The sequence below is a fragment of the Thalassospira lohafexi genome (genome assembly GCF_002844275.1).
Lineage (GTDB): Bacteria > Pseudomonadota > Alphaproteobacteria > Rhodospirillales > Thalassospiraceae > Thalassospira > Thalassospira lohafexi.
Genome location: NZ_NXGX01000008.1, coordinates 57,672 through 115,342, shown reverse-complemented (window position 1 = coordinate 115,342; position 57,671 = coordinate 57,672). Strand labels below are relative to the sequence as shown.

Sequence of the window (57,671 nt, the reverse complement as noted above, 5' to 3'; positions counted from 1 at the left end):
CCTTTGGGGCCAAGAAGGTGCTGCAAGGGGTTGACCTTGATGTCGCAGCCGGTTCCTCGGTTGCAATCATTGGCGGCTCGGGCACGGGAAAATCCGTCACCCTGAAATGTATTTTAGGCCTTCTGACACCCGATCAGGGATCCATCGTCATTGACGGTCTGGATATGACGACCGCCAGCCGGTCCGACCACGAAGCCATGCTGGCCAAGACTGGCATGCTGTTTCAAGGGGCCGCCCTGTTTGATTCGCTTTCTGTCTGGGAAAATGTCGCCTTTGGCCTGATCGAAGGCAAAGGCATGAAGCCCAAGCTTGCCCGCGACCTTGCGATTGCGCGATTGGCCGATGTCGGGCTTGACGCCGATGTTGCCAATCTGTCGCCCGCATCCCTGTCGGGTGGTATGCAAAAACGCGTTGGTCTTGCACGCGCCATCGCGACAGAACCGGAAATCCTGTTTTTTGACGAACCGACCACTGGCATTGACCCGATCATGGGCGATGTCATCAATGATTTGATTGTCAAATGCACCCGGGAACTGGGCGCAAGTGCCGTCACCATTACCCATGACATGGCCAGTGCGCGCAAGATCGCGGATCGGGTTGCTATGCTCTATCAGGGTAAGATCATCTGGGATGGGCCAGTGTCGGAAATCGATCAGACCGATAACCCGTATTTGCAACAGTTCGTTGCGGGTGATATCGAAGGACCACTTGATCTTGATCTCAAGCATCTTTGATCTAACCTGACATACCTGCCCTTCATCCCATTCGACGTTTTTCGACGTTTTCTTATGATCTGCGGAGCATTCAGTGGCCAAAACCCAAAGCCGTTTCATCTGCCAGAACTGCGGTGCCGAATATCGCAAATGGACCGGGCGATGCGAAGGCTGCGGCGAATGGAACAGCATCGAAGAAGAACGGGTTGAAAAAGGTCCCAAGGCCGCTGGCGGCATTGCCGGCGGTGCTAAAGGCAAGACCATCGATTTCGTCGCCCTTGAAGGCCAAAGTGCCAGCCCACCACGCATGATCAGCGGCATTGCCGAACTTGACCGTGCGTGTGGTGGCGGTCTGGTGCCGGGATCTGCCCTTTTGGTTGGCGGTGATCCGGGGATTGGTAAATCAACCATCCTGCTACAAGCCGTCGGTGCAATGGCCGCAAAACACAAATGCGCCTATATCTCGGGCGAGGAAGCCATTGATCAGGTCCGCATGCGCGCCGCCCGTTTGGGGCTTAGCAAAACCAAGGTTGATTTCGCCGCCGCAACCAGCCTGCGCGACATCATCACGACCTTAGAGGCCAGCTCTCACGAAGTCGTGGTGATTGACTCGATCCAGACCATGTATGCCGACACGCTTGATAGTGCGCCTGGAACCGTATCGCAGGTACGTGCTTGCGCACTGGAACTGATCCGTCTGGCCAAACGCCGGGGCTTTGCCATCCTTCTGGTTGGTCACGTGACAAAAGAAGGCCAGATTGCCGGCCCGCGTGTTTTGGAACATATGGTTGATACGGTTCTGTATTTCGAAGGCGAACGCGGCCACCAGTTCCGTATCTTGCGCGCAGTAAAAAACCGTTTCGGTGCCACCGATGAAATCGGTGTGTTTGAAATGGGTGATGCCGGTCTGGTCGAAGTTCCCAATCCATCCGCCCTGTTTTTAGCTGATCGCGACAGCCCCGTAAGCGGCACCGCCGTCTTTGCCGGACTTGAAGGCACCCGCCCCATGCTTGTCGAAATTCAGGCACTGGTCGCACAATCGGCACTGGCAACCCCGCGCCGTGCGGTTGTCGGTTGGGATTCGGCCCGTATGAACATGATTTTGGCCGTCCTTGACGCCCGGTGTGGTTTGGCTCTTGGCCAGTTTGACGTCTATTTGAATGTCGCGGGGGGCTTGCGCGTGGGTGAACCGGCGGCTGACATGGCCGTTGCCGCCGCCCTGATTTCGGCTGTGGCCGATAAGCCGGTTCCCAATGAAACCGTGATTGTCGGTGAAATTGGCCTTTCGGGCGAAGTCCGCCCGGTCGGGCAACTCGAATCGCGTTTGAAAGAAGCCACCAAACTTGGCTTTGGCAACGCCTACACACCGAAAAATGGCATGCAGGCCAAGAAAAAGATGTCGATCAAGGGCCTCAATCAGACTGAAATCGGTCATCTTCAGGATTTGGTAAACCTCTTCGGCGACGATGTCCGCGACAAGGTGCGTCCACGCGAAGGCATGTATTAACCTGCCATTTGCCTTAAACGCGCCGAAGCCCCACACAGATATGCAGACAGACTGACAAGGTTTACCGATACATGGATTTTTCCGCCCTCCCCGATCTTGGTGCACGCGATGTGTTTGACCTTGTCATTGTCGGCATTGTGCTGGTGTCGGGTATCTTTGCCTTTTTCCGCGGATTTATTCACGAAACCCTGTCGATGATGGGCTGGCTGGGGGCTGGGCTTTGCGCGCTGTATGGTTATCCGGTTGCACGGCCCTATGTGCGCGATTTGATCCCGTCTGAACTGATTGCCGACCTTGCGACCGGCATCGGCCTGTTTTTAATCTCGTTCCTGATTTTCTCGTTCATCAGTGGCCGCATCGGACGGGCAGTGCAAAATTCCGGACTGGACAGCCTTGATAGTACGCTTGGCTTTGTTTTTGGTCTGCTGCGCGGCGGATTGATTGTCTGCGTCGCCTTTCTTGCCCTGTCGTGGTTGCTACCTGCCACCTCACAACCAGACTGGGTGCGCGATGCCCGTACCCGCCCGGTTCTTGAGGAAGGTGCCTTCCTCATTATGCGCATGGCTCCTAACGAAATTTTCGATACCACAGCCGAAGAACTGGCGCGCGCCCAGCGTGACGCCGATGCAAACGAGCAAACCTACCGCCAACTTCTGGGTCCGGAACCAAAAGGGACTGGACCAGCGCCCCTAAACGGGTATACAAGGCCCTCGCGCGATGATCTGGATCGCCTGATTGAGGCGACCACTAACGAGTGAGGCGTGTGGGTATCGCAAAAAGTGCGGCATCCCTGCGCCACCGGCGAGAGAGCGGAACCCACTCATGCTGACCACCAATCCATTTGATGACGACAAGCTGCGTGAAGAATGCGGCGTTTTCGGTGTTTTCGGATCCCCAGATGCCACGGCATTGACGGCCCTTGGCCTTCATGCCTTGCAGCATCGCGGACAGGAAGCAGCCGGAATTGTATCCTACGACGGCGAAGATTTCCCCGCACACCGGGCCTCCGGTCAGGTTGGTGATATCTTCGGATCGGAAGACGTAATCAAAAGCTTGCCCGGCCACCGTGCTGTTGGCCACGTGCGGTACTCCACCGCCGGCGGCAAAGGCCTTCGCAATGTTCAGCCGCTGTTTGCGGATTTTGAATTTGGCGGACTTGCCATTGCCCACAACGGCAACCTGACCAACTCGCTTGCCGTACGGGAACGTTTGGTCAAACGCGGCTCCATCTTCCAGTCGACCTCGGACACCGAGACCTTCATTCATCTGATCGCGACCAGCCTGTATGAAAAGATCGTTGACCGTCTGATCGATGCGATCCGTCAGGTCGAAGGCGCTTATAGCCTTGTGGTCATGACCCAGAAAAAACTGATCGGTGTGCGTGACCCGCTGGGCGTGCGTCCGCTGGTTCTGGGTAAATTGAATGACGCCTATATCCTGTCCTCGGAAACGGTTGGGCTTGATATCGTTGGCGCGGAATTCATCCGCGACGTCGAACCGGGCGAAGTTGTCGAGATTACCGACAATGGCGTTCGATCAATCAAACCCTTCAAGCCGGTCAAATCGCGGTTCTGCATTTTCGAACATGTCTATTTCGCCCGTCCCGACAGCATCGTCGAAGGCACCAGCGTTTATGACGTGCGCAAAAACATTGGCCGCGAACTGGCCCGTGAGTCTGCCGTTGACGCCGATGTTGTCGTGCCAATCCCCGATTCCGGTGTGCCGTCCGCCCTTGGATACGCAGAAGAAAGCGGCATTCCCTTTGAGCTTGGCATTATCCGTAACCATTATGTAGGTCGTACCTTTATCGAGCCAACCGATCAGATCCGCCACCTTGGCGTGAAGCTGAAACATAACGCCAACCCCGGCAAGCTGAAGGGCAAGCGCGTTATTCTGGTTGATGACTCGATCGTGCGCGGCACCACCTCGACCAAAATCGTCGATCTGGTGCGCAACGCCGGTGCGGCAGAGGTGCATATGCGCATCACCAGCCCGCCGACTATGAACCCGTGCTTCTATGGTGTTGATACCCCGTCCAAAGACAAACTGATGGCGGCCAATCACGACATTGAAAGCATGGCAAAACTTATTGGCGTCGACAGTTTGGCCTTTGTCACCATTGATGGCCTGTATCGTGCGACCGGTCTTACCGGCCGTGACAATGACAGCCCGGAATTCTGTGATGCCTGCTTCACGGGTGACTACCCGATCAAGCTCACCGACCACACTGCCGAAAACAAGGGCCGTAAACTCAGCCAACTGGTCGAAAGGCAATCTGCATGACGGATGCCAAACGTCTTGAAGGACGCGTTGCACTTGTTACCGGTGCATCGCACGGGATCGGTCGTGAAATTGCCAAGCGGTTCGCCGCCGAGGGTGCACAGGTTGTTGCTGTGGGTCGTAACGTTGGCGCACTTGAAGAACTTGATGACGAAGTCCGCGAAGCCGCTGGCAAATTGACCTTGCTGCCGCTTGATCTGACGATGTTTGAAAAGATCGATATTCTCGGTCCGTCCCTTTATGAAAAGTTTGGCAAGCTCGACATCGTTGTCGGCAATGCTGCCCTTCTGGGGGAACTGGCCCCGGTCGGTCATATCGACAGTCAGATATTCCAGAATACTTTTGCCACCAACGTTACGGCAAACTTCCACCTGATCCGCACAACTGACAAGCTTTTGCAGCTCTCTGACGCGGGGCGGGCAATTTTCGTGACCTCGAACGCCTCGGCAAAGGGACGTGCCTTCTGGGGGCTTTATGCGTCCACCAAGGCGGCATTGGAAAGCCTCGTGCTGTCCTATGCTCAGGAAATGGAAGAAACGTCTGTGCGGGTCAATCTGGTCAATCCGGGGCGTATCCGCACCAAGATGCGCGCGGAAGCCTATCCGGGCGAAGACCCACAGACGTTGCCAAGTGCTGACAGCATCATGGATGTCTTTGTCGATCTGGCCGCATCCGATTGCACCAAACACGGCGAAGTTGTCGACGCGTACTAAAGCATGTTGCTTTAAGCACGGACCACACACCGCATCCAAAGGCCGGGCATTCCCGGCCTTTTTTATGTCAGATCGACGCGCTCAATACAGAAATCAAGAAATGCACGGACACGGGCGGGCATGTTGCCGCCCTGCCCGATATAGACAGCATGGATTTCAACACCGATCCCGGTATTAAACTGATCAACCAGAACCTTTAGCGCGCCCGCATTGACATCCTCACGGACATGAAACGCCGCCAGCCGCACAATCCCACCGCCCGCCAAAGCAACCTTGCGGGCACTTTCGGCATCCCCAACACAAATTTTTCCGCCGGGCATCACGGTCTTGATGGCGCCGTTAACGGTAAATGACCATTCGCTGATCGCACGTGGAAAATTGTAGCCGATCAGCACATGCTCACTCAGGTCTTCAATCGATTGCGGCACTCCGTGGCGTTCCAGATACGCCGGTGCAGCTGCAATCACCATTCTGCAATCGCCGAGCTTGCGTGCAATCAGACTAGATGATTGCAACGGGCCACTGCGAATGGCGATATCGGCCCGTTCCTCATAAAGATCGACGACCTTGTCGCTCACCGTGATGTCCAGATCAACGTCGGGGTAGAGCGTTTGGAATTCAGGAACCAATGGCAATATACGATGCAGCCCCACAGGCATATTGACACTGACACGCAGCTTTCCTTTAGGCTGCACGACACTGGCGGCTTCTTCTTCTGCCTCAGTCATATCGGCGAGAATACGTACCGACCGGTCGTAATAGCGCTGTCCCTCGACCGTTAAACGCAATCTGCGCGTCGAGCGATTAAACAATCTGACCGATAAACGGTCTTCGAGCCGCCCGATAAGCTTACTGACGGCCGACGGTGTCATGTTGAAGTCTTTTGCAGCGGCTGAAAAACCACCCCGTTCGACAACACGAACGAAAACTTCCATCTCTCCCGACCGGTTGCTATCCAGACGCGCCATATTGAATTCAACTCACAAATAATATTCCCAAGATACCTCTAGTTGAAAATAAGTCATCTGTCCATATTCGGCCCCATTGGATATTTCACAAAAATGGAGACCGACATGGAATACAGACAGCTTGGCCGATCAGGTTTGCGCGTGCCGGCATTGTCCCTTGGTGCTGGGACCTTTGGCGGCACTGGGCCACTTTTTTCCAATTGGGGAACGGTTGACTCCAAAGGGGCGACCAGAATGATTGATATCAGTCTGGAACACGGCATGAACTTGTTTGATAGCGCGGACGTCTATTCAGACGGCGCATCGGAAACCGTCCTTGGGGCGGCCATCAAGGGGCGTCGGGACAAAGTTCTGATATCGACCAAACTTGGACTTCCGATGGGGGACGGCCCCAACGACTATGGGACATCACGTGATCGGTTGATCAAAGCAACCGATGCCGCGTTGATGCGTCTTGGCACCGACCATATCGATATCCTGCAACTTCATGCGTTTGATGCCACAACCCCGATTGAGGAAGTTATGGCAACGCTTGATGACCTGATCCGGGTTGGCAAACTGCGTTACGTCGGTGCGTCCAACTTTGCGGGTTGGCAAATCATGAAATCGCTTTCGATTGCCGAGCGCCATGGATATCCGCGCTATGTCGCCCATCAGGTCTACTATTCACTGGTCGGGCGTGATTACGAATGGGACCTGATGCCACTGGCCGAAGATCAGGGACTGGGTGCCTTGGTCTGGAGCCCGCTTGGCTGGGGCCGCCTTACAGGAAAGGTCCGCCGCAACACGCCGCTTCCAAGTGGCAGTAGGTTAAAAGAAACCGCACAGTTTGGCCCACCTGTTGACGATGAAATGCTCTATGACATTGTCGATGTGCTTGACGACATCGCCGGGGAAACCGGTAAAACCGTGCCGCAAGTGGCGATTAACTGGTTGCTGCAACGCCCGACCGTCTCGTCGGTTATTCTGGGTGCGAGAACAGAAGATCAGCTCATCGCCAATCTCGGCGCGGTTGGCTGGTCGCTTAACGATGATCAGACCGCACGCCTTGATAAGGTCAGTAAACGCACCCCGCCCTATCCGCATTACCCCTATTACATTCAGGAAGGCTTTGCACGGCTTAACCCGCCACGCTTTTCGTGACATCCCGCGGCAAGGAACATGCGTTTCTTGCCGCTACCCTTTGAATTTAAATTCTGTTAGCACCATCAATTGATTGCTTTCCCCGCCGTCGGATCGTTAGCATGACCTACCCGCATCAACACTCCGTCAAAGGACGTCATATGAAATCGGCCATCCATCGCAAACAGTTCCTGTCACTTGCAGCCTTTTGCACGATTGGTTTTGCGACCCTGACAGGCAGTGTGACACCATCCCACGCTGCACAGGATGATCCGAAGATGTCATGGCCCCAAATGAGCGCAGAACGCGGTAAGGACCTATTCGCCGAACGCGGCTGCGTTGTATGTCATGCGGTGAATAATGTCGGGGGTGACATTGCGCCCAGTCTTGATGCATCCAACATGGATCAGTCGCGCAATCCGTTTGAATTTTTCGCCCGTATGTGGCGCGGGGCGGATGAAATGCTTCATCTGCAGCAAGCAGACCTAGGATATCAGGTTGATTTTTCCGGGCAGGATCTGGCAGACATCTTTGCCTTTACACAGGATGCCAGCATGCAGGAACGCCTGACGCAAAGTGACCTGCCCAATCACATCCGCGACATCATCGACAATGGCCCATCAATCCCGATGGAATAAGGTAAAGGCCCGATATCCCGGCCTACTCGTGGCTTAACCGGCGTTGTCTTTGCTGGTTTCTGCCAAAAGGTCTTTTGGCATGTCGTTATAAACGACAATCTTGTTTCGTCCGGTTTCCTTGGCATGGTAAAGCGCCTTATCAGCGCACTCCATCAGCAGCATTGTGCTATCAATTTCCTCGGCCAAAAAGACAACCCCGAAACTGCATGTCACTTTGAGCTGCTTGCCGTCAAAATTAAACGGCAAGGCCTCAATCGCAGATCGAATGCGTTCGATCAAAAGCAATGTGCCTTCTTTGTCGGCCTCGGGAATGACAATGCAGAATTCTTCACCACCGATACGGCCAAACAGGTCAGACGTCCGCAGGGTATGTTCCACACAAAACGCAAGACCGATCAAAACCTCGTCCCCGGTGGCGTGCCCAAGAGTATCATTGACCTGCTTAAAGTGATCAATATCGAGAATGGCCACAGCCAACTGACCATTATAGCGCCGCGCTCTCGATGCCTCCTGCTCCAGCCGTTCCATGACATAGCGGCGATTATGGACACCGGTCAATGGATCGCGCACGGAAATCTCCATTAGACGTTGATTGGCCTCATCAAGGTCACGTGTACGTTCTTCGACTTTATGTTGCAGGTTTTCCTGCAAATCGTGAATGGATTCGGCCATATCGGTAAAAGATGCTGCAAGGTCCTTTGCCTCGCGCCAACTGGCCTCAACCGGCTGCACATCAAAATCGCCAGAAGCCAGCTTCTGTGTCGCTTTGCGAAGTTGCTCGACCGGTTTCGCAATCAGGCTGGCGATCAGGACACCAACGACAATGGCAATCAGCACAAGTGCGAAGCCCAGCATGACAAGATATTTATTGGCCTCATCTATGATCGCGGTTACTTCGCTTTCATTGATCTTGGCGACCAAGCCAATGTCCATGCTTTTGATATACCGCGTAGAAGCCATGACAGGCCGTTCCTGATAATCATGCGCATTCGCCATGTTGATTTCTTGGCCAAGGAGTGCCTGCGTAATTGGTACGTCCAGACGATCCTTGGCAACTCGGCGGATAAAAGCGGCTCTTGCATCATATTTCAGTGGCACCGCAAACAACGCATCGCCGTTTTCATCCCGTACAGCAAACAGCCATTCGCCTGTTTCCCCCAAGCCTGTCTGATCATTGACAAGGTCAAGAATGAAATCGCCGGAAAAATCGGCGACCATATAACCCACGATGTTGTCGTCAAACTCAAGCTCCACAATACTGCGGACAATAAGTTCCTGAGAATGGCGCAAGAAGACAATCCGATCGCGCCCCTTGAGCATGGCACGATCAAAGGAGGTCGCCGTCCGATTAATTGAGGCGATAAACTGACCGTTGGGCGCAAACACGCTGATATCGACAATCTGTTCCATACCCTTCTTGGCATCACGCAGGCTGTTTTCAATCGTGTCGTAAAGTGCATATTCGCGCGTTTGCGCATACTCGCCCAATTGTTGGCGAAGCAGGGTGCGGTTCGCAAGCAACGTCGTATTGTCTTCGATGCGTGCAATCGCCGCCGTCAAACGTTGCTTTGCCAACTGCGAAACAGCGTTCAGCTTGTCTTCGATCTGGTTGCGGTATTGCGTGGCAGAATAGGATTGAAGCATCCCGAAACTCACGAACAACGGCAGCACCGAAAGAGCCAGAAAACAAACCACCAGCACATGCTTCAAACGCATTTAGATTATCCCGTCCATTCCCTTATCAATAACGTCGCACATCACAGTCAACTTGTCCGCGCCCAATTAGATATGGGGACTGAATGAGAAATTCGAACAGTTAGTCCGCTTGAGAAACAGAAAAATCGACGTCCCGAACCAAAGTATAAAGTTTTGAGTCCCAAAAAGAAAACCGCCCCCGTTTCCAGGGGCGGTTTTACAATGAGTTGGATCAAGATCAAAACGCTCAGCGCTTCTTTTTCTTTTTCGCAAACGGGTTATCACTGCTGCGCAAATTAACCCGGATCGGAACGCCCGGCATGTCGAAATCTTCGCGCAAACCATTGATCAGGTAACGCGTATAGCTTTCTGGCAGTTCGGCCGCCTTGGAGCAGTTGATAAAGAAGCTTGGCGGACGCGCTTTGGCTTGCGTCATATAGCGCAGACGAATGCGGCGTCCGGAAATAACCGGCGGCAAGTGACGTTCACTCACCACTTCAAGCCAGCGGTTCAGCTTGGACGTCGAAATGCGGCGGCTCCAGATATCGTGGATATCAAGAACGGTCGGCATCAGACGTTCCGTCCCACGCCCGGTCAGGGCCGAGAACGTCAGAACCGGAATGCCCTTGGCCTGTGCAAAGGACGTATCAAGCTTGTCACGCAGCGCCTGCATCACACCGGACTTATCGATGATGGTGTCCCACTTGTTAACCGCAATGATCAACGCGCGGCCTTCTTCAAGCACCATACGCGCAATCGTGAGGTCCTGCTTATCAAGCGTGTTGGTCGCATCAAGCATCAGGACAACGACCTGTGCATAACGGATCACGCGCAGCGTATCTGCGACTGACAACCGTTCGACACGATCATCAATCTTCTTTTTGCGGCGCATGCCTGCCGTATCGACCAAACGAATAGGACGTCCTTCATAGGCCCAATCGACCGCGATCGAATCCCGGGTCAAACCGGCCTGCGGCCCCGTCATCACGCGGTTCTCGCCCAGAAGCTGATTAAGCAGCGTCGATTTACCGGCATTTGGACGACCAACAATCGCCAACTGGATTTTCGAATTGTCACGCGGACCTTCGTCAATCAGCTCGCCATCTTCATCTTCGTCGTCTTCAAAAAGCTCGATCTCAAACGACGGGAATGTTTCACCATCATCATCGGGAAAATCGTCTTCGTTATCGAAATCATCAAAGCCGTCATCACCTGCTTCCGCCGCCGCATCCTTTTGGGCTTCGGCTGCGGCCTGCTGGGCTTTTTTCTTTTCGTCGCGAACGCCGTCTTTCCATTCTTTCCAATGCGGTTCAAGAATGTCATAGAGCAATTCAATGCCAAGGCCATGCTCGGCAGAAATCGGCGCAACATCGCCCAGACCAAGACCATAGGCCTCATACAGCCCCGGGTCCTGATTAATGCCTTCATGCTTGTTGGCAATAACATAGACCGGCTTTTGGCGTTTGCGCAACCAATCGGCAAAATGGTTATCAAGTGGCGTCAAACCCGCACGGGCATCAATCAGGAACAGCGCAACGTCGCATTCCTCAAACGCCATCTCACTTTGCTGGCGCATCATGCCTTCGATGGAGTTATCGAACACTTCTTCAAGACCGGCGGTATCAATGATATCGAACGACATATGGCCCAGACGGCCCTTGCCATAGCGACGATCACGGGTCACGCCAGGTTGGTCGTCAACCAGGGCCAGCTTTTTACCGACCAGACGGTTAAACAGGGTCGACTTCCCGACATTGGGGCGACCGATAATGGCAACTTTTAGCGACATCTGACTTTCAGACTCTCGTTATAAACGGCGATATGCGCCGGAGGCAAAAGCCCACGGCGCACCGCAAATCTTGCAAGGAAACCTTGCGGAAACTTTTTCTTACCTGATCAGCGATATGCGATTAGATCGGCATCCGCAGTCAGGAAGTAAAGGCTGTCACCAGCAACAGATGGCGGCAAGGTAATCGGACCGGACACTTCGTCCTTGCCGATGATTTCACCGCTATAAGGGGAAACAGTCATTACTTCGCCCTGCTCGTTACCAACGATCAACCTGTCACCGACCAGGACCGGACCGGTCCACACAATCGGTTCATCCTGATCTTCGGGATCGACAAAACGTGGCAGAACGGTCACCCATTTAACCTGTCCGGTCTTCCGACGCAAGGCAATCAGATCATTTGTGTTGGTCAGGACGTATATATAATCGCCTGCAACCCATGGCGATTGAATGCCACCGGCCTCAAGTTCCCAGACACGATACCCGGTCCGAAGGTCAATTCCGACCGTCAAACCCGAGTTACTGGTCGCAAACACAAGGTCATTATCAATCACCGGCAAACCGCGAATATCGGCAATGGCTGACACCGCATCGGTCCGCCCGGCAGACGCCAGTGCATCCGACCAGATCACCTGACCATTTTCAACCCGAAGCGCATAAAGCTCACCCGTTGAATAAGCAGAAATCACAACCCCCTGATCCACAGCCGGGCTTGCCCCGCCGATAAAGGAGGCTCCTTCGGATGCACCGCGATGGCTCCAGAGCAACTCACCACTCATCGCATTAAGCGCAATGGTCTGGTTATCAATCGTAATGGCAAACACACGCCCGCCACGTACGGTCGGTGCGGACCGCATCGGCGCACTTACCTGCTGACGCCAAAGGACCGTCGCACTGGGTGCATCAATCGCAATGACTTCGGCAAAGCCAGTGGTTGCGTAAATGATGCCCTTCTCATAGGCAAGACCACCGCCAAGCAGCGTACTGTCTTCTTCATCCTCGGGTGCCAGTTCAATCGACCAGATTTCCTTACCCGATGTGGCGGCAAAGGCGCGAACCTCTGCGCTGGCATCAATGGTAAAGATCACACCACGGGCAACAATCGCCTGATTGAGCAACAGGTTGTCATCCATTGAACCTTCGCCAATGCTGACCGACCAGTCTTGCTCAAGAACATCGTTCTCAAGCCCGACATGATGAAGCGCATGACTTGGAAAACCACCGTTCTGCGGCCAATCGACCATCGGTTCCGGTTCTGGCAGGACAACGCGCTGATCACTAAGATCAATATCAGGCTGCACCGTACTTTGCAGGGCAAGAACCGAGATACGCTCACCGGGCAACGGCGGTGCTTCGTCTTCACCAAGCCAGCTGGAACAGCCAGCGAGAAATCCCGAAAGGCCCATTACACAAATAAGTGACTTAAAAGCGCGTGACGTCAAAACCGTATCCTCTGGTTCAAGCTCGCATCGCATTGGTCTGGACGTTATTCCGACCAAATCTGTTCTAGATGTGGTCAGGCACCAATTGCCTTGAGAATCTCGCTTGCCCGTGACCGCATGCCCGACGGTGCTTCGTTATCGTCGGCAATTTCGGTCAGAAGCGGCTTGGCGGCATCAATTTCGCCCGCCGCAACATGCAGCATCGCAATCATCTCGCGTGCGGAGTAGTACCATGCGTTTTCTGGAACCGCGATTGGCTCAAGACGCGCAATCAAATCATTGGCGTTGCTTTGGGTCGCATTGTTCATGGCGATTTCGACAACCGCAAGATCGCGGTAAACCTGATCAATGTCATCATTGCCGGCAACGGCTTCAAGTTCGGCAACGGCCGACTCTTTTACGCCAGCACGCAGGTAAACTGCTGCTTTTTGGAAATGTCCAAGTGCGACAAAGCCCGCATTGCCATCGGCAATGATGGAATCAAGTGCGGCGAGTGCCGCATCCTGATTGCCTTCGCCCGACTGGGTCAGATCAATTGCGTTGGCAAGACGCGTACCATTTTCAATGCTGGTGCTGTGTTCGTAAGTTTTCCAGCCTTCGCGACCAGCAACACCCAGCACGATGACTCCAGCGACGCCAATCACGTATTTACCGTATTTGCGCCACAGCGCTTCGCTGCGTTCACGCTTCAGGTCTTCTTCGACTTCCTGGAAAATATCAACCACGAAAACGGCTCCAATCCGGTCACAAGAAAGCGGGCAACTTGCCCGCTTATCAGAATTAATTCCGGCAAGGATTTAACGCGCCTGCATACAAGGGGTCAAGTCTACTCAACGTCATTCACACCTTTATGCCGATTATTTTGCCTTCTGCGTGCTCTCAAGCCAGATTAGGCAACCAGACAACGCGTGCGTAGTTGCCGGCACAAAGGGCGGTAAGAATTGCCTCATGCCCCGCAAAAACACATCTTGATTGGCAGTTTTGGTCGCACTGCACGGCCATTTCCGTAAAATTGCGCACAGCGCGCGCTCGCCCCGGCGCCCAATATCAACCCTGAAAACGCCCAAACGGCTAAAAATCCTGTTCACAGAGACCATATGACAGACAGTTGCCCCAACCTGACACATTTCGGCACGCTACTTGCTTTGAAAGGCTTCGAGGGAACAGAGTTTTAAATGTCATCGGTCAAAATTGCCCGGTGTCGGGACGGAGACCACCATGAAACGTCGTCAAATTATCCACAGCCGGGCCGATGCCAAGCGCGTCATTCGTCAACGCATCCTTGCCGGGCTGTTTGCCGCACTGCTGGGTACGGGCGTATCAGGATGCAGCACAACCATGTCTGATATCGCTGGAACCAGCCTGTTTACCGGTGCTGAGTGGTATCTGGCTTTTGATGTCGTCAGCATCATCAACACCGACAAAACCCTGGTCGACCACGTCGTCTCGCTTTCAACCGGGCAGGATTGCTCCACCATTCGTAAAATTGATGGCAAATCCTACTGCAAAAAAGACCCGATCCCCGAACCGCCGCTTTACTGTTACCGGTCGCTTGCCGCTGTGAGCTGCTATCGCACACCTGACCCATACAACACGGGTGCGCAGACCCTTGATTGGCCACCGACCCGCTCGCGCAGCCTGTAACAGCCTGTTCGCGAGCACTTTTCTCCTCATGCTCAACCTTGTCGTTGATTTCAAAACCGCGCCTTATTTGGTCATTGAAACTTGAGGCGGGGATAAATCCACGCTACCGTGTCATATGACAGTCACATCTTGATGCTGTCGGTCTGAATGCAACCTCGCCGGAGCATGACATGGGAACATTGTTCGATTTGGCCAAATACCGCAAAGCCAAAAGCTTTGTCCATTTTGACCGGGCTGAACTTATGAGACTCATGAACACCTATTCACGTCAGGTTGCAGGCGGCGCATGGCGCGATTATGCCATTGACCACCTTGATGGCATGGCGATGTTTTCCATTTTCCGATCAACCCATGAAACGCCACTTTTCCAAGTCATCAAACTTGGGGCCGAGCATAAAAATGCTGGCCAGTATCTGGCCCTTCACAGCGGCGAGCGGATAAAACAAAGCTCGGACATCCTCAAGGTTCTCGACGCCATCGAAGGCCGCGCGCGCAAAGTGGTCCCTCTTTTCAAATCCAATTCCTGATCGGTCATTTTTTGATATCTCTGCGTACTCAACTCCGCCTTGGTTGGGGCATTGCCCTTGTCGCAAGCTTTCTGCTTACCGCACAATTTGTCCCTAACAATGCACACGCCAATACGGCGGGTGGCGATTATCAATCAGGATATCGTGCCTATCAGGCGGGTAATTATGAAATGGCACGCGCGCAATGGCGACTGGCGGCGCAGAATGACGACCCACGTGCGCAATATGCGCTGGGTCTGCTGTATTATCGCGGCAACACTGGCCCCGCCAATTACGAAGAAGCCGCCAAATGGTTCATGTATGCCGCACAGGCCAACCATGCTGGTGCGATTTACTATATCGGGGTGCTTTATTTTAATGGTTGGGGCCTGAACTACGATCAGTTCAGGGCAACGGAATACTTTAAACGCGCCCTGCGTGCCGCACCAACCAATAGCAATGCGGCCTATCTGATCGGGGCGCAATATTATCATGGCCGTGGAGCCCAGCAAAACTACGTCGAAGCCGCCCACTATTTTGAAATTGCTGCCAAGGGTAACATGCACGCGGCCCAGTTCATGTTAGGGGCCATGTACGAACGCGGCTGGGGTATCGCGCAAAACTATGCCGAATCCTATTATTGGCTCACGCGGGCTGCGCGCGGCAACATCACCTTCCCCCCCGGCGCAGAAGAAAAAGAAAAGATGGATGCAAAAGCCGCCGTCACATCCCTTGAGCCACGGCTGCGCCCCGAAGAAATCAAACGCGTCCATGACCGCCTGAACAACGAAGCCGCGCAATAGATATACAGCTATAGCCAAAACACAACAAAGGCACCTGCGATAACAGGTGCCTTTGTTGTTTTAAGTCTGGCGTACAGGTTTATTCCGCCAATTTGTAAGCGATCACGTAATCGCCCGGCGTCGTCCCGATGGACCCATGCCCCCCGGCAACGATCAGCACATATTGCGTCCCGTCATCGGTTTCATAGGTCATTGGGGTGGACTGCCCACCAGCCGGAAGCCGCGTTTCCCAAAGCTGATCCCCTGTCGAGACATCATAAGCACGGAAATAGTTATCCACCGCGGCACCAAGGAACGCGACGCCCCCCTTGGTCATGATTGGACCACCAATTCCGGGCACACCGAGTTTAAACGGCAAGGGCAAAGGCGTCATGTCTTCGACCGTACCGTTTTTGTGCATGTAGGCAATCTCGCCCGTGCGCAAATCAGCCCCGGCAACATAGCCCCAAGGCGGGGCCTGACACGGAACGCCAAGCGGGGACAGGAATGGCCCCATACTCACTGCGTAGTCAGCACCTTCGTTCCGGTTGATGCCCATTTCGCTGGCTTTTTCCGTACCGCGCGGCGGCACTTCGGCACGCGGGATCAATTTTGAGGTAAAGGCAAGATAGGTCGGCATGCCAAACATCACCTGACGTTCCGGATCAACCGCAACACTGCCCCAGTTAAAGGTCCCGAAATTCCCCGGATAAACCAGTGTGCCCTGCAAGGATGGCGGGGTATAGCGTCCTTCATATTTCAACTGATGGAACGCGATACGACATGCCATCTGATCAAACAGGGTCATGCCCCACATATCCTTTTCGGTCAGTGGATCAGGCATAAAGGTCAAATCAGAAACCGGCTGTGTTGGTGCAGTAAAATCTTCGGGGATCGCACCACCCGGTGCGGGAACTTCATTAACCGGAATAATCGGCTCCCCGGTCCGGCGATCAAGGACATAGATATCGCCCTGCTTGGTCGGACCGACAAGGGCCGGAACTGTTTGACCATCCTGTGTGATATCAATTAACGCCGGTTGGGCCGGAACGTCCATATCCCAAAGGTCATGGTGGACGGTCTGACGCACCCACTGAACCTGCCCTGTTTCAAGGCTAAGTGCGACGATGGAGGATGAATAGGTTTCCACATTCTCGTCGCGGTTCATGCCAAGCTGATCGGGCACCTTGTTGCCCAGTGGCACATAGATCATACCAAGCGCTTCATCGGCACTCGACACCGACCAGCTGTTGGGTGAATTGGCGGTATAGGTCTGATCATCTGGGATCGGTTCAGTCTGTTCGGGATTACCCGAGTCCCAATTCCAGATCAGCTCACCAGTGTTAATGTCATAGGCGCGAATGACACCAGACTGCGACTTGGTCGAATAATTGTCATTCACAGCCCCGCCAATGATGATTTTGCCTGCCGCCGCGACGGGCGGTGACGTCGAATAGTAATACCCCTCGGGGTTATAGGGCATGTTTTCTTCAAGGTGCACCGTGCCCTCATCGCCAAACGACGGGCAAACCTCGCCCGTGTCCGCATCAAGCGCAATCAGGCGCGCATCCGATGTCGGCAGGAAAACACGTGCCGTACATGGCCCGTTTTCCGTTACCGCCGGGTCTTTGTAATAGGTCACACCGCGACATGTCTGGTGCTGACGATCCGGGTTTTGCGGAATGCCGGGATCATATTTCCATTTTTCCTGGCCGGTCTTTGCGTCAATGGCAATTGCCCAGCTATGTGGCGTACACAGATAAAGCGTTTCACCGACCTTAAGCGGGGTCACCTGATAGGTGGTTTCAGGCACATCATCAACGCGCTTCATGTCGCCTGTCTGATAGACCCACGCCTGCTCCAGCGATGCGACATTATCCACATTGACCTGATCAAGTGGTGAGTACCGCTGTCCAAATGGCGTGCGGCCATACTGATGCCAATCGCCATCGGGAACCGTGCCACCATATGCCGGACTGCTTGCGACCGGCTCACTTGGCAAACGTCCGGCGATTTCATGGGGGTTATTCAACATGGAATAAACCGCAACAACAACCGCCAGCACCACACTTCCTTCAAGCAAGAAGGACCGTGCCGGTTTGACATCAGGCACGGGTTTCCCCGACGTCAGCGTTTTGCGAAACATCGGTGTAATCAGCCACAAGCCAATCAGGACCGTAATCCCGCCGCGCGGCCCAAGCTGCCACCAATCAAAGCCGGTTTCCCAGACGGCCCAGATCAGACTGGCAATCAGAAACAGGCCATAGAACGGCAACAGTGCAGGTTTGCGTTTAAACGACAAGAAGGCAGCAACCAGAAAAGCCAGCCCTGCCAATGCGTAGTACCAACTGCCACCAACAGCAATCAGCCAGACACCGCCACCGGCAAGTGCAAGACCAATCAGGGCCAGCAGCCCGGACGTCAGGAAATTAAGCATGGAGTTCGCCCTCGTTTTAATTGAGGTCAAGAAAGACCAATACAGCCTTTGGCTGTAATATGGCATTTTAAAGGAGCTTTGCAATCAAACGCCTAGCAACTGCCGAGGTTCCATGCTGCGTGAAACAAAAAAACCACCGACCAGTTTGGCGCGGTGGTTTGACTTTTTGTATCGCGTAAAAACAGATCAGTGATGGGTTTCGATAATCGTCCCGGTTTTGACCACTTCTGTGATGGTGACACCCAAATTATCATCGACCACAACCAGCTCACCGCGCGCGACCAGACGGTTGTTGACGTAAATATCAACGGGCTCGCCCACACGACGATCAAGCTCCAATACCGCCCCGCGCGTTAAGCGCATCAGCTGTGCTACCTGAATCTGGCTTTTGCCAATCACGGTCGAAACACGCACAGGCACATCATAGGCCGCACCTATCTCAGACCCGTGACGGGCCGCAAATGGATCTTTTTCTTTGTCAGCCATGATTTCCAAGTCACCTAATCAGATCGATAGAATCGCGACACTCACTATAGAGTGTTAGCTTTGAAAAAAGTGTTAGCAAGTCCAATCTGTTTTAATTCGTACGTTTCGTCAAAATGTATCGAGACAATTTCACGCTCGTTTTTTGTATTATAATCCCTTATCTCTGGCCCCATATCGAAAATAACGTCTAAAAAACAGTATCAGGATGCGACATGCCATATGACTGCCAATGGGTTGCCGAAGCCATCAGCACCATCGAAGCCGATTTTAACCGGTCCGCCGATACGCATCTGATCCGGTTGGATTTGCCCCCGCTTGACGGGATTGGCTTGTATCTCAAAGATGAATCGACCCATCCGTCCGGCAGTCTAAAACATCGTCTGGCCCGCTCGTTGTTCCTATATGGGCTGTGTAATGGCTGGATCACCAAAGACACCCCGGTGATTGAAGCGTCCAGCGGCTCCACGGCGGTCTCAGAAGCCTATTTCGCACGTCTTCTGGGCCTGCGCTTTATCGCCGTGATGCCCAAATCCACATCGCAGCAAAAGATTGATCAGATTGCGTTTTATGGTGGCGAAAGCCATCTGGTCGACCAAAGCGGTCAGATTTACGAAGAATCACAACGTCTGGCCCGTGAACTCGGCGGCCATTACATGGACCAGTTCACCTATGCCGAACGGGCAACCGACTGGCGTGGTAACAACAACATCGCCGAAAGCATCTTTGAACAGCTTAAACACGAACCGCATCCTGTTCCACGCTGGGTCATTGTCGGGGCTGGCACCGGCGGCACGTCATCAACCATTGGCCGCTACATCCGATATGGCCGTATCCTTGGGCAAGGCTGCGAACTGTGCGTGGCCGACCCGGAAAATTCGGTTTTCTATAATGGCTATGAAACAGGTGATTGCAGTATCACCGGGGATAAGGGATCACGCGTCGAGGGCATTGGACGCCCCCGCGTTGAACCCAGTTTCAATCCAAATGTCGTTGACCGGATGTATCGCATTCCCGATGCCGCAAGCTTTGCCGCCTTGCAATACCTTGAAAAGCATCTTGGCCGTCGCTGCGGCGGCTCAACCGGCACCAACCTGATCGCCACCTTGTCGTTGATCAGCGACATGAACAAGGCTGGTGAAAAGGGCTCTGTTGTGACGCTCCTGTGTGATGGCGGGGACCGGTATCGCGACACCTACTATAATCCGGACTGGATCAAGGCTCAGGGCATTGATCTTAAACCTTGGCATGACGCACTCGACCGGTTTGATGAAACCGGGGTTTTTGATATGCCGCTTGAAAACTGCGCCCGCCATCCATCACTTTAAATCCCTGACGGCCACAAAAAAGACGGGCGGTAAAAACCGCCCGTCAGGCAACACAGAGAAGACAAGTTCAGGGAGGATGAGGTAAGGCCTAGCCGCTGACGGTAATTTTGCGCGGCTCAGGTTTTTCTTCCACAACTTTTGGAAGAGTAAGTGTCAGAACACCATTTTTAAACGATGCGGCAATATTGTCGGCATCGATGGTGTCGGGAAGACGGAACGACCGCTTGAAACTACCATATCTGCGTTCAACAACGCGGGCACCTTCATTGCTTTCACGGGTGGTTTTCTTTTCCCCCGTGACGGTCAAAACACCTTCGAGAACCGAAACATCGACATCACTTTGTTCGACACCGGGAAGTTCGGCCGACAGTTCAATATGATCGTCGGTTTCATGGACGTCGATCCGCGGGCTTAAAACCGATTGCGCATCACCATTCGCGCCAGAGGCGGCTTTGGACGGCACGGCACGATCACCAAAGATCGAACCGATCATTTGGTCGAAATCACGCCCGAAACCACGGGAAATAAGGGTGAAAGGATCGGCAGCAATCGGCGAAGAAGAAAGACGACGTGCGGATCCATTAAGGTTCTGAAGTCCAGTCATAATAACCCTCCATTACAGACGAGTATCCTTGCGTCGGTGGTCCAGACCAGGCTGCAACCGTGACGCGTATCAGGGCACCATGCCCCTTTGCCTCCTTGAGATAGATCGGGTGAAAATTTCCGCAAGTCGCCAGATGCATTTTTTTGATCTTTTTTTGATTTTTCTCCGCTGACATTCCATTCCTTGGAAAAACTGACTTTGGGACTGGCGGAGTCTGCGGCCAAGGACTAGCTTCAGCCCATTGCATGGCGGGTTCCCCGCCGCCTCCCCTATATCAAGGATATTCCATGAGCACTTTATTCTCGCCCCTGTCTTTGGGGAAACTGGCCCTCGATAATCGCATTATCATTGCGCCGATGTGTCAGTATTCCGCCAACAACGGAAGCTCCACCGCATGGCATGACATGCATCTGGGCAACCTTGCCCAATCTGGCGCAGGACTTCTGATCATAGAAGCAAGTGCGGTCGAGCCCGAAGGACGCATCACCTACGGCGATCTTGGCCTGTGGGATGACACAACCGAGGCCAGCCTTGATAAAACCATCAAGGCCGTGCGCAGCCATTCCGACATGCCAATCGCCATCCAACTGGCCCATGCCGGGCGCAAGGCATCCTGTGAAAAACCATGGGACGGTGGCGCTGCCATTGATCCTGACCACAAGAACGGCTGGCAGGTCGTTGCACCGTCTGCAGTCCCCTTTAAACAGGGTGACCCAACCCCCGAAGCCCTTTCCAAGTCACGCATGGCCGAAATTGTGCAAGCCTTTGCCGACAGTGCAAAGCGCGCCCTTCGCATCGGGTTTGAGGCCATCGAACTCCATGGTGCGCATGGCTATCTGCTCCATCAGTTTTTGTCCCCGCATTCTAACAAGCGCGATGACGAATATGGTGGATCGCTTGAAAACCGTATGCGCTTTGCCCTCGAAGTCTATGACGCAGTCCGCCGCGAAGTCGGCACGGACTTCCCCGTCGGCATGCGCATATCGGCCAGTGACTGGGTTGAGGGCGGCTGGGACATTGATCAAAGCGTTGAGTTGGCAAAGGCCCTCAAAGCACGTGGATGCGACTTTATCCACGTCTCATCAGGCGGCCTGCATATTGATCAGAAAATCCCGCTTGGCCCAAACTATCAAGTCCCCTTTGCCGATCGCATCAAATCGGAAACCGGCATCACGACAATTGCGGTTGGCCTGATTACCGAGGCCGAACAGGCAGAAGCCATCACCTTTACCGGTCAGGCAGATGCCATCGCCCTTGCACGCGGCATTCTCTATGATCCGCGCTGGCCATGGCATGCGGCCGCAACACTGGGGGCCGAAGTCAAAGCCGCCAACCAGTATTTGCGGTGTCAGCCACGCGCATTGAAAAAGCTGTTTGGCTAGCCTTTTAGGCGCGCTCAAGACAAAGCCCTGCCACAGATTGTGGCGGGGCTTTTCTTTGTTTTAGAGAAAAGCACAAAAGAAAAGAGGCCCCGCAAATGCGAGGCCCCTTTCCGTAGCAAATAGGTCGGTTGGTTGGTAAGGCTTAGAAGCCCATACCGCCCATGCCGCCCATACCACCCATGCCACCCATGTCAGGTGCGCCGCCACCAGAAGATTTATCTTCCGGTTTATCAGCGATCATGCATTCGGTGGTGATCAGCAGACCAGCGACCGATGCTGCGTCCTGCAGGGCAGTACGAACAACTTTGGCCGGATCGATGATGCCAGCTTTAACGAGGTTGGTGTATTCGCCTTTCTGGGCGTCATAACCAAACTCAACGTCATCCTGCTCAAGCAGTTTGCCGGCAACAACCGCACCGTCAACACCTGCGTTCTGAGCAATCTGGCGAACCGGCGCCTGAAGCGCACGGCGAACGATGTCCACACCGATGGTCTGGTCGTGGTTCTCGCCTTCAAGACCTTCAAGCGCACGGACAGAGTACAGCAGAGCCGTACCGCCACCAGCAACAATGCCTTCTTCGACAGCAGCGCGGGTTGCGTGCAGGGCATCGTCAACGCGGTCTTTACGTTCTTTAACTTCGACTTCCGAAGCGCCACCGATTTTGATCACGGCAACACCGCCTGCGAGTTTCGCAAGACGTTCCTGCAGTTTTTCGCGATCGTAGTCAGAAGTGGTTTCTTCGATCTGAGCGCGGATCTGGGCAACACGTGCTTCGATCTGTGCTTTCTCACCAGCACCATCAACGATGGTGGTTTCTTCTTTGGTGATGGTGATCGATTTCGCGGTGCCGAGCATGTCGAGCGTAACGGTTTCAAGTTTGATGCCGAGATCTTCGGAAACAACCTGACCACCGGTAAGAACGGCGATGTCTTCAAGCATTGCTTTACGACGGTCACCAAAGCCCGGTGCTTTAACAGCAGCGATTTTCAGACCACCGCGCAGCTTGTTGACAACCAGGGTTGCCAATGCTTCGCCTTCGACGTCTTCCGCAATGATAAGAAGCGGCTTGCCCGACTGAACAATAGCTTCAAGAAGCGGCAGCATCGGCTGCAGCGAAGAAACTTTTTTGTCGAACAGAAGAACGTAAGGATTGTCGAGATCTGCAACCATCTTTTCAGGGTTGGTTACGAAATACGGCGACAGGTAACCACGGTCAAACTGCATGCCTTCGACAACGTCGAGTTCAGTGTGCAGACCTTTGGCTTCCTCGACGGTGATAACACCTTCGTTGCCAACTTTTTCCATGGCTTCAGCGATCATGTCGCCGACTTCACGGTCACCGTTTGCCGAAATGTTACCAACCTGTGCGATTTCATCGCGGCCGGTTACTTTACGTGCACGGCTCTGGATCGATTCGATGACTTTGGTCGTCGCAAGATCGATACCGCGTTTCAGGTCCATCGGGTTCATGCCCGCAGCAACAGATTTGTTGCCTTCACGCACAATCGCCTGCGCCAGAACGGTTGCAGTGGTGGTGCCGTCACCCGCCATATCGGCGGTACGTGAGGCAACTTCACGCAACATCTGTGCGCCCATGTTTTCGAACTTGTCAGAAAGTTCGATTTCTTTGGCAACGGTAACACCGTCTTTGGTCACGCGCGGTGCGCCAAAGGATTTTTCGATAACAACGTTACGACCTTTCGGGCCGAGCGTCACCTTGACAGCATCTGCTAGGATGTCGACACCACGCAGCATTTTAGCGCGTGCATCGGTAGAAAACTTTACGTCTTTAGCAGCCATAATATTCTTTCCTCTCTATGAGACGGATGAACGTGGACATAAATCACCCAAAGGGCTGACTTATTCCATGATGCCCATAATGTCGGACTCTTTCATGATCAACAGCTCTTCGCCGTCAACCTTGACTTCGGTACCTGACCATTTGCCAAACAGGACTTTGTCACCTGATTTGACGTCAAGCGCGACGACAGAGCCGTCATCTTTACGCACGCCAGAACCCACAGCGACGACTTCGCCTTCCTGCGGTTTTTCTTTCGCGGTATCCGGAATAATGATGCCACCGGCAGTCTTGGTGTCGGACTCGACACGACGGACCAGGACGCGATCATGCAGCGGACGGAACTTCATTTTAGACAACTCCGTGTTAAAGCTAAAGGCTCGTTTAAAACTACGACTAACCGGGATGAGCCCGTATTAGCACTCACCCCCGGCGAGTGCTAACAGGATGTATTGGAGTGGGTGATTTTTGTCAATAGGATTGGCATGTTCGTCGCAAAAATATCATGAATTCCGCGACATTGGCCCAAATCGGGCCTTGGCGGCCATGGTGCCGCCATAAACAGAATGGGCCAGCCCGATAGAGGTATCATGCGCCACCGCAATGCGCAAAAGGCAATAATGTGGCACACAATCACGGGTTCCGATCAGCGCGGCGTGAAATACCGATCCATCAAGCCAGGCTCATCAAAATGCCGCCGCCCGACAAACGCCGTTGCATGATGCCCCCATTGGCGCATTGCACCGGGTTTCTCAACCCCCATCGGCCAGAGTAAAATCCATTCCAGCCGTTCCGTGCCGGGCACAAATCCGTCCTCATCAAAAAGGCTGGCCGTGCCCTGCCCGTTTTGTAGCTGCAACTGGCTCAAGTCCTGTGCCGGACGAAGGGATGCGTTTTGCCTGATCATATTACCAGCCATTGTGTCAGCCCGGGCATCGGTCAGTTTCAGAAGATAATGGCTGGTTTCATCTATCCACAGAACTGGACGCCTCAAGATCGATTGATCAACATATCCCGCGGGCATTTCCGCCGTTTCGCGAATGTCGTTGTCTTCTGGCGCGGTGATTCGCTGCAAAGTTTGGCTCGGAAAGAACATGTGATAACAGCCACAGCCATGGATCGTATCGCCGATCAACGGCGTGCCATCATCATCAAGGGTAACCCGCCAAACCAACGCATCAAAATGCCCAGCCAGAATATCAAACCGGCTGGTGGCCGGGCGCTCCGGGAACCAGATCTCATAAACGATTTGCGGCCGCCATTTTCCGGCAAAATATGTATGGCTCAGGCGATAATAGATATTTGGATGATCTGTATCGACGACGGCCAAAGCATCACGCGTGGGCAAGCTCGGCTGTCCAACCTTGTCACTCTCACTTCCCGTTCTCACCCGAAAAACCGGCGCATAGGCCCGCGCCAGTTTTTCAAGCTCGGCACCCGTTGGCTGCAGCAGGCCAAAGGCATCCCGTGCAATGTCGCTAAAACCGTCATCAGCAGGGTTAGGCACAGAGCCGGGCACAGCATAGTCATACCACGTTCCCGACGCCGCAATATCCGCGCTCCTTCGCGCAAAACTTGCAAAGTTCTCCTGCTTCCATCCTTCATATCCGAAATAGGCCGCGAAGGCTGTTATCGGATACAGACCCGCGATGCGCTGAAAATCAAGATAGTCATCAGGCACAAATACCGCTGCAGACAGCACCGGATACTGATCGGGCATCAGGGACGCGGCCATCGTGTTGGCACACGCCTCAATCTGATCAAATGAGATACCTGATGCAACTGGAAGGTTGGCCATTTCACTTTGCCGTGCGTCGCGATCAAGGCCACGCATCTGTGCGATAAAGTCCCGCCAGCGATCTGGTTGATCAACCTGCCCGTCGCCGTCATCATCAAGCTGGCGCGCCAATAAAACAGAGTTCCGGTTGGCCCGAAGATATGCGAACCCGGCAACCGGTGAAGCCGACGCGTTCCGCACACCGTTTTGGGCGACCAACGCATCAATATAGGCAAGTTGCGCATCACACGATAACGTCGCCAAATCGCCCACTGGGCGCGTGTCTTGTGCGCATGCCGCAAGAAGGGCTGGCAAAAAGACCACAAAAACAGCAAGCCCACGCCGCATCACACGTCTCCATTCGGTTACCAACGTACCGTACGACCATCACGCTCTGACAACAATGATTAGGAGCAGGACCTATTAATTTCGTTCCAACTTTATTCTTACGCTTAAATACGATAGGTCGTTTTGTCTGGTTTTCGTGTTACTTTAAAATGGTTCGACCGCAGCATCTCAGGCCGTAATAATGAAGTTTGAAGCCCTCGCCATCCCGGACGTAAAACTGCTTTTTCCTAAAAAGTTTAGCGACGAACGCGGGTTCTTTTCGGAAACCTATAATCAAACGACCTATGCCGATGCCGGCATTTTCCAGTCTTTCGTTCAAGACAATCAGTCGGTGTCATGCAATGCCGGTGTTTTGCGGGGCCTGCATTATCAATGCACACCCTATGCGCAGGACAAGCTTGTGCGCGTTGCTCATGGACGCATCCTCGACGTTGCCGTGGACATTCGCGCAGGGTCCAAGACTTTCGGGAAATGGGTAAGTGCTGAAATCAGTGCGACAGAATGGAACCAGATTTTGATCCCATGTGGGTTTGCCCACGGCTTCGTAACGCTCGAACCCGACACTGAGGTTCACTATAAGGTTTCCGCCCCCTACACCCCCGAGGCCGAACGATCCATCATGTGGAACGACCCAGACCTTGGCATCCCGTGGCCACACGAGGAAAGCGACGTAACCCTGTCGCAAAAAGATATGCAAGCCATGAGCTTTGCCGATTATTGCCGCAACCCGGACTTTTGATCCCCTGAGCCTAGCTACATTTGGTCATAGGTCCGCAGTACGGTTTGAAGATACTCGCGATAGGAACTTGCACCAAACCCGGTGATAAGGTCTTCAAACTGGGAAATTGAAATCATCCCGGTTCTCAGGGCAATTTCCTCAGGACACGCGATTTTTAAGCTCTGCCGATTTTCCACAGTCCGCACAAAATCGGCAGCATCAAGCATCGCCCCATGGGTCCCGGTATCAAGCCAGGCATAGCCACGCCCCATTTTTTCCACACGAAGCGACCCACGCTGAAGATACGCCTTGTTCACATCGGTGATTTCAAGCTCACCACGGGCTGATGGCTTGATGGAGCGCGCAATATCAACGACGTCTGCATCATAAAAATACAATCCGGTAACCGCATAATTGGACTTTGGATTGTCTGGCTTTTCTTCGATATCAAGTGCAATTCCCGCGCGATCAAATTCGACCACGCCATACCGCTCAGGATCTTGCACGAAATAGGCAAACACTGTCGCACCGCGCGATTGCCGCATCGCATTTGCAAGCAACTCGGTTAAGCCATGCCCAAAATAGATATTGTCGCCAAGGATCAGACAACAGGGATCATCTCCAATGAAATCGGCCCCGACAATAAAGGCATCCGCCAAGCCCCGTGGTTCGGTTTGAACCGCATACGCCAAACGCACCCCCCACTGAGAACCATCGCCGAGCAACTCTCGGAAAAGCGGGACATCACGCGGGGTGCTAATGATCAGAATATCCTTGATCCCCGCCAGCATCAGTGTCGTCAGCGGATAATAGATCATCGGCTTATCATAAACCGGCTGAAGCTGCTTGGAGACAACCAACGTTGAAGGATGCAGGCGTGATCCGGTGCCACCTGCAAGGATAATGCCCTTACGCATGAGCATCCCCTTCTGCCAGTTTTTGCAAAACCTCCATCAAACTCTGATCAAACTCGGGCAAACCAAACCCGAAATTGGTCATGAATTTTTCTGTCGACATCACAGAATAGGATGGTCGTCTTGCCGCCGTCGGGAACTTAGCACTTGTCACGGCTTCGATCTGGCACGTTGCCCCCTGCCATTGCTCCCCAAACAGCTTGCTCGCCTTTGCCTGTATTTCACGGCTAAACGCACACCATGTCATCTCAGCATCTGAAACCAGATGATAGGTGCCAAATTGATCAAAACCAGGGCGGATAATCTCGGGCACGATGCGCAGAATGGCCGTCGCCAAATCAAGCGCGCTTGTCGGACACCCTTTCTGATCATCCACCACAGAAATATGTGTTTTATCGCCCAACAACCCCAACATGGTTTTGACAAAATTTTTGCCAAACGGGCTATAGACCCAGGACGTTCGAAAAATAAGGTGCTGGTTGGTGATCGCCCGAATGGCTTCTTCGCCCGCCAGTTTCGTGGCACCATAGACACCAAGCGGTGCCACAGGGTCTGCTTCGCGGTAAGGTTTCTTTCCCTCACCATCGAAAACGTAATCTGTTGAAATATGAATAAATGGCACCGAATGCCGTGCCGCGTTTTCAGCCATCGTCCGGACGGCATCGCAATTTACACGCCGCGCCAATTCAGGTTCATTCTCGGCAAGATCCACCGCCGTGTAGGCCGTCGCGTTAATGACAATATCGGGACGATATAGATCGACGGCCTTGGTAATATTGTCTGACTGCGCAACGTCGCAATCACTGCGATCAAGGAACTGCAAGTTTAAGCCCGCAAAAGCAGAACTCCGCCACGCAAGGCTCCGCGCCAATTGCCCATTCTTGCCAAAGACCAGAACCTTGATCATTGGACAGCCCCCTGACCAAGCCGTTGTCCTGCATATTTGTCCTTAAGGATTGGTTCCCACCACGCGCGATGATCGACATACCACGTCACGGTTTGTGCAAGACCAGTTTCAAAACTGTATTTCGGGCTCCAGCCAAGTTCGTCGCGCATTTTTGACGGATCAATCGCATAGCGCCAATCATGCCCCGGGCGGTCGTCGACGAAATCAACAACCTCATCAAATGGCTTGCCTGCTGTTTCGGGGACAAGGGTCGTCACCGTGTCAAAAACTCTGCGGACCACATCAATATTAGCAACCTCGTTACAGCCACCAACGTTGTATTTCTCACCAACCCGGCCCTGTGTCAGAATGGTAAAAAGGGCCTCTGCATGGTCCTCTACATGCAACCAGTCACGGGTATTGCCCCCATCACCGTAAACGGGCAATTTTTTACCCTGTAAAACATTCAGGATCATCAGCGGGATCAGTTTTTCGGGGAATTGATAGGGCCCGTAATTGTTTGAACAATTACTGATAATCACCGGCAGGCCATAGGTATGATGCCACGCCCGCACCAGATGATCCGCCCCGGCCTTCGTGGCCGAGTAGGGTGAATTCGGTGCATAGGCCGTTTGCTCGGTAAACAGCCCTTCGTCACCTAAAGAGCCATAAACTTCATCGGTTGAAACATGATGAAATCGAAAGGCCTGTTTGCGCGCATCATCAAGACCATTGAAATAGTCCCGCGCCACTTCAAGCAGCGTAAACGTTCCGACGACATTGGTCTGAATAAAATCCGCCGGACCATCTATCGAACGATCCACATGGCTTTCAGCCGCCAGATGCATCACCGCATCAGGCTGAAAGTCCGAAAACACCTTCTCAACTGCGGCTCTGTCACACACATCGACTTTGGCAAATCGATAGTTTGGCAAAGCAGAGACAACCTCAACCGTTCGCAAATCAGCCGCATAGGTAAGCTTGTCCAGATTCAGTATCTCATTGCCGTGCTTACCCGCGAGAAGTCGGCAAACTGCTGAACCGATAAACCCGGCCCCACCCGTCACAATAATTTTCATACCAAACCCTTTGAAACCCGTGTCATAGGCAACATCAATTAGTTCCACAGCTGGCTAAAACCACGCGGCCCAGATCAACTTTGACAGTCATCTCCCGAACCCCTCATGTTGCGAACAGGCAAACAGAAACAATTGGATAAGTCGAAATGATGGAATAATTATGTAGCAGACGAGACCAGCATTTGGCAACGCACCCTTGGCGGCTTTGAGGATACGGGTTGGAAGGCCCAAAATAGATTAACGCAAAGGCCAATTTGTTGATCGGACCGTTACAAAGCAAGCCAATTGAACTTTTGCTCATATCCAGGCTTGTTAAACAATTAATCAACCCTAATATACACAGTGTGTTAGGTATTTGATAAATCAGCTAAAAGTTGCACTTATGGCCTTCAGGAAGGTGCTATTAATACTGGTTCATGTAACCACCGGCACGTTAATGGTGCCAAGCGTGGCATTTCCTCAACAAAATGCGGAATGTCCGGAACGTATCTCCAATGTCAGCAACGACATAATCGCAACCGAAACCGCCAAGGTAATGCTTCAGGTTTATCGCGAATTAGGCTGCTCACTGGAGATCATCAATCTTCCAGGCCGCCGGAGTTTTAGCGCGTTTAATACAGGTGAAGTTGACGGAGAACTTTACCGGTTCCCGATTGGCGCAAAGAACTATACGCGCCCCTTTGTCCAATCAGGCCTGCCATTGTTTGAAATCTCCAACAGCCTATGGGCCGCACCGGGAAGCAAACGACACGCGGAAAGGCCGATTGGCTATATGATCGGGGTGGCCTGGCAAGAGGCCTATCTTGCGACCAACAACCTTCTCAAGAGTGGCCATTTTGACATCGGCGATCTGATCTTGCATTACAACGATGGCAATCTAGATCGCTTTCTGGCTGAGGATTCCTCTATCAAAAGCGCGATACGCGCTGGCACATTTGAGGAAGGCCGCACACCTGTACAGCTCGAAGTCCTCAAAGTTGGTGTGGTGTATCATTTTCTGGGCGATGAATTCACGCCCTTCATGCAAAGGCTGTCTGATTACCTAAAAGATCATCAACCATTTGTAGACATCGGACACATGTAACAATTGCGACGTCCTGAACGAAAATGGCCGCGACAAGCTATTCTCATCGCGGCCATATCTCCAAGATCACGGTACGAACTTACTCGACAGTTACCGACTTTGCCAGATTTCGCGGCTGATCCACATCTGTCCCCTTATGGACTGCAACGTGATAGGCCAGCATCTGAACCGGAATGGTATAAAGGATCGGGGCGACGAAATCGGCGACCTTTGGCAGTTCAACCGTGGCCGATGCAATATCACCAAGCTTCGCCAACCCCGGCGCGTCAGAGATAAAGATCACCCGGCCCCCACGTGCGGCGGCTTCCTGCATGTTTGACGCCGTTTTTTCAAACAGCTCGTCAGACGGCGCAATCACAATGATCGGCACCGATTGATCAATCAGCGCAATCGGCCCATGCTTCATCTCACCAGCGGCATAGCCTTCAGCGTGGATATAGGAAATTTCCTTAAGCTTAAGCGCACCTTCCATGGCAATCGGATACCCAAGACCCCGGCCCAGATACAAAACATCGCGCGCATCTGCGATATCAAGGGCAAGTTTCTTAAGGGCTTCGTCATGATGAAGCACTTCGGCGGCATGTTTGGGCACTTCGGTCAGTGCATTAACAATGGCGGCTTCTTCGTCCTTGGCAAGGGTTCCGTTTTCACGCCCGATGGTCACCGCAAGGCACGCCAGAACGGTCAACTGCGTGGTAAAGGCCTTGGTCGATGCCACACCGATTTCCGGCCCGGCATAGGTCTGAAGAACAACGTCGCTTTCGCGTGCAATGGTGCTTTCGGCCACATTGACGATGGAAACGATCTTCTGGCCTTTTGATTTCGCATAGCGCAATGCTGCCAGCGTATCGAGTGTTTCACCCGATTGCGAAATAAACAGCGCAACACCACCCTTGGCAAGCGGCGGGCAGCGATAGCGGAACTCCGATGCAACATCAACGTCCACACCCAATCCGGCATAACGCTCAATCCAATGCTTGGCGACAAGCCCTGCATAATAGGATGTACCACAGGCAACGATTGTCAAACGCGTTGCATCGGCAAAGGAAAACGGCATGTCGGGCAGTTTGATGGTCTGGGTCGCCGGATTGATGAAGGCATGCAAGGTGTCGCCGATCACAGCAGGCTGCTCGAAGATTTCCTTTTGCATAAAGTGGTTATAGTTTCCCTTACCCATCATCGCACCTGAAACGGCGGACAATTTGGTTTCGCGGGTAACCTCCACATCATTTTCATCACGGACCTGAACGTGGTCGCGGGTCATTTCGACCCAGTCGCCTTCTTCAAGGTAAATCAGCTTGTTGGTCAGGTGCGACAAGGCCATCGCGTCCGAACCAAGATACATCTCCCCCTCGCCAAGTCCGACGGCAAGCGGCGTTCCACGGCGCGCGCCAAAAATCACGTCATGCTGACCGGCAATCATGATTACCAGCGCAAATGCACCTTCGATCCGGTGCAGGGTCGCGGCAACCGCATCGCGTGGCGATTTGCCCTGATCAAGGAAATCAGACACCAGATGCACAACCACCTCGGTATCGGTTTCAGTGGCAAATGCGCGCCCCTTGCCAGAAAGCTCTGCCTTGAGGTCCTGATAGTTTTCAATGATGCCGTTATGAACAACCGCGACCTTGCCATCGGTGTGCGGATGGGCATTGTTTTCGGTCGGCACACCATGGGTTGCCCAGCGGGTATGACCGATGCCAACATCGCCGGCAAGCGGGCTTTCGGCCAGACGATTGGTCAGATTGATCAGTTTCCCCTCGGCACGGCGGCGTTCAATATCGCCATTGACCAGCGTTGCAATCCCGGCACTGTCATAGCCACGATATTCAAGGCGTTTGAGCCCTTCAAGAATACGCTCACTGACGCTGTCTTTGCCGATAATCCCGATAATGCCGCACATATGGATTTCTTTCCCGCTTCTAGCCGCTTGTCATTTTGGGCCATCCGGACGGTCGACCAGATGGTAAATCATTGTTCTGTATTCGTTTATTTCTTACCGGTCAGGGCGCGCATCTTATCGCGAAACGCCGCAGCCCAGCCCGGTTTTTCAGTACGTTCTGCCCGGGTCAGGACAAGTGCATCCTTGTCAATTTTTCCGGTAACCGTGCTACCCGCACCGACAATCGCGCCATCGCCAATTTCAACCGGCGCAACCAAGGACGAGTTCGATCCGATAAACGCCCCCGCCCCGATATCAGTGTGCTGTTTGCGATAGCCATCGTAATTACACGTAATCGTCCCGGCCCCGATATTGGCCTTGGCCCCAACGCGCGCATCGCCGATATAGCTCAGATGATTGACCTTGGCCCCGTCTTCGACTATGGCCTTTTTAATCTCGACAAAATTGCCAACCTTGGCCCCGTCACCGATCTCCGCCCCCGGGCGCAAACGCGCATAAGGACCGATATCGGCCCCTTGGCCAACGACACAGCTTTCAAGATGGCTAAACGCCTTGATCACGGTGTTATCGCCGACCGTAACCCCCGGTCCAAACACAACATTGGGTTCAACAATGACGTCCCGACCCAATTTGGTATCAGCACTCAGGAAAACCGATGCCGGATCAATCAGGGTCGCACCCTCATTCATCGCATTGGTGCGCAAACGGTCCTGAAGGATGGCCTCGGCGGCTGCCAGTTGCGGGCGTGAATTCACACCAAGGGTTTCGGCTTCATCCACTTCGACCGCGACACAGCTTTTGCCATTGTTCCGCGCCACTTCAACCGCATCGGTCAGGTAATACTCGCCCTTGGCATTGGTGTTATCAATCGCCTCCAGGGTCGCAATCATGTCTTCGGCGCGGAAACACATCACCCCGGAATTACAGAAGTTGATCAAACGCTGCGCGTCATCACATTCCTTGTCTTCGACGATGGCTGTCAGCATCCCGGTCTTCCCATCCGTCACCAGACGGCCATATCCGGTTGGATCATCCGGGCGGAAACCCAGCACCGCAACGCTGTGATCCCCTTCTTCACGGGCGTCGACCAACCGTTTCAAGGTTTCAGCGGTAAAAAGCGGGCTGTCGGCATATAGAACCAGCACATTGCCCGTCAGGCCCAAAAGCCCGTCCTTGGCGGCCAAAACCGCATGGGCCGTACCAAGACGGTTTGTTTGCTCAAATGTCGGATGGGGTGCAACAGCCTCAACAAGCTTTGGCATGTCTGGTCCAACCACAACCATGGTTTTCACGGCATCAAGTTTGGCCGCCGCATCAATCACATGATTGACCATCGGCTTACCGGCCACCTTATGCATCACCTTGGGCAAGGCACTTTTCATGCGCGTGCCCATACCTGCGGCCAAAACAACTACACTTAACTCAAGTGACATTTATCAACACGCCTGCTGCCGTTTTCGTGCAGCATCCCCTGTTCTTGCACCGTGCAATTATGCGCAACCACACGGTTCATCAAATTTGACGCAAGTCTTAGAACATATTCTTTTGCAGCAAAAGCCCATAAAGAATCACGTTTTGTTACCGCCTGTTAGCGGATGTTACGGTTTGTTAATGGCACGAACTCGGTTAAGTTCCCCTAAAGTCCCCAACGCCAATTTCCAAATCCATTTCAGGAGCCCCACATCATGGCAAAATTCATCATGTTCGACCTCGACGGCACCCTGATTGACGGGGTCGATGATTTGCTTTTTGCCATGAATGAGTTGCTCGGCGTGCATGACCTGGCACCCCTTACGCGCCACGACCTCGAAGCCATGCTGGGCGATGGCACATGGATGCTGACAAAACGGGCCTTTGCCGCACAGGGCAAAACACCCGACGACGCAACGCTTGATAAACTGAATGCTGATTTCAACGCCCGTTATCGTGCCACTGATTACGCCCACACCCTGCTTTATGAGAATGCAGAAAATGTTCTACGTGCCCTCAAAGCAGATGGCTGGACGATTGCATTGGCATCTAACAAACCCGAAGCTCCGTGCAAGGCTATCCTTCAAAAACTTGGCATTGCTGATCTGTTCACTGTGATTGCCGGAGGTGATTCATTCGAGGTAAAGAAACCCGACGGACGTTTCCTGCGCTACGTTCTTGATCGACTTGGTAAGCTCCCAAAGAGCTCAGCCACCACTATCATGGTTGGTGATCATGCAAATGATATGGACGCGGCAAGCAGTGTAGGAGCTTACTCTATTTCGGTGTCTTTTGAGAAAAAAAATGGTGTTAAGCACCTCGTTGCCGACAAACATGCGACAAGGTTCCTAGAGCTAACCAATATCTGTCAAGAGATAGATCAAAAGAATAGGTCAATTCAAACAGATCCTAACTTGAACGATACCGTTGGAAACAAAAGTTCGATTGAACCAAAGATGACCTTAAGCTAAATAATATGCAGTTCGTTTAATGAAATTAAATTTTTAGTAGGTCAAAAATGACTGATAAAAGAACAAAAATTAACATCCGAGCAATCATCAAACGGAAGATAAAGTTTTTTGCTAAAAGAGCATTGCAAAAGCTGCCAGCCGGATTGCAGAAAGAACATTATCAGGATGCGCTGATTACGTATGACAAGCGCTCTGGATCATATGTTGACGAATACATGCGAAGGCATGATGAAGGCGGCCTAGTGTCTCTGGGAACTCACTACGGAGAAATCAAACAGGTAAACTACGGTGAATCAGTTGACCTGCACAATAAATGGCTCTCAGAACTTGTGGCTAGCCTATTAGGTAAAGATCCCGGATCCGTCCTCGAAGCGGGTGCCGGAGAATGCACAACACTTTTACCAGTGGCTGAATTTATAAATCAGGAACAAAACTCCTACAATGGAAGTGACATATCTTGGTCTAGATGCAAGTTTGCGCGAGATTTTTCTGCCCAAAAATCAATCGCTTTAGACACACTATCGGCTGCAAATATTCTTCAATTACCTTACCCAGATAACAGCATTGATATTGTGTACAGCCACTATTGCCTCGAAGAGCTCGGTGGATATGAACTTGAAGCGATACAAGAAATGTACCGCGTAGCCCGTAAGTACGTATTCGTGATTGAGGCATCCTACGAACTAGGAAGCAAGGGACAGAGAACCAAGTTGTACAATCGCGGCTGGAATTTAGGGATAATTCCTGCAGTGAAGAAGCTTGGATACAAGATTCTGAAGCACGAACTTGTCCCTTATTGCCATGATGCGTATCATCATGGCGCGTTAGTGCTGATTGAGAAAAATCCAACCTCTGTCAATTCTCCCAAAGCTCCGTCGCACGCGTGCCCAAAGTGTCACAGTAAACTGACAAAAATCGAACACAGTCTCAAGTGCGAGCCATGTGGATTAGTGTATTCTAACTTGCAAGGAATTCCAGTATTTCTGTTGAACAATGCAATAGTTGCCTCCCATTGCACAAACTGAGTTAAGTTAGACAGATCTGCTTTCCATGGGGTTAAAAGTCGCCGGATACCTACCGTGGTGTCCGGCGACAGAAATGAATATGCTATCCATTGAATTTTCAACCAATGGGTGTCTTTGGGATTTTCCTTACCACGATGACCGGCAAGGAAATCGAAATCAACCCCCTTGTCTTCTTCGATAACGTTGCTGTGAAATAGCAGCCTTAACTAACCCATTCACCTAGACTAGGGCGGTAACGGCAAAGAAACCCAATCGCTATTTCCCAAGCCCGCGACCAAGAAACTCGCAGCTCTCAGCGGTTGAACTGAAATGTAAACCATCTTCGCAGCAGGGCAACAACACACCACCCTAGTTGATCGGCACCTCCCCGGTACTAACGATCTCAAACGCCCAGTTTTCAGCCGCGGTATCATCAAGGTTGAGGTGCTCGACAAGATAGGCAAGCCTTTCGGTATCATCACCCTTGGCCGTACAGAAACGATCCTGCAGATAAAATGGCGGTGTTGCCTGATAGGACATCTTGGCGCGAACCGATGCCGGTGTCCCGTCGATGTCGGACAGTTTGATGTCGTACTTCACATGGTCCCCGCCTGTCGCGGTTGATGTGCGGTAATCGGGGTCATCGCCGATGGCCGTAAAACCGGCATCCTCGGCAAGCTCATCCCCGGCCCCAAGCGCATTGGAAATTTCAATCCGTTCCTTAAGCGGAAGGTACCCGGCCGGCGGCAACCGGTTGTCTTTGACCTCGGCACAGATCGACAGGAAGCTGGTCGTCAATTGCCCTTTGGGCGCCACGTTGTGACCACAACTATATTGGGTACTGCCATCAAGCGGCGGCGTGCTGACCAGTTCCTGATAAATCTGGACCTGATCTTGCGCACTTACCGTCTGATAATGGGGTTGATGGGCCCGCTTAAGCGGATCAATACGTGCGCTGCACTGATTGTCCCACCAAAGCTCCCCGTCAACTGGCGTCCCGCCCTGATCAACAATCACCCCGGCCCCATTGACCCGGCCCGATGCCCAGATCACCTTTTCATCCTGATCAAGCACTTCAAACGTCACAAACGCGCGGCGGAACCCAACGCCGGATGGGAACTTATGCCCGGTCAGGCTGGCAATGGCGACCTCACTGGTTAGTTTGCCATCCTTAATCGCAGCATCCTTAATCGCAATATTAACCGTATCACTGCGCGCCTGCTTGATCATCGCACGCTCAGTATAGGCCAGCGGATCAACGCCCTTGTCACCAAGCATCGGGTCTGCGGTTGGAATGCCCATAACATCCGGGAATTGCTGGAACATCTCAACCAGAAACAGGTTCAACCCAACCAGCGTATGGCGGGCAAACCCGTCACGGGCCTCAAGGTCAAGCAACTCCGGCCCAAACGTATTGGCAGCAGCCGGGAAGTTGGAATATTCCTGAATAGAGGCAATTTTGCTGCGGAATTTGGCTTTGTCATCGCCCGATGGCATATGACATTCCTGACAGCTCATCGCCATTTTTCCGGCACCACCGGGCAACCCACCATCAAGGGTGTAACCGGTTCTAAACCCACTAAACGCCCACTCGGCATAGGTTGTCTGCTCATAAACCGTGCCGACCTGCTTGCCATCCTTTAACACCGGCAAATGCACGGTATGGCAGGTGCCACACATTTCCGATGTCTTGATGGCATCCCCTTTGGCCGGGGTAATGCCAAGGGTATATTCCATCGGATGTTTTTGCGGTTTGTCAAACGGCCCATAAAGCGTATCGGCATCCCCGACAAGGAAACTGCCGGTAAAGGTTTTGGCAAAGCCCGTTGCATCCGGGTTCAGTGTTTCCTGACGCTGCAACACACAGGCATTCTGCGGCGCGTCCTTGAACTTTTCCGTGGCATCCTTACCCAACACCATCTGATGGCACGCCATGCACGAAATGCCATCCCGCGCCAACGCCCCATAGGATGCGTGACCCGCCGCCGGATTATTGGCCGGATACGGAATGGCATCGACCATTGATCTGGTGAAATCACCACAATCAAGTGCTGTTTGCACACCCGCTGTCGCACTGGCCTGCTGCGCCATATTGTGGTCAATCTGGAATTGGCGCTGTCCCATAATCCCGTGACAGCCAAAGCAGGTATTTTGCACCAGTTCAGGCTTGTCACTGTGGAAGGTTTGAAGTTCGCTTGCCATTTGGGCAAAGAAGATCGGATCACGCCCGGCAAGCCCCATCGGCGATGATCGCCAGGTGGCGTACGGCGCCATATTCAACAAACGATCACCATCGGGATCAGGCATGGTCATATCAAACTGCAAGCCTGTACTACCGGCATCATGGCACCCGACACATTGGTCACTGGTCATGAATTGACTGTGCGCTGATGGGCCATCCGCATCCATCCAGACTGTGTCATAAGTCTGCGACGGCATGTCGCTTGGCGTTGCCAGATCATACTCAAACGGGCTGCCGGTTTTGGCAAAGGCGGTTAAAATCGCCGCCATATCGGGATGTGCGCTAGTGCGGGCTTTGCCCAGTGGCTCTGGCACCTTTTCAAGTTTTGCCCGCAAACTGTGGATATCAGACGGCGCACCATTGGATGCCGTGATCTTTCTGACCGACGGCGCAACACCGCCATCTTGCCCCAGATACTGACCGGCAAAGAAATCCTGCGACAGGAAAACTTCGGGTTGCCCCGGATGGCCTTCAAGGTTGCGCACCTCGGCAAAGGTCATGTCCTTGGCCGAGCCATGGCAATTCACACAATATTGCCCAAAGCCCATATTGGGCGGACCATTGCTGGTTCCCGCGGGCCAATCGGCTTTCCACCCCGATCCCGGCCAGCCATACCAGCCCCAGAACCAACCATCATAAGATGCCTCCTGATCACGCACCATGATCGCCGCACCGCTGGTGGGCCAAAGACGTGTGGGGTCTTCCCCCGCACAGGCCGCCGCTGGTTGCGGATACATCTCCTTGACCATGATTGCACCGTCGGGGATCGCGGTCGGGCTACTGGGTCGGGCATCCTCGGCACCCCGGTTTTTCGACAACCAAGTCACCATCTCAGGGGAATACCAGATGACGACCGGCGAATGGGTCCCGTGATAGGTCCCGGTCCATTGACCATTATTGCCCGTCGTATCGCGACTGGCGGTAAACGGCCCGGTATCGCGGACATATTTATCGCGCACCCATCCGGCATCTGTATCGCGATGACACCAGTTATCAAAGAATTTCGAAAGAGCATCTTCATATTGATCAAGCGGCAAGCCAGACGGATCGGCCACAGTCGCACTAAGCGATTTACATAACGCCGTATCGGTCGGGACAAGCGGTGCGTCGCGCAAGGCCGAACACGATTGCGCCCAAACCGCACCAGAAAGGCAACAGCCAATCCCCGCCAGAATAAGCGCACGCAATGGTGCTGCTGAAGACCGCTTGAACATGGTTCTCTCCCCCGTGGCGTTTGCCCCCAAACGCATTTTAACCCTACGAGGAGTATGGTCTTTAAATCAAAACATTCAACCCTTGATTGCCATTTTCAAATTACATTCATCTTCCCGGTTTCGCTGGCACATCCCCGTCAAACGCAAACCGGCCAGCAATTTCTTGCCAGCCGGTTCAGGGTGTGCCGGATGCTACCCCAATAGCATCTGACGGGAGTTTTGGTGTTCGCGTTGATCAGTGGCTGTCTTTGGGAATTTCCTTGCCACGATGACCAACGAGGAAGTCAAAATCGGCCCCTTTATCGGCACCAATAACGCTTTTGTAATACAGCGACGCATAACCACTTGCCGGAACCGGCACGGTGCTGTGCCAATCGGCCAGACGCTGTTTAAGTTCGGCATCGCTGATATCAAGATGCAGACGTCGATTGGGCACATCAAGTTCGATCATGTCGCCGTTTTGAACCACCGCCAACGGACCACCAGCAGCAGCCTCGGGCGATGTATGCAAAACAACCGTGCCATAAGCCGTGCCGCTCATGCGGGCATCGGAAATACGCACCATGTCGGTAATGCCCTTACGCAGCACCTTGGGCGGCAAGCCCATATTGCCGACTTCTGCCATGCCCGGATAACCTTTCGGGCCACAGTTTTTAAGGACCATGATGCAGTTTTCATCGATATCAAGATCCTCGTCATAGATCTTGGCCTTGTAATCATCGATGTCTTCAAACACCACGGCACGGCCGCGATGGGTCAAAAGTTCCGGCGTTGCCGCCGACGGCTTAAGCACCGCACCATTAGGGGCCAAGTTGCCTTTTACCACGGCAATACCGCCACTTTCGGTAAGGGCCTTTTCGAACGGACGAATAACGTCGTCGTTCCAGTTGCGAACTTCCTTGACCTGATCCCACATGGTTTCGCCCGACACCGTCAGCGCATCATTATGCAGCTTTCCGGCCTCGGCCAGCGCCTTGATCACCACGGGCAATCCACCGGAATAGAAGAATTCCTCCATCAGGTATTTGCCAGAGGGCTGCAGATTGACAATCGTCGGGATATCACGCCCCAAACGGTCCCAGTCATCAAGGCTCAGATCAATGCCAACACGTCCGGCAATCGCAAGTAAGTGGATCACCGCATTGGTCGATCCGCCAATCGCGCCATTCACGCGAATGGCATTTTCAAACGCTTCCTTGGTCAGAACGTCGGATGGCTTCAGATCATCCTTGACCATATCGACAATACGACGTCCCGTGATATGGGCCATCACGCGACGGCGGCTGTCGACGGCTGGAATGGCCGCATTACCCGAAAGCGCCATACCAAGGGCTTCGGCCATGCTGGCCATGGTGGATGCTGTCCCCATCGTGTTGCACGAACCGGGCGAACGCGACATGGCGATTTCCGCTTCAAGGAAATCCTCGGTGCTGATTTTACCGGCCTTGCGGTCTTCGGAAAGCTGCCAAAGCGACGTGCCCGACCCAATATCCTGACCGCGCCATTTACCATTGAGCATCGGACCACCGGTGACCACAATCGCCGGGATGTCAACACTGGCCGCCCCCATCAAAAGCGCCGGGGTAGTTTTATCACACCCCACCATCAGAACCACACCGTCAAGCGGGGTGCCGCGAAGGGCTTCTTCAACGTCCATGGCCGCAAGGTTACGAAACATCATGGCGGTTGGACGCAACGTGCTTTCACCAGCCGAGAAAACCGGGAATTCAAGCGGCAAGCCGCCTGCTTCATAAATGCCGTGTTTAACGCGCTCTGCCAAATCGCGTAGGTGCGCATTACACGGGGTCAGTTGCGACCATGTATTACAAATGCCAATGACCGGTCGTCCGTCGAACAAATCCGACGGCAAACCCTGGTTTTTCATCCAGCTTCGGTGATAGATGGCATCCTTGCTGCTGCCACCGAACCACCCCTCTTGCGAACGCAAGGTGCGTGGCCATTTTGCCGGTTTGAATTTGGTCATGCCCGTTCTCCTTTTGGAATTATTATCGAGACGGGTCCTTTCACGCACAGACACGGACCTGTTGCGCGGGACTGTGAAAGACGCAAACATCCCTGCCAACCCTTATCGGATTGACTGTGTGTGGGAATATTTGCGCCTTTTCTCGTCATCGTATTGTTACGCTTTGTTTTTGTTATAGACGTCAAAGATCACAGCTGCGAGCAGCACCAGCCCCTTGATCACCTGTTGCCAGTCAATACCAACACCGACAATCGACATACCGTTGTTCATGACCCCCATGATCAGCGCCCCAACCACGGCACCAATCACCTTGCCAACACCGCCCGACATCGATGCACCGCCGATAAAGACAGCCGCGATCACATCAAGCTCAAACGCAAGGCCTGCTTTTGGTGTGGCTGTATTCAAACGTGCGGCAAAGACCAGACCGGCAAGGGCGGCCAGCATGCCCATATTGGCAAAGGTAAAGAAGGTCAGGCGTTTGGTATTAATGCCTGAAAGCTTGGCAGCCTTTTCATTCCCGCCCAGCGCATAGATGCGTCGGCCAAGTGTTGTGCTGTTGGTGACAAAGGTGAAGATCGCAATCAGCACGGCCATAATGATCAGGATGTTTGGCAAGCCGCGATAGGTCGACAGAAGATAGGTCACAAACAGAATGGCCAAACCGGCAACCGCATGCTGGGTGACAAACACGGCCAACGGTTCATCAACGGCGGCAAATTTCGCCTGTTTCGCCCGTGAGCGCATGCCCAGGATCGGCAGAAGTGCGGTCAGTGCAACGCCAAGCGTCATCGAAAAGACGTTAAAGCGCCCGTCGATCAAACCGCCAAAGAAGTCCGGCAGGAAGCCCGACGACATTGCCTGAAATTCTGACGGGAACGGACCAACCGATGCCCCGCCCAGAAGCGCCAGGGTCAAGCCCTTAAACACCAGCATCCCGGCCAAAGTGACGATGAACGACGGGATCCGCCAATAGGCCACCCAATACCCTTGGGCCGCCCCAATGATTGCGCCAACCACAAGACATGCCGGAACGACAAAGACGGTTGGTAAATCCCAATGAACAATCATCACCGCCGCAAGTGCGCCGATAAAGCCAACGACCGAACCGACCGAAAGGTCAATATTCCCGCCGACAATGACCAGCAGCATGCCGACAGCCATGATGATGATATAGCTGTTCTGCAAGAACAGGTTCGTCAGGTTGACCGGCTTAAGCATGATGCCATCGGTCACAACCTGGAAGAAGGCAAGAATGGCAACCAGCGCAACAACCATGCCGTATTCACGGATATGGGTGCGCAGATAGTAACCAATTGATTTGTTTTCAGTATCGCTCATTGTCTTTTCCTCACGCCTTCAGGATCATGCGCATGATTGCTTCCTGGCTTGCATCTTTTGCTGCAAGCTGCCCTTTGATCTCACCTTCGTTCATGACGTAGATGCGATCACACATGCCCAGAAGCTCCGGCATTTCCGACGAGATCATAATGACCCCCTTACCGTCGGCTGCCAGTTGGTTGATAATCGTATAGATTTCGTATTTCGCACCGACATCGATGCCACGGGTCGGTTCATCAAGAATGAGGACTTCCGGTGCCGCAAACAGCCATTTTGACAAAACGACTTTCTGCTGGTTTCCCCCGGAAAGATTGACGACCTTCTGCCCGACATTCGGTGTCCGAATGTTGATTTTCTCCCGATATTCTTCGGCAACGGAACGCTCGGCACCATCATTAAGAACACCGCGTTCAGACACACCGCCCAGATTGGCAAGGGTGATGTTGGTCGTAATGCTTTCTTCAAGGATAAGACCCATTTCCTTGCGGTCTTCGGTAACATAGGCAAGACCGGCGGCAATTGCCTTTTCAACGGTCGAAACATCGGCAGGTTTGCCGTTGATCAGGACGTCGCCGGAAATATCGGTGCCATAGGATTTGCCAAAGATGCTCATCGCAAGTTCGGTTCGCCCTGCCCCCATTAACCCGGCAATCCCGACAACTTCACCCGCCGCAACGTCGATACTGACGTTATCAACGACCTTGCGTTCTGGGTGCAGCGGATGGGTGGCCGACCAATTGCGCACTTCCATCAGTTTTTCTTTGCTGATGTTGGGTGTGCGTTCGGGATAACGGTGGGCCATATCACGCCCGACCATGTCCTTGACGATGTCGTCTTCGGTAATCTGTCCGCCGCGCGCATCAAGGGTCGAAATCGCCTTACCGTCACGGATCACGGTGATGCGGTCGGCAACCCGGTTGATCTCGTTAAGTTTATGCGAAATCAGGATTGATGTGATGCCCTGCGACTTGAATTCCAGCAACAGATCAAGCAACTTCTGACTGTCGTTTTCCTGCAAACTGGCGGTCGGCTCATCCAAGATCAGCAGTTTGACCTTTTTGGAAAGCGCCTTGGCAATCTCGACCAGTTGCTGTTTGCCAACGCCGATGTTGGTCACAAGCGTCGCTGGATTTTCCTTAAGCCCGACTTTCGAAAGTAGCTCGCCGGTGCGCGCAAATGTCGCAGGCCAGTTTACGATGCCATTTTCGGAATTTTCGTTACCCAGAAAGATGTTTTCGGCAATCGACAGAAGCGGCACCAAAGCCAGCTCCTGATGAATAATGATAATGCCGCGTTCTTCGCTGCTGCGGATATCCTTGAATTCCTGCACGCCACCGTCATAGAGGATGTCGCCTTCATAGGTGCCGTGCGGGTAAACACCACTCAGCACCTTCATCAGGGTCGATTTACCAGCGCCATTTTCACCGCAAAGTGCGTGAATTTCGCCACGTTCAACCTTAAGGCTGACATCATCCAGCGCCTTTACCCCAGGGAAGGTCTTGGTGATGTTCTTCATTTCCAGGATGGTATCCATCCGGTCCTCCCACTGCCGTCGCTGTGCGACGACGCTTCTATACACGTGTCTTGTTGATTGTCCGGGATAATTTCTTGGCGGATTGTAACATGCCTGCATGTGCGTCACGCAAAGTCTGCGTTTTTTGGCACGACATCCGCATCCGGAAATGTTCAGACATTAGAACCCGGCAGATATGCCAGACGACATTTCCACCGGGTTCCATTGCTAAAGTGCTGGCTTACTTCACTTCGTCTTCGGTGTAGTAGCCTGAACCAAGAATGATTTCTTTCCAGTTGGATTTATCAACCATCACCGGCTCAAGCAGATACGAAGGAACGACCTTCACACCGTTGTCATAGGTTTTGGTGTCATTGATGGTCGGCTCGCGACCGGCAAGAACATCATCAACCATCGAAACGGTCACACGTGCAAGTTCACGGGTGTCTTTGAAAATCGTGGAATACTGTTCGCCTGCAATGATCGACTTGATCGACTGCAATTCAGCGTCCTGACCGGTAACAACTGGCATTGCCATGTCGCCCGAACCGTAACCAACGCCTTTAAGCGACGACAGGATACCAATCGAAAGCCCGTCATAAGGCGACAGAACGCCATCGACTTTGTCATCGGTGTAATAAGCCGACAGAAGGTTATCCATGCGGGCCTGTGCAACCGCACCATCCCAACGCAGGGTACCGACTTTGTCCATGCCCATCTGGCCGGATTTAACAACAACCGTACCTTCATCGATCAGCGGCTGCAGGATCGACATTGCACCGTTATAGAAGAAGTATGCGTTGTTATCGTCTGGCGAACCGCCAAACAGTTCAACATTGAAAGGTGGCTCACCCGATTCAAGCAGACCGTCAACCAGCGAGGTTGCCTGCTGAACGCCAACCTTGAAGTTATCAAAGGTCGAATAGTAATCAACATTCGGGCTTTCGACGATCAGGCGGTCATAGGCAAAAACCTTGATGCCTGCTGCCTGCGCATTTTCAAGTGCGTTCGAAAGGGTCGTGCCATCGATTGCGGCAATCACCAGAACATCAACGCCCTTAACGATCATGTTTTCGATCTGGGAAAGCTGGTTTGGAATATCGTCTTCTGCATATTGAAGATCGGTTTTATACCCGGCTTCTTCAAACTGCTTAACCATGGAATTGCCGTCAGAAATCCAGCGTGCCGAAGATTTGGTCGGCATTGCGATCCCGACGTAGCCTTTATCGGCAGCATGTGCATAACCGCCAGAAATCATCGGGCTCATCATTGCGGCCGCGCCAAAGGCGACCCCTGCCATTACGGCACTGAGACGTTTCATTGCTATCCTCCCTACAAGACACGGCATAACAGCCATTTCTTTTGCCCGACTTTTCTCAGGCGATGTGGCCTGCGTATGTCGTGTCTTTGTTTTCACTTAATAGTGTATCCGTTTTCCCAAAGGATACGCGCAGCATTATTCAGACCATCAACATAACAATCAAATAAGTAATTTCGAAACTTGCATATCAAAATCGATATACTAAAATCCCCACGAGGGAGAAACCATCATGACAGAAACACGCAACAGCCGTCCGTTAAGCTCGGCCAAATCCTTACTCTTTCGGTCCGGCAATCTGTTTCAGCGCGGATTGAAGCTGAGCCACCTGCGCATGATCGTTGCGATGGAGGAAACCGGTCAGATCAGTCTGGCGGCTGATATGCTTAAAACGTCGCAGCCTGCGGCGTCGCGTCTGCTGTCGGAAATGGAAACGATTCTTGAGGTGCGATTGTGTGTGCGCAGCCCGCGCGGGATCGAAATGACCAATGCCGGGCGTGCCCTTGCCCGACGCGCACGCAGCATGCTGATCGAAATCCGCGAGGCCGAACGCGAAATCGAGGACATCAAGCACGGTGGCGGCACGGTGTTCATCGGGGCCGTGACCGCAGCGGCCGTTGATCTGGTCGTGCCCGCCATCCGAAGCATCCAATCGATCAACTCGCTTCTTGAAGCCCATGTTGCGGTTGGGCCGTCACATCTTCTGATCAAGGATTTGCTGGCGGGCGATCATGATTTTGTCATTGGCCGCGTGCCCGAAGACATGAACCCGCGTCAATTTAACATCCGCGAAATCCGCAGCGAACGCATCCGCCTGATGGTGAGCACAGGTCATCCGTTACTTGACGACAACAAACCGATAACCCTGGCACGGCTTTCGCGATTTGAATGGATTTTGCCCCCACCCGGCAACCTGATGCGCCGCACGATTGAAGACGCGTTTATTTCGCGTCACCTGCCACTGCCCCACTCCAGTCTGAATTCCGCATCCCTTCTGGTGACACTGGCTACCTTGGCCGATACCGATTCCATTGCGCCAATGGCCGAAGAAGTCACAAGCCTTTTGGCCAGTGGTGGGCTGATCACCGAACTGCCGTTTGACGGCGGCATTGAAATCAAACCCTATAGCCTGATCACCGCACGCGGCCACAGGCTGTCGCCGTCTGCCCAGTTGGTGTCTGACCATATTCTGGCCCGGATTGAAAAGCCATCGGTTCAGGTCGGCGAATAACCCTGCTTTGACTTTAGCTTTGTCTCTGGCTTTGGCTTTGGCTTTGACGTTGACAGGACCGTGCAAGGCGCTACAAAGCGCGTCTCGTCTCGCCCGGATTCTTGCAGCCTTAAAATCAGCAACACCTGCCATCACCTTGCCGCAAAGTGCCGCCATATCGGGGCGCTTCGCGCAGGAAACACCAATGCAAACGCCTATAACATCCAACCTTGTTGTCATTACCGGCGGGCCCGGTTCTGGCAAAACCACACTGATCAATCACCTTCACCACCGCGGCTATGACACCAGCCCGGAGGCCGCACGCGCCATCATCGAAGAACAGATCGAGCGCGGCGGCAACGCTGTGCCGTGGGACGATAACGAAGCCTATGCCGGCTTGATGGCCCGGCGATCGATCCGCGACTGGCAAACGGGGCTTGATCATCATCCGCGCACGGTCTTTTGTGATCGCGGCCTGCCCGATACCTTGGCGCATCGCCGGTTATCCAACCTGCCTGACGACACAGGATTGCTGGGTGCGATCAAAACATATCGCTATCGCCGCACGGTTTTCATCCTGCCCCCTTGGGCGGAAATCTACAAAACCGATCATGCCCGAACACAAAACTTCGCCGAAGCCGTCAGAACATATGTCGTGTTGTGTCGGACCTATCACGCGTGCGGCTATGACCTGATCGAGGTTCGCAAAGGCCCGGTTGAACAGCGTGCCAGTCAGATTTTGTCGCGCCTAAAGCTCTAGCCTGCCCCCTAGCAACGTAACAATTACAAAGATAAGCGCTCCATTTCATGATCCCCCTCGCCCGCAAAATCCGAACAACCAGCATCGCCATACTTGGTCTTCTATCCCTGATCGTAACAAGCCTTCCGGCACAGGCAGCCTGCTATGGCTGGCCGTTGCGTGAATATCGCGGGGAGTATGCCTATGACGGGGACACCATCTATGTCGCCATTCCCGGCCTGCCCGGTGAAATCGCCAACATGTCGGTGCGAGTGCGTGGGGTCGATACCCCGGAAATCCGGGGTAAATGCGAAAGTGAAAAGCACCTTGCCAAGCAGGCCCGCAATTATGCGCGAAACCGCCTGAAATCCGCCAAATCAGTGGAGTTCTGCGAACCCGAATGGGGCCGATATGGTGGGCGCGTGGTGGCATCGGTGCGGATTGACGGCAGTCCGCTTGATGTTGAACTGATCAGCAATGGACTGGCGCGCGCCTATGACGGCAAGACCAAGCGTCAGCCTTGGTGTCAGGGGTAAACTGCCTTCACTTTGATGTGTTTCGGCGGCGTCGGGACTGGACAATTTCAATATTCCCGCCATCTTTGGAGACATGATTTTGAATGCCCACAGATGGCAAGAGGATACGCATGAGCAAATACACCAAAGACCCTGACGCAATCGCCGACCTGTCATCCGATCAGTATTACGTCACCCAGGAAAACGGCACAGAACCGCCGTTTCGCAATGATTTCTGGGACCACAAGGAAGATGGGCTGTATGTCGATATCGTATCGGGTGAGCCGCTTTTTACGTCCAAAGACAAATTTGATTCCGGATGTGGCTGGCCGAGTTTTGTCAAACCAATCGACAGCGAACATGTGATTGCGCGCGAAGACAATACCCTTGGTATGCGCCGGATTGAAGTGCGATCCAAGCATGCAGACAGCCATTTGGGCCATGTTTTTCCCGATGGACCGCAGGATCGCGGGGGTTTGCGCTATTGCATCAATTCGGCGTCCTTACGCTTTGTCGCGATTGAGGATCTTGAGGCCGAAGGGTATGGCGATTACGCAAAATTTTTTGAATAATGTTCGCTATTATTCAAATTAAGTGAATAATCAAACCCGGCTCAAAAGACCGGCGCATGAAGTTTCATGGCCGGTCTTTTTTGTGTGTTTTTATTTGTATGAGGATTGAAAATCAGATCCTAGAAATCAGATCCCTCAAAAATCACATCCCTCAAAAATCGCACCCTAAAAATCGCCGGGTGCACATTGCAAACAGGTCAAACCCATCTCGCGCCATTTATCGACCACCCGGCTGCGGTCATCGACGACCAGCCACGGATCAAAGCCGTCGGCACGGATTTGGGCCAGAAGGTCTTCTTTGACTTCTTCATCCGTGCGGTGATCGGCATCGATGGGGCGCAGGTACATGCCATCAAATGGAATGTTATGGGCGCGCAGCCATGCTTCGGAGCGATGTTGCCAACCGGCGGGGCGGCCGGAGCAGATGACAATCGCATGGCCCGAGGCATGCAGGATGCGCAATAACCGTTCGATGTTTTCAATCGGCTTGGCCAAATCCATGGCGTCAAAGAACGCATCCCAGTGTTTTTCCACACCATGAACCAGATGCCCCAGGGTATCGGCATCGAAATGCGCCAGTGTTCCATCCATATCAAACACCACCGCGTCACGTGCGTTGCGTGCATTGCGTGCAGTGCGGTTGGGGCCTTGCGCATTGGTCTGCGGTTGGTTCACGCGGAAATCTCCTTGATCAGTGTTTCGGTCAAATTTTCATAGTCCCAGCCGGTGGCGGTCGGGCGGAACAGCATCGGGGTGGCGTTGGGCAGGCGTGGCCCATCGGCCTCAAACCCGGTCATATACAGAATGCAGCGCGCCACGCCTGAATGGGCAACAACAACACAGACGTTATCGGTGACCTCGGCCAATGCCTGTTGCATGGCAAAGGACACACGCTGACACATGGCATCAAACCCCTCGCCGTTTGGCGGGGTGTCAAAGCGCGGGCAAAGCTCGGACACCGGGCGGCCTTCAAGGTCGCCCCAATGGCGTTCGCGCAATCCGTCCAGAACATGGGCGGTATAACCGGGCAAAGCCAATTGGGCCGTTGTGCGCGCCCGGTCTTGCGGGCTGACATAAACCGCCTGCCATGTGCCGAGCGCCATCAGATCGGCGATTGCGGCGGCCTGTGCGCGGCCGGTATCGTTTAAGGGCGGCTCGGTCGATCCGGCAATGATGCCTGCCCGGTTGGCATCGGTTTCCCCGTGCCGGATGAAGACAAACGGCACCTTGGGAAAATCGAACTTCTCAGCGGCATAGATCATGACCCGGCATCATCCCTTTGAAAAAGCATCTGCATTATAAATAGAACCGATCAGCAAGCTGTAGCCGCCCGTCGAACCCGTCGACAAGACCAAAGTCCTCTGGCCGACTGTTAAACAGCGGCACGACCTGCATCGCGTGGCAGTCATTGGCAACATTCACAACGTGCTGGGACAACGGATGCACGTTCCAGCGGCGGAAATGCGCGTGGCCCTTTTCGACCATTTTGCGTGCGTTTAGCGGCATGAAGCCGGTAAAGATCACATGCGCACTTGATCCCAGTCGCCCGGCATCGCCCCAACCGTCAATCAGTTCGCGGGCCTTGCCAAAGGTCGCGCAGGGCGCGTGACAGAGCAGCAACCGGGCATCAGGATTGAAATGCTTTGCCTTGTCTTTGAGCAACCGCAAACGCCGGATCGCATCGCCGTCGACATAATCACTGCCACGGGCATCAAGAACCTGTTTGACCTGCCCATAACACCGATCATCCATCGACCAGTCGGTCAGACCATTGCGTTCAAACAGCAAGGCCATTTCCGCCGCCCGGCCACTGGGCGGCACGGGAAACAGGATTTGACCATCCAGTTTGGTCATGGTGGTCAAAAGGCTGTCGATCCGCACATTCTGGGTAAGCCCCTCCATACCATAGGAAGCATCAAGCAACACGGTGGCCGCATCGGGCGGCGTGTCATAGAGGAAGTAATCGGATTCCTGACAAAAATCGCCGGAATACAACACCCCGCCACCCAGTTCGAAATGCAGCCACACCCCACCAAACGAATGGCCGGTGCGCCCGGTGGTCACCGTCACGCCATCGACCTGTATTTCCCCATGGGGTGGCAGTGGAATAACATTCGCCCCCCTGGGCAGTGATTTCGCGGTGACTTCGGTGCAATAAATCGGCAAGCCAGCAGCAACGATTTCATCGGCCGCCCCGATATGGTCAATGTGGTCGTGGGTAATGAAAACAGCGTTAACTTTGTTCAGCCACGCCGGATCGAACCCCTGATCGCTTTCGGGGCCAACGCCGCAATCAAGCAGCCAGCGCCGGTTAAAAAATTCAAGCCGCAAGCAGGCCGGGCCTTTTTCACCCAAGCCAGACAGAATACGCATCCGGGCTGACATCAGGCGGCCTCACCTTGCATGCGGTCAAACACCCAGCCATCGGATACTTTTAATCCGACGTTTTCGCCAATGCGCGCCCGTCGGTTGGCATAAACCGGCAAGACATGATCACGATCCTGCCCGATCCGCACCGACAATCGGAACCGTCCACCGAGATAAACGCAATCTTCGACAGACCCGCGCAACGCCCCGGCATCATCGACCCATACGTCTTCGGGGCGCAGGCAAAGACCCGCCTGTCCGGCATGTGCCGCCGCCCGATTGCGCACGAAATTCGGACAGATGCGCGCGGCAACATCCGTGTCGCCAAGCCGCACCGAACAGGTTCGATCATCGGTGATCGACACGTTGCTGATCGGCAAAACCGCCCCGGCCCCGACAAAGCCCGCCACCATCAAATCAGCCGGTTCGCGGTACAGGGTTTCGGGGGCGGCCATTTGGCGAATATGGCCCTTGTCCATCACCGCAATCCGGTCGGCCATGGCCATGGCTTCGGCCTGATCGTGGGTGACGTAAATCATGGTCGCGCCGGTGCGGCGATGGAAATCCAGAAACGCCTGCTGCATGGTTTCGCGCAAATGCACGTCCAAATTGGCCAGCGGTTCATCAAGCAACACCGCACGCGGTTCCATCACCAAACAACGCGCCAGTGCCACACGTTGGCGTTGACCACCGGAAAGTTCGGTCGGGCTTCGATCCGCATAAGGGCCAAGGGCGACGGTATCGAGGGCGGCCTTGATTTTATGATCGCGTTCGGCGCGCCCCAAACCGCGAACTTCCAACGGATAGCCAACATTGCGCGCCACCGACATATGCGGCCACAGGGCATAGGATTGAAACACGATGCCCAGATTGCGCATTTCCGGGGTGACCATGATGTTGCTTTGCGGGTCGGCAACCACCTGCCCGCCCAGCGAAATCACCCCGCCATCGGGTTCTTCAAACCCGGCCAGCAAGCGCAGCAATGTGGTTTTGCCACATCCCGACGGGCCCAAAAGGGCGACAAATTCGCCATCGGCGATATCAAGCGAGACCTGATTGACCGCGCGATAATCGCCAAAACTTTTGGTAATACGCGAAAGATTTATGTCTGCCATGGCACAACTCCCTTGGGCAAACGACGCGATGCCAGCTGAAAACAGCTCATCAACGCAATCACCACCAGCACGACCATAACCGCCACGGCCGAAGCCAGAACGGTGTCGCCACTGTCATCAAGATTGAAAATCAAAACACCCAGCGTTTCATTGCCCGACGCCCACAACAGGGCCGATACGGTCAATTCGTTGAATGCGGTTAGAAACACCAAGAGCGCCCCGGCGGCCGCCGACGGGGCGGCGAGCGGCAACAAAATGTCGCGCAAGCGTCGGCCAAGTCCGGCACCACACGCCTGTGCGGCTTCTTCGAGTGCCGGGTCAAGCTGGCTAAAGCTGTTCATCACGGGACGCAAGGCAATCACAAGGAATCGTGCCAGATAGGCAATGAAAATGATGCCGAGCGTGCCATAGAGGCTGACATCAAGCAGTGGAATACGGATAAACAGCAAGATGCAGGCAATCGCCAGAACCACACCGGGCAAGGCATAGGGGACTTCGACCAGAAGGTTGATCAGCTTGGTCAGACGCGAAGGACGGCGCACCATCACATAGGCCAGCGGCAAGCACACCAGAACCAGTGTCACCGCCGCCCCGACCGACAGCATGAAGCTGTTTTGAAAGGCGCGCGCGGTTGAGGGCTGAACAAACAGCACTTCGCGGAAGGCCGCGAAACTGTAGTTATCGAAATTCAGTTTCACACCAAAGGCCGGGACCAGCGATGTTGCAATCAGGGCCAATAACGGTACGACCAGAATGGCCACCAGAACCGCCCAAAGGATTGCCTCAATCAAGGGACGCCGTGCACCAAGGGAGATATCAAGTGGGCGTCCGACCATGCCCATCAAACGATAATCGCGTTTGGACAAAAGCCGGTGATGAAGGGCGACCCCGCAAATCGCAATCGCGCCAATCAGCATGGCAAGGACCGAAACCTCGCCCAGTACCGACGGGCCAAAACCGGCCAGCTTTTGATAAATCAGGGTCGGTAAGGTCGCATAATTTGCCGGAATGCCCAGCATCGCGGTAATGCCGAAATTGCCCAAGGCGGTGACAAAGGCCATGGCGGTGCCGGCAATCAGGCCGGGGCTGGTCAGCGGCAGGATGATTTGCCACCACAACCGCCCCCCGCGTGCGCCGGCCAAACGGGCGGCTTCGATCTGTTCACGGGGGAGCATGCGCAAATTCGCACGCAGGGTCAAAAACACGATGGAGGCATGTTGAATGCCCAAAAGCAGTGCGATGCCTTCGGCAGAATAAAGCGGCTGGGGCGATCCCATCGCCGGGGCGATGCCAAAGGCATTTAAAAGCGCGCTGCTGGGGCCAGTCAGTTGCACCCAGCTAAGTGCTGTGATTTGCGGCGGGATCATCATCGGGATCATAAAGCAAAACACCAAGGCGGCCTTGGCGCGCACATCGGTCAGGGCCACCAGAAAGGCAAAGGACCCGCCGATCAAAAGGGAAATGATCGTGCCAAGACCCGCGGTATAGAGGCTATTGGCCGTGGCCTGCCACGTTGATCCATTGCCCAGAACATCGCGGAAATAGTCAAAGGACGGCACGCCGCCGACCATGACGCCCTCAAACCCGAGGCGGACAATCGGCAGGATGGACACGACAAAGACCGGCACCAACAACCAGTACAGCAACCGGTCCGAAGACCGGTTGCTGTTTGAACGGGCTGTGATCATGCCGGGCCAAAAGCCGCGAAGGCGACTTACAGCCTGCATTACTCAGCCCCAAAGATGTCGGCGAATTTCTTTTTGTTGGCGTCGGCCTGTTCAAGGGCAATCGCCGGGTTGAAATCCATCAGTTTGATGTCTTTGCGGGCCGGGAAGCCTTCTGGCAGGTCCATGTCGTTACGGGCCGGGATATAGCCCATATCAAGCACCAGTTTCTGACCGGCATCCGAGAGGACAAAATCAACGAACTTATGCGCCGCATCGACGTTTTTGGCGTCTTTCATGATCGCGACGGGTTCGGTCACATAGGTGACACCTTCGGTCGGGAAGACGAAATCAACCGGCGATCCTTTGGCTTTGCCCCGGATGGCAAGGAAATCGACAACCACGCCATAAGGTTTTTCACCCGATGCAACGGCCTTGAACGTGCCACCGTTGCCACCCTGCGCGCGGGCATCATTGGCGGCCAGTGCCTGATAGTAGTCCCAGCCAAGGTCTTTGTTCTCGGTCAGGGTGGAGAGGTGAATAAGGGCCGCACCGGAATAAAGCGGGCTTGGCATGACGATCTGATTTTTCAGCGCCGCATCAGACAGGTCAGCCCATGATTTCGGGGCTTTGACCGCAGTATTGTAAACAATGCCCGTCGTGATCAGTTTGGTCGAATAGTAATAGCCTTCGCCGTCATACAGCGCATCTTCATACGCACTTGCTTCGGGCGATTTATAGGCCTGAAGCTGACCTTCCTGCTTGAGCCCTTCGAGCGTTACGGTATCGGCAATCAGAAGGACATCCGGGCGCGGGTCGCCTGCGGCGATTTCGGCGCGCAGTTTGGCCATCAGTTTGGTGGTGCCATCGCGAACCCACTCAACTTCAACATCCGGGTTGGCCGCCATAAAGGCATCAACCGTGGTCTGGGCATCCTGGGTCGGCTGGCTGGTGTAAACAACCAGTTTTTCGGCCGCCTGGCCAACAACCGGCAACATCATTGTGGCAGTCGCCACCGCAGCAAGAAGAACGTTACGCATGTTTGACATCCCTTGATCGAAAAGAAGGTTTCGTTCGAAAACTGTTCGATCCGGAAGCTATCGGGATTTCCGTAACAGTTGTGTGACAACACCAAGAATTAAATGTTTCAACAGGTGTAACGGGCTTTCCAGCCACAATCAGGCCTGTCTATACTCAGGTCAGAAACGAAACCGCACCTTTCGAACGAAAGAATATGATGTGACTGAAATCCCTGATGCCGTGCCGCTTGACCGTCGCCGCGACCGCATTGTTGCCCTTGTAAAATCGTGTGGCTTTATGGCGGTTGAGGAACTTGCACGGCGGTTTAATGTGTCGGTTCAGACCATCCGGGCGGACCTGCGCGATTTGCAGGAACAGGGGCGTGTGTTTCGCCGTCACGGGTTGGCAGGCCCTGCCCCCGATCCGGATAATTCGGCCTATGAAAAACGCGAAGTCTGGAACCGAACCGGCAAGCAGGCGATTGCAGCCAAGATCGCCGAACTGATCCCCGAGGGCTGCACGATTGCGATTGGGACGGGCACGACCGCCGAACTGGCGGCACAGTATTTGTCATCGCACCGCAATTTAACCGTGCTGACCAATAACCTGCATGTGGTGATGACATTGCAAAACGCGCCCAACGTGACCCTGCGTCTGGCGGGTGGGACGGTGCGGACCCGCGATCTTGATATCATCGGGGCCGATAGTGCCGATTTCTTTGCCAGCATGCGCGCCGATTTCGGGATTGTCAGTGTCGGGGGGATGTCAGATGACGGCGATTTGCTTGATTTCAACATGGATGAAGTCCGCGCGCGCCGCGCACTTGTATCGTGCTGCGATCATGCGATCCTGATGGTCGATGAAAAGAAAATGGGCCGCAAGGCGCTGTGCCGTGATGGGCATGCCAGCGATTTTCAAACCGTGTTGCTCAATACCGCGCCGGGGGATGCGTTGCAACGTGCGCTGGTTAAGGCGCGCAGTCAGATCGTCGTTGTATCATAGGCGTTGAAATTCAGGGATCGGCCAAAGTTTCAAGGCCCCCCGTGAATAACACTTAAGATAGGCTCGCCGTAGTCAGCTCCCCATGTATTTTGAGCAAATTCAACAATTGTTCCGGGAGGTACTGTATATGAAAGCTTTGTATCAAGATCAAAACGGTCCTCATTCACAACGATTAGAGGTGTCGCATCAAAATTGAAGTAAATGCCAGCTCCAAAATAGTTTTTGATAGGCTGAGCGTATTTCCAATCACAAACTTTTTCCGATGTGCATGGAAGAACTTCCTCAAGGGGTGTCGTCAACATTTCGCCCAACCCCAAACGCTCGCCGCTGATACCGTTTATCCAGAACAAATTATAATCCGGGTCCTGTATATACCATCGCCCGTCATCCGGATTTTGAACTTCAAGAAAAGTGTGAGAACCTGGCTGAGGTGAGAAAACATGGACCTGCCGTGATGCATATCCCAGTTGATTAAGTATGCCTGTCATTGCATTCGACCGAGAAGAACACATCAATTCCAAGGGCTCTCGCTTGCCGTCACTGACGGCTAGAAGAGCCCGGATTACGCCACCAGTATCATAAGGGTGTGGATCTTTACCAAAATCATGGTCAGCATGAACACTATTTCCATAGACAAAATCACGCACGGCATCGACCTTATCAAAGAAACCGGCATCATTCTCTGTGTTTAGATGCTCTAGAACTTTGTCGATGCAACATTCAGGGGTTCTGCCTGCCAGATAGGCGTGAACCTTGGCAGGCCAAGCCTCTTTATGTGCAAAATATCCTAACAATGCAGCACCAACTGAAATACATCCAATCGAGGAGACAAGGAAAAGACACAACAGCAACCACTTCTTTTGCATAAATCTCAAACCTATATGCCAAGTTACAATTTTCGAGCAGTTCAAGATACTATTCTAAAATACATGTGATAATCACGTTAAGATAACTAGCTTTTCAAAAGGTAAGCTAACCATGAAGTTTTGATTCCATTAAAAAACACTAGACGAATCACTGTTTTCACGCCACACCATTCCAACTATTAGTCGAAATAGTTGGCTCCTCACAAACATTAAAATCACGACCAACGTGCAACGTATGGTTCTGTGCAACAGCCTTCCAGCTTTCACTTTCCATATCAAGCGGTTCAGACACAATGATCACATGGCCGTTGCGTTTGCGCCAATAGAGTGAGGGCGGTTTGTCATCGCTGGCGTGACGGATGGCACAGATGGAGTTGCCGTTTGACAGGCAGGCGGTAAAGCGAAACGGAGCGGTTGCGCCACGGGTTTGCATTTCATTTTCGACGATTTCGATGGTGCGGCGGATGGCGCGGTGCGGACCCGTGATCTTGATATCATCGGGGCGGACAGTGCCGATTTCTTTGCCAGCATGCGCGCGGATTTCGGGATTGTCAGTGTCGGGGGGATGAATGATGACGGCGACCTTCTGGATTTCAACATGGACGAGGTGCGCGCCAGACGGGCGCTGGTGTCGTGTTGTGATCATGCTATCCTGATGGTCGATGAAAAGAAAATGGGCCGTAAGGCGCTGTGCCGCGATGGGCACGCCAGCGATTTTCAAACCGTGTTGCTCAATACCGCGCCGGGGGATACGTTGCAACGTGCGTTGGTTAAGGCGCGCAGTCAGATTGTGGTTGTTGCCTAAACCTTACCAAGGCGTCACGCAGCCAGCGTTGCATCCTCAGTCACCACCAGATTACCATCGACATGCAGGGTATGGTTCGGTGCCACGGCGGCCCAACTGTCGGCGTCTGTATCAAGGGGTTCGGACACAATGATCACATGGCCGTTGCGTTTGCGCCAATAGAGTGAGGGCGGTTTGTCATCGCTGGCGTGACGGATG

The 57,671-nt window shown here is 53.5% G+C and carries 52 protein-coding genes (2 of these 52 cut by a window edge); 22 read left to right on the top strand and 30 right to left on the bottom strand.

The annotated features are described in order from the left end of the window. From COO92_RS18395 to COO92_RS18375, 5 genes are all read left to right on the top strand, one after another. On the top strand, nt 1-734 hold the 3' portion of the coding sequence (locus COO92_RS18395) for an ABC transporter ATP-binding protein (protein WP_101304453.1). Its footprint begins 43 nt before the window's first position; 734 of the gene's 777 nt are visible here — the last part of the coding sequence; its start codon lies beyond the left edge, outside the window; it ends in the stop codon at nt 732-734. A gap of 73 nt (nt 735-807) precedes the next feature. Next, the gene (gene radA / locus COO92_RS18390; RefSeq protein WP_101304452.1) at nt 808-2,220 is read left to right on the top strand and encodes a DNA repair protein RadA; all 1,413 of its coding nucleotides are present in this window, start codon (nt 808-810) and stop codon (nt 2,218-2,220) included. A gap of 71 nt (nt 2,221-2,291) precedes the next feature. Then, nucleotides 2,292-2,978 (top strand): CvpA family protein, encoded by a 687-nt coding sequence (locus COO92_RS18385; RefSeq protein ID WP_022730254.1) that lies wholly within the window; start codon nt 2,292-2,294, stop codon nt 2,976-2,978. A 64-nt stretch (nt 2,979-3,042) separates the two neighbouring features. Then, nucleotides 3,043-4,503: an amidophosphoribosyltransferase gene (gene purF / locus COO92_RS18380; RefSeq protein ID WP_022730253.1), complete on the top strand. Its 1,461-nt coding sequence runs from the start codon at nt 3,043-3,045 to the stop codon at nt 4,501-4,503. Further along, nucleotides 4,500-5,213 carry an SDR family NAD(P)-dependent oxidoreductase gene (locus COO92_RS18375; RefSeq protein WP_101304451.1) on the top strand — a complete coding sequence of 238 codons (714 nt, stop codon included), beginning with the start codon at nt 4,500-4,502 and terminating at the stop codon, nt 5,211-5,213. Before purF ends, COO92_RS18375 begins: the two co-directional genes overlap by 4 nt. Nucleotides 5,214-5,275: 62 nt before the next feature. On the opposite strand, the gene COO92_RS18370 is transcribed toward COO92_RS18375, so the two are convergent. Next, entirely contained in the window at nt 5,276-6,181 is a 906-nt protein-coding gene (locus COO92_RS18370) for a LysR family transcriptional regulator (protein WP_101304450.1), read from the bottom strand. A gap of 105 nt (nt 6,182-6,286) precedes the next feature. Here COO92_RS18370 and COO92_RS18365 point away from each other — a divergent pair, with 105 nt between their 5' ends. Together COO92_RS18365 and COO92_RS18360 are read left to right on the top strand one after the other, a co-directional pair. Continuing rightward, nucleotides 6,287-7,324: an aldo/keto reductase gene (locus COO92_RS18365; RefSeq protein ID WP_101304449.1), complete on the top strand. Its 1,038-nt coding sequence runs from the start codon at nt 6,287-6,289 to the stop codon at nt 7,322-7,324. 101 nt (nt 7,325-7,425) lie between these two features. After that, complete coding sequence (locus tag COO92_RS18360; RefSeq protein ID WP_240626510.1) at nt 7,426-7,941, top strand: c-type cytochrome; 516 nt, start codon at nt 7,426-7,428, stop codon at nt 7,939-7,941. A 33-nt stretch (nt 7,942-7,974) separates the two neighbouring features. Here the strand turns inward: COO92_RS18360 and COO92_RS18355 are convergent, their stop codons facing one another. The 4 genes from COO92_RS18355 to COO92_RS18340 all read right to left on the bottom strand — a co-directional run bounded on the left by COO92_RS18355 (nt 7,975) and on the right by COO92_RS18340 (nt 13,592). After that, nucleotides 7,975-9,657 (bottom strand): sensor domain-containing diguanylate cyclase, encoded by a 1,683-nt coding sequence (locus COO92_RS18355; protein ID WP_101304448.1) that lies wholly within the window; start codon nt 9,655-9,657, stop codon nt 7,975-7,977. A gap of 226 nt (nt 9,658-9,883) precedes the next feature. Then, the gene (der, locus tag COO92_RS18350) at nt 9,884-11,425 is read right to left on the bottom strand and encodes a ribosome biogenesis GTPase Der (RefSeq protein WP_101304447.1); all 1,542 of its coding nucleotides are present in this window, start codon (nt 11,423-11,425) and stop codon (nt 9,884-9,886) included. Nucleotides 11,426-11,532: 107 nt separating this feature from the next. Next, nucleotides 11,533-12,867, bottom strand: a complete 1,335-nt coding sequence (locus COO92_RS18345; RefSeq protein ID WP_240626509.1) for an outer membrane protein assembly factor BamB family protein — start codon at nt 12,865-12,867, stop codon at nt 11,533-11,535. 74 nt (nt 12,868-12,941) lie between these two features. After that, complete coding sequence (locus tag COO92_RS18340; protein WP_101304446.1) at nt 12,942-13,592, bottom strand: tetratricopeptide repeat protein; 651 nt, start codon at nt 13,590-13,592, stop codon at nt 12,942-12,944. A gap of 493 nt (nt 13,593-14,085) precedes the next feature. Between COO92_RS18340 and COO92_RS18335 the strand changes: the two genes are divergently transcribed. From COO92_RS18335 to COO92_RS18325, 3 genes are all read left to right on the top strand, one after another. Next, on the top strand, nt 14,086-14,511 hold the full coding sequence (locus tag COO92_RS18335) for a hypothetical protein (RefSeq protein WP_101304445.1): 426 nt from the start codon (nt 14,086-14,088) through the stop codon (nt 14,509-14,511). A gap of 170 nt (nt 14,512-14,681) precedes the next feature. After that, entirely contained in the window at nt 14,682-15,038 is a 357-nt protein-coding gene (locus COO92_RS18330; protein WP_022730243.1) for a DUF2794 domain-containing protein, read from the top strand. An 11-nt stretch (nt 15,039-15,049) separates the two neighbouring features. Continuing rightward, nucleotides 15,050-15,820 (top strand): tetratricopeptide repeat protein, encoded by a 771-nt coding sequence (locus COO92_RS18325; RefSeq protein ID WP_240626508.1) that lies wholly within the window; start codon nt 15,050-15,052, stop codon nt 15,818-15,820. 79 nt (nt 15,821-15,899) lie between these two features. Here COO92_RS18325 and COO92_RS18320 read toward each other — a convergent pair whose 3' ends face one another. Beyond that, entirely contained in the window at nt 15,900-18,236 is a 2,337-nt protein-coding gene (locus COO92_RS18320) for a glucose/quinate/shikimate family membrane-bound PQQ-dependent dehydrogenase (protein WP_101304444.1), read from the bottom strand. Nucleotides 18,237-18,422: 186 nt separating this feature from the next. After that, entirely contained in the window at nt 18,423-18,722 is a 300-nt protein-coding gene (gene fliN, locus COO92_RS18315; RefSeq protein ID WP_022730240.1) for a flagellar motor switch protein FliN, read from the bottom strand. Nucleotides 18,723-18,934: 212 nt separating this feature from the next. On the opposite strand from fliN, the gene COO92_RS18310 reads away from it, so the two are divergent. After that, the gene (locus COO92_RS18310) at nt 18,935-20,047 is read left to right on the top strand and encodes a PLP-dependent cysteine synthase family protein (RefSeq protein ID WP_101304443.1); all 1,113 of its coding nucleotides are present in this window, start codon (nt 18,935-18,937) and stop codon (nt 20,045-20,047) included. 88 nt (nt 20,048-20,135) lie between these two features. Here COO92_RS18310 and COO92_RS18305 read toward each other — a convergent pair whose 3' ends face one another. After that, entirely contained in the window at nt 20,136-20,651 is a 516-nt protein-coding gene (locus COO92_RS18305) for an Hsp20/alpha crystallin family protein (protein ID WP_101304442.1), read from the bottom strand. 287 nt (nt 20,652-20,938) lie between these two features. Between COO92_RS18305 and COO92_RS18300 the strand changes: the two genes are divergently transcribed. Continuing rightward, entirely contained in the window at nt 20,939-22,033 is a 1,095-nt protein-coding gene (locus COO92_RS18300) for an NADH:flavin oxidoreductase/NADH oxidase (protein WP_101304441.1), read from the top strand. Between the two features lie 142 nt (nt 22,034-22,175). On the opposite strand, the gene groL is transcribed toward COO92_RS18300, so the two are convergent. The 3 genes from groL to COO92_RS18285 form a co-directional block, all read right to left on the bottom strand. Then, nucleotides 22,176-23,834, bottom strand: a complete 1,659-nt coding sequence (gene groL / locus COO92_RS18295; protein ID WP_101304440.1) for a chaperonin GroEL — start codon at nt 23,832-23,834, stop codon at nt 22,176-22,178. A gap of 60 nt (nt 23,835-23,894) precedes the next feature. Then, nucleotides 23,895-24,182: a co-chaperone GroES gene (gene groES / locus COO92_RS18290; protein WP_022730235.1), complete on the bottom strand. Its 288-nt coding sequence runs from the start codon at nt 24,180-24,182 to the stop codon at nt 23,895-23,897. A gap of 296 nt (nt 24,183-24,478) precedes the next feature. Next, nucleotides 24,479-25,957 carry a hypothetical protein gene (locus COO92_RS18285; protein ID WP_101304439.1) on the bottom strand — a complete coding sequence of 493 codons (1,479 nt, stop codon included), beginning with the start codon at nt 25,955-25,957 and terminating at the stop codon, nt 24,479-24,481. 181 nt (nt 25,958-26,138) lie between these two features. On the opposite strand from COO92_RS18285, the gene rfbC reads away from it, so the two are divergent. Next, a complete protein-coding gene (gene rfbC / locus COO92_RS18280) occupies nt 26,139-26,696 on the top strand; it encodes a dTDP-4-dehydrorhamnose 3,5-epimerase (protein WP_101304438.1) in 558 nt (185 codons plus the stop codon). A gap of 14 nt (nt 26,697-26,710) precedes the next feature. Here the strand turns inward: rfbC and rfbA are convergent, their stop codons facing one another. Genes rfbA through rfbB form a run of 3 tightly spaced genes read right to left on the bottom strand, consistent with a single transcriptional unit; the run spans nt 26,711 to nt 29,554 of the window. Continuing rightward, nucleotides 26,711-27,592, bottom strand: coding sequence for a glucose-1-phosphate thymidylyltransferase RfbA (gene rfbA, locus COO92_RS18275; RefSeq protein WP_101304437.1), 882 nt, complete (start codon nt 27,590-27,592; stop codon nt 26,711-26,713). Continuing rightward, nucleotides 27,585-28,496 (bottom strand): dTDP-4-dehydrorhamnose reductase, encoded by a 912-nt coding sequence (rfbD, locus tag COO92_RS18270; protein WP_101304436.1) that lies wholly within the window; start codon nt 28,494-28,496, stop codon nt 27,585-27,587. The genes rfbA and rfbD overlap by 8 nt, the downstream gene beginning before the upstream one ends. Beyond that, a complete protein-coding gene (rfbB, locus tag COO92_RS18265; protein ID WP_101304523.1) occupies nt 28,493-29,554 on the bottom strand; it encodes a dTDP-glucose 4,6-dehydratase in 1,062 nt (353 codons plus the stop codon). Before rfbB ends, rfbD begins: the two co-directional genes overlap by 4 nt. Nucleotides 29,555-30,002: 448 nt before the next feature. On the opposite strand from rfbB, the gene COO92_RS18260 reads away from it, so the two are divergent. Then, nucleotides 30,003-30,638, top strand: coding sequence for a hypothetical protein (locus tag COO92_RS18260; protein ID WP_133125084.1), 636 nt, complete (start codon nt 30,003-30,005; stop codon nt 30,636-30,638). A 79-nt stretch (nt 30,639-30,717) separates the two neighbouring features. Here the strand turns inward: COO92_RS18260 and glmS are convergent, their stop codons facing one another. Together glmS and glmU are read right to left on the bottom strand one after the other, a co-directional pair. Then, entirely contained in the window at nt 30,718-32,541 is a 1,824-nt protein-coding gene (gene glmS / locus COO92_RS18255) for a glutamine--fructose-6-phosphate transaminase (isomerizing) (protein ID WP_101304434.1), read from the bottom strand. 86 nt (nt 32,542-32,627) lie between these two features. Next, nucleotides 32,628-33,974, bottom strand: a complete 1,347-nt coding sequence (gene glmU / locus COO92_RS18250) for a bifunctional UDP-N-acetylglucosamine diphosphorylase/glucosamine-1-phosphate N-acetyltransferase GlmU (RefSeq protein ID WP_101304433.1) — start codon at nt 33,972-33,974, stop codon at nt 32,628-32,630. 252 nt (nt 33,975-34,226) lie between these two features. On the opposite strand from glmU, the gene COO92_RS18245 reads away from it, so the two are divergent. Both COO92_RS18245 and COO92_RS18240 read left to right on the top strand, forming a co-directional pair. Next, nucleotides 34,227-34,982, top strand: coding sequence for an HAD-IA family hydrolase (locus COO92_RS18245; RefSeq protein ID WP_101304432.1), 756 nt, complete (start codon nt 34,227-34,229; stop codon nt 34,980-34,982). 47 nt (nt 34,983-35,029) lie between these two features. Continuing rightward, on the top strand, nt 35,030-36,007 hold the full coding sequence (locus COO92_RS18240; RefSeq protein WP_022730225.1) for a methyltransferase domain-containing protein: 978 nt from the start codon (nt 35,030-35,032) through the stop codon (nt 36,005-36,007). Between the two features lie 348 nt (nt 36,008-36,355). Here the strand turns inward: COO92_RS18240 and COO92_RS18235 are convergent, their stop codons facing one another. The 5 genes from COO92_RS18235 to chvE form a co-directional block, all read right to left on the bottom strand. Continuing rightward, entirely contained in the window at nt 36,356-39,442 is a 3,087-nt protein-coding gene (locus COO92_RS18235) for a hypothetical protein (RefSeq protein WP_101304431.1), read from the bottom strand. A 235-nt stretch (nt 39,443-39,677) separates the two neighbouring features. Further along, nucleotides 39,678-41,426, bottom strand: a complete 1,749-nt coding sequence (gene araD / locus COO92_RS18230; RefSeq protein ID WP_101304430.1) for an L-arabinonate dehydratase — start codon at nt 41,424-41,426, stop codon at nt 39,678-39,680. 156 nt (nt 41,427-41,582) lie between these two features. Continuing rightward, entirely contained in the window at nt 41,583-42,767 is a 1,185-nt protein-coding gene (mmsB, locus tag COO92_RS18225) for a multiple monosaccharide ABC transporter permease (RefSeq protein ID WP_101304429.1), read from the bottom strand. A 10-nt stretch (nt 42,768-42,777) separates the two neighbouring features. Next, the gene (gene mmsA, locus COO92_RS18220) at nt 42,778-44,301 is read right to left on the bottom strand and encodes a multiple monosaccharide ABC transporter ATP-binding protein (protein ID WP_101304428.1); all 1,524 of its coding nucleotides are present in this window, start codon (nt 44,299-44,301) and stop codon (nt 42,778-42,780) included. Nucleotides 44,302-44,521: 220 nt separating this feature from the next. Then, nucleotides 44,522-45,601, bottom strand: a complete 1,080-nt coding sequence (chvE, locus tag COO92_RS18215) for a multiple monosaccharide ABC transporter substrate-binding protein (RefSeq protein WP_101304427.1) — start codon at nt 45,599-45,601, stop codon at nt 44,522-44,524. 229 nt (nt 45,602-45,830) lie between these two features. Here chvE and COO92_RS18210 point away from each other — a divergent pair, with 229 nt between their 5' ends. The 4 genes from COO92_RS18210 (at nt 45,831) to msrB (ending at nt 48,634) form a co-directional block, all read left to right on the top strand. Next, complete coding sequence (locus COO92_RS18210) at nt 45,831-46,829, top strand: LysR family transcriptional regulator (protein ID WP_101304426.1); 999 nt, start codon at nt 45,831-45,833, stop codon at nt 46,827-46,829. Between the two features lie 184 nt (nt 46,830-47,013). Then, nucleotides 47,014-47,568 (top strand): AAA family ATPase, encoded by a 555-nt coding sequence (locus COO92_RS18205; protein WP_101304425.1) that lies wholly within the window; start codon nt 47,014-47,016, stop codon nt 47,566-47,568. A 47-nt stretch (nt 47,569-47,615) separates the two neighbouring features. Next, on the top strand, nt 47,616-48,083 hold the full coding sequence (locus tag COO92_RS18200; protein WP_101304424.1) for a thermonuclease family protein: 468 nt from the start codon (nt 47,616-47,618) through the stop codon (nt 48,081-48,083). A gap of 110 nt (nt 48,084-48,193) precedes the next feature. Further along, on the top strand, nt 48,194-48,634 hold the full coding sequence (msrB, locus tag COO92_RS18195; protein ID WP_101304423.1) for a peptide-methionine (R)-S-oxide reductase MsrB: 441 nt from the start codon (nt 48,194-48,196) through the stop codon (nt 48,632-48,634). A 165-nt stretch (nt 48,635-48,799) separates the two neighbouring features. Here the strand turns inward: msrB and COO92_RS18190 are convergent, their stop codons facing one another. Genes COO92_RS18190 through COO92_RS18165 form a run of 6 tightly spaced genes read right to left on the bottom strand, consistent with a single transcriptional unit; the run spans nt 48,800 to nt 54,820 of the window. Continuing rightward, the gene (locus COO92_RS18190; RefSeq protein ID WP_240626507.1) at nt 48,800-49,309 is read right to left on the bottom strand and encodes a phosphatase domain-containing protein; all 510 of its coding nucleotides are present in this window, start codon (nt 49,307-49,309) and stop codon (nt 48,800-48,802) included. Then, nucleotides 49,306-49,896 carry a histidine phosphatase family protein gene (locus COO92_RS18185; protein ID WP_101304422.1) on the bottom strand — a complete coding sequence of 197 codons (591 nt, stop codon included), beginning with the start codon at nt 49,894-49,896 and terminating at the stop codon, nt 49,306-49,308. Before COO92_RS18185 ends, COO92_RS18190 begins: the two co-directional genes overlap by 4 nt. A gap of 34 nt (nt 49,897-49,930) precedes the next feature. Further along, complete coding sequence (locus COO92_RS18180) at nt 49,931-51,019, bottom strand: MBL fold metallo-hydrolase (protein ID WP_101304421.1); 1,089 nt, start codon at nt 51,017-51,019, stop codon at nt 49,931-49,933. Continuing rightward, nucleotides 51,019-52,116, bottom strand: coding sequence for an ABC transporter ATP-binding protein (locus COO92_RS18175; RefSeq protein ID WP_101304420.1), 1,098 nt, complete (start codon nt 52,114-52,116; stop codon nt 51,019-51,021). Before COO92_RS18175 ends, COO92_RS18180 begins: the two co-directional genes overlap by 1 nt. Beyond that, the gene (locus tag COO92_RS18170) at nt 52,104-53,843 is read right to left on the bottom strand and encodes an ABC transporter permease (RefSeq protein ID WP_101304419.1); all 1,740 of its coding nucleotides are present in this window, start codon (nt 53,841-53,843) and stop codon (nt 52,104-52,106) included. Before COO92_RS18170 ends, COO92_RS18175 begins: the two co-directional genes overlap by 13 nt. Further along, complete coding sequence (locus tag COO92_RS18165; protein ID WP_206186433.1) at nt 53,843-54,820, bottom strand: ABC transporter substrate-binding protein; 978 nt, start codon at nt 54,818-54,820, stop codon at nt 53,843-53,845. The genes COO92_RS18170 and COO92_RS18165 overlap by 1 nt, the downstream gene beginning before the upstream one ends. A 199-nt stretch (nt 54,821-55,019) precedes the next feature. On the opposite strand from COO92_RS18165, the gene COO92_RS18160 reads away from it, so the two are divergent. Then, nucleotides 55,020-55,802, top strand: a complete 783-nt coding sequence (locus COO92_RS18160; RefSeq protein ID WP_101304418.1) for a DeoR/GlpR family DNA-binding transcription regulator — start codon at nt 55,020-55,022, stop codon at nt 55,800-55,802. A gap of 29 nt (nt 55,803-55,831) precedes the next feature. Here COO92_RS18160 and COO92_RS18155 read toward each other — a convergent pair whose 3' ends face one another. Further along, a complete protein-coding gene (locus COO92_RS18155; protein WP_101304417.1) occupies nt 55,832-56,668 on the bottom strand; it encodes a hypothetical protein in 837 nt (278 codons plus the stop codon). Nucleotides 56,669-56,825: 157 nt separating this feature from the next. Beyond that, the gene (locus tag COO92_RS18150; RefSeq protein ID WP_240626506.1) at nt 56,826-57,101 is read right to left on the bottom strand and encodes a class II glutamine amidotransferase; all 276 of its coding nucleotides are present in this window, start codon (nt 57,099-57,101) and stop codon (nt 56,826-56,828) included. On the opposite strand from COO92_RS18150, the gene COO92_RS18145 reads away from it, so the two are divergent. Next, nucleotides 57,096-57,473, top strand: a complete 378-nt coding sequence (locus tag COO92_RS18145) for a hypothetical protein (protein WP_240626505.1) — start codon at nt 57,096-57,098, stop codon at nt 57,471-57,473. The two genes, COO92_RS18150 and COO92_RS18145, sit on opposite strands and share 6 nt — an antisense overlap. 14 nt (nt 57,474-57,487) lie before the next feature. Here COO92_RS18145 and COO92_RS18140 read toward each other — a convergent pair whose 3' ends face one another. After that, nucleotides 57,488-57,671, bottom strand: the final stretch of a protein-coding gene (locus COO92_RS18140) for a class II glutamine amidotransferase (RefSeq protein WP_101304416.1). It continues 590 nt past the right edge of the window; the window shows 184 of its 774 coding nt (coding positions 591-774); its start codon lies beyond the right edge, outside the window — the gene reads right to left on this strand; its stop codon occupies nt 57,488-57,490.

Excerpts from the sequence above, each read along its gene's own strand:
- COO92_RS18375 (WP_101304451.1), top strand. The coding sequence starts at position 4,500 with ATGACGGATGCCAAACGTCTTGAAGGACGCGTTGCACTTGTTACCGGT.
- rfbC (WP_101304438.1), top strand. The coding sequence starts at position 26,139 with ATGAAGTTTGAAGCCCTCGCCATCCCGGACGTAAAACTGCTTTTTCCT.
- COO92_RS18150 (WP_240626506.1), bottom strand. The coding sequence starts at position 57,101 with ATGCAAACCCGTGGCGCAACCGCTCCGTTTCGCTTTACCGCCTGCCTG.
- COO92_RS18360 (WP_240626510.1), top strand. The coding sequence starts at position 7,426 with ATGACCTACCCGCATCAACACTCCGTCAAAGGACGTCATATGAAATCG.
- rfbA (WP_101304437.1), bottom strand. The coding sequence starts at position 27,592 with ATGCGTAAGGGCATTATCCTTGCAGGTGGCACCGGATCACGCCTGCAT.
- COO92_RS18310 (WP_101304443.1), top strand. The coding sequence starts at position 18,935 with ATGCCATATGACTGCCAATGGGTTGCCGAAGCCATCAGCACCATCGAA.
- COO92_RS18285 (WP_101304439.1), bottom strand. The coding sequence starts at position 25,957 with ATGCGGCGTGGGCTTGCTGTTTTTGTGGTCTTTTTGCCAGCCCTTCTT.
- COO92_RS18200 (WP_101304424.1), top strand. The coding sequence starts at position 47,616 with ATGATCCCCCTCGCCCGCAAAATCCGAACAACCAGCATCGCCATACTT.
- COO92_RS18370 (WP_101304450.1), bottom strand. The coding sequence starts at position 6,181 with ATGGCGCGTCTGGATAGCAACCGGTCGGGAGAGATGGAAGTTTTCGTT.
- COO92_RS18320 (WP_101304444.1), bottom strand. The coding sequence starts at position 18,236 with ATGCTTAATTTCCTGACGTCCGGGCTGCTGGCCCTGATTGGTCTTGCA.
- glmS (WP_101304434.1), bottom strand. The coding sequence starts at position 32,541 with ATGTGCGGCATTATCGGGATTATCGGCAAAGACAGCGTCAGTGAGCGT.
- msrB (WP_101304423.1), top strand. The coding sequence starts at position 48,194 with ATGAGCAAATACACCAAAGACCCTGACGCAATCGCCGACCTGTCATCC.
- COO92_RS18205 (WP_101304425.1), top strand. The coding sequence starts at position 47,014 with ATGCAAACGCCTATAACATCCAACCTTGTTGTCATTACCGGCGGGCCC.
- fliN (WP_022730240.1), bottom strand. The coding sequence starts at position 18,722 with ATGGCTGACAAAGAAAAAGATCCATTTGCGGCCCGTCACGGGTCTGAG.
- COO92_RS18180 (WP_101304421.1), bottom strand. The coding sequence starts at position 51,019 with ATGTCAGCCCGGATGCGTATTCTGTCTGGCTTGGGTGAAAAAGGCCCG.
- COO92_RS18175 (WP_101304420.1), bottom strand. The coding sequence starts at position 52,116 with ATGGCAGACATAAATCTTTCGCGTATTACCAAAAGTTTTGGCGATTAT.
- COO92_RS18185 (WP_101304422.1), bottom strand. The coding sequence starts at position 49,896 with ATGATCTATGCCGCTGAGAAGTTCGATTTTCCCAAGGTGCCGTTTGTC.
- COO92_RS18170 (WP_101304419.1), bottom strand. The coding sequence starts at position 53,843 with ATGCAGGCTGTAAGTCGCCTTCGCGGCTTTTGGCCCGGCATGATCACA.
- COO92_RS18300 (WP_101304441.1), top strand. The coding sequence starts at position 20,939 with ATGAGCACTTTATTCTCGCCCCTGTCTTTGGGGAAACTGGCCCTCGAT.
- purF (WP_022730253.1), top strand. The coding sequence starts at position 3,043 with ATGCTGACCACCAATCCATTTGATGACGACAAGCTGCGTGAAGAATGC.
- mmsA (WP_101304428.1), bottom strand. The coding sequence starts at position 44,301 with ATGGATACCATCCTGGAAATGAAGAACATCACCAAGACCTTCCCTGGG.
- araD (WP_101304430.1), bottom strand. The coding sequence starts at position 41,426 with ATGACCAAATTCAAACCGGCAAAATGGCCACGCACCTTGCGTTCGCAA.
- COO92_RS18235 (WP_101304431.1), bottom strand. The coding sequence starts at position 39,442 with ATGTTCAAGCGGTCTTCAGCAGCACCATTGCGTGCGCTTATTCTGGCG.
- glmU (WP_101304433.1), bottom strand. The coding sequence starts at position 33,974 with ATGTCACTTGAGTTAAGTGTAGTTGTTTTGGCCGCAGGTATGGGCACG.
- COO92_RS18155 (WP_101304417.1), bottom strand. The coding sequence starts at position 56,668 with ATGCAAAAGAAGTGGTTGCTGTTGTGTCTTTTCCTTGTCTCCTCGATT.
- COO92_RS18210 (WP_101304426.1), top strand. The coding sequence starts at position 45,831 with ATGACAGAAACACGCAACAGCCGTCCGTTAAGCTCGGCCAAATCCTTA.
- COO92_RS18330 (WP_022730243.1), top strand. The coding sequence starts at position 14,682 with ATGGGAACATTGTTCGATTTGGCCAAATACCGCAAAGCCAAAAGCTTT.
- mmsB (WP_101304429.1), bottom strand. The coding sequence starts at position 42,767 with ATGAGCGATACTGAAAACAAATCAATTGGTTACTATCTGCGCACCCAT.
- COO92_RS18335 (WP_101304445.1), top strand. The coding sequence starts at position 14,086 with ATGAAACGTCGTCAAATTATCCACAGCCGGGCCGATGCCAAGCGCGTC.
- COO92_RS18305 (WP_101304442.1), bottom strand. The coding sequence starts at position 20,651 with ATGACTGGACTTCAGAACCTTAATGGATCCGCACGTCGTCTTTCTTCT.
- chvE (WP_101304427.1), bottom strand. The coding sequence starts at position 45,601 with ATGAAACGTCTCAGTGCCGTAATGGCAGGGGTCGCCTTTGGCGCGGCC.
- COO92_RS18165 (WP_206186433.1), bottom strand. The coding sequence starts at position 54,820 with ATGCGTAACGTTCTTCTTGCTGCGGTGGCGACTGCCACAATGATGTTG.
- COO92_RS18365 (WP_101304449.1), top strand. The coding sequence starts at position 6,287 with ATGGAATACAGACAGCTTGGCCGATCAGGTTTGCGCGTGCCGGCATTG.
- groL (WP_101304440.1), bottom strand. The coding sequence starts at position 23,834 with ATGGCTGCTAAAGACGTAAAGTTTTCTACCGATGCACGCGCTAAAATG.
- COO92_RS18245 (WP_101304432.1), top strand. The coding sequence starts at position 34,227 with ATGGCAAAATTCATCATGTTCGACCTCGACGGCACCCTGATTGACGGG.
- COO92_RS18240 (WP_022730225.1), top strand. The coding sequence starts at position 35,030 with ATGACTGATAAAAGAACAAAAATTAACATCCGAGCAATCATCAAACGG.
- rfbD (WP_101304436.1), bottom strand. The coding sequence starts at position 28,496 with ATGATCAAGGTTCTGGTCTTTGGCAAGAATGGGCAATTGGCGCGGAGC.
- der (WP_101304447.1), bottom strand. The coding sequence starts at position 11,425 with ATGTCGCTAAAAGTTGCCATTATCGGTCGCCCCAATGTCGGGAAGTCG.
- rfbB (WP_101304523.1), bottom strand. The coding sequence starts at position 29,554 with ATGAAAATTATTGTGACGGGTGGGGCCGGGTTTATCGGTTCAGCAGTT.
- groES (WP_022730235.1), bottom strand. The coding sequence starts at position 24,182 with ATGAAGTTCCGTCCGCTGCATGATCGCGTCCTGGTCCGTCGTGTCGAG.
- COO92_RS18385 (WP_022730254.1), top strand. The coding sequence starts at position 2,292 with ATGGATTTTTCCGCCCTCCCCGATCTTGGTGCACGCGATGTGTTTGAC.
- COO92_RS18355 (WP_101304448.1), bottom strand. The coding sequence starts at position 9,657 with ATGCGTTTGAAGCATGTGCTGGTGGTTTGTTTTCTGGCTCTTTCGGTG.